We start from the raw sequence: 55735 nt of genomic DNA on the forward strand, positions 1-55735 counted from the left end.
CGGCTGGTGGTTATGGATTCCGGGCCTGCGCCTTCGGCGCATCCCGGAATGACGACTGAATTAGTGCGACAGAATCTTCGACAAGAACTTCTGCGCGCGGTCGCTGCGCGGCTTGCCGAAGAAGTCGTCCTTCGGGGCGTCCTCGACGATCTCGCCGCGGTCCATGAAGATCACGCGGTTGGCGACCTTGCGGGCGAAGCCCATCTCGTGGGTGACGACCATCATGGTCATGCCTTCGCGCGCGAGGTCGACCATGACGTCGAGCACCTCGCTGATCATTTCAGGGTCGAGCGCCGAGGTCGGCTCGTCGAACAACATGGCGATGGGGTCCATGGCGAGAGCGCGCGCAATGGCGACGCGCTGCTGCTGGCCACCGGAGAGCTGCGCCGGGAATTTCTGCGCATGCTCCTTCAGGCCGACGCGGTCGAGCAGCGCCATGCCCTTGGTCACCGCCTTACCGTGCGCCCGCCCCAGCACCTTCTCCTGGGCGAGGCAGAGATTGTCGATGATCTTCAGGTGCGGGAACAGCTCGAAATGCTGGAACACCATGCCGACGCGTGAACGCAGCTTCGGCAAATTGGTCTTGGGGTTATTGACCTTGATGCCGTCGATGGTGATGTCGCCCTTCTGGAAGGGCTCCAGCGCGTTGACGCATTTGATCAACGTCGACTTGCCGGACCCGGAGGGACCACACACCACCACCACCTCGCCCTTGGCAACGCTGGTGGTGCAGTCGGTCAGCACCTGGAAGGTCGAGCTGTACCATTTATCGACGTGACTGATTTCGATCATGACGGGCCCTAGCGAAGGATGGCAATGCGCGACTGCAGGCGGCGAACGCCGAACGACGCGACACAGGAGATGGTGAAGTAGACGACGGCGGCAAACAGATACATCTCGACCAGACGTCCATCACGCTGCGCGACCTTGCTGGCTGCGCCGAGGAAATCGGTGATCGACAGCACGTAGACCAGCGAGGTGTCCTGGAACAGCACGATGGTCTGCGTCAGCAGCACCGGCAGCATGTTGCGGAACGCCTGCGGCAGCACGACGTAGCGCATGGTCTGGGCGTAACTCAGGCCGAGCGCGCTGGCTGCGGCCGGCTGGCCGCGCGAGATCGACTGGATGCCGGCGCGCATGATCTCGGAGAAATACGCAGCCTCGAACATGATGAAGGTGATCAGCGAGGAGGCGAAGGCGCCGACGGTGATCGGGCGCGAGGCGCCGGTCACCCACTGCCCGATATACGGGACCAGGAAGTAGAACCAGAAGATGACGAGGACCAGCGGCAGCGAGCGCATGAAGTCGACATAGAGGCCGGCGATGCGCCCGAGCGTCTTGTAGCCCGAGAGCCGCATCAGCGCGATCGCGGTGCCGAAGATCAGGCCGCCGGCCGCAGAGAGCGCCGTCAGCATCACTGTGAAGCTCATGCCCTCGTAGAACAGATAGGGCAGCGCGCGGACGATGACGTCGAAATCGAAATTGCTGAACATGGCGCTATTTCCCCGTGATGTAGCCGGGGATCGCGACATAGCGCTCGAGGAAGCGCATCGCGGTCACGACGACGGCGTTGACGAGGAGGTAGAGGATCGTGGCGGCGGTGAAGGCCTCGAACACCTGGAACGAAAATTCCTGCATCGAGCGCGCCTGTCCGGTCAGCTCGAGCAGGCCGATGGTGATCGCGACCGCGGTGTTCTTGATGGTGTTGAGGAACTCCGAGGTCAGCGGCGGCAGGATGATGCGGAAAGCCATCGGCAGCAGCACGTAGCGATAGCCCTGCACAGTCGTCAGTCCGAGCGCCGTCGCTGCCATCCGTTGCCCGCGCGGCAGAGAGCCGATGCCCGCCTGCAATTGCACGGCGACGCGCGCCGACATGAAGAAGCCGATGCCGATCGCGGCGGTCCAGAACGGCGCGTTCGGCAATTGCTTCAGCCACAGGCCGGCTTCCTTCGGCAGCAGTTCCGGCAGCACGAAGAACCACAGGAACAGCTGCACCAGCAGCGGCATGTTGCGGAAGAATTCGACGTAGCAAAAGCCGAACCAGTAGGCGCCCCTCGACGGCAGCGTGCGCATCACGCCGACGACCGAGCCGGTGACCAGTGCGATGATCCAGGCCAGCGCCGCGGTCTTCAGGGTCAGCGCCAGTCCCGACAGCAGCAAGTCGAGATAGGTGCCGGTCCCCATCGGGTTCGGCTGGAAAAAGATTCCCCAGTTCCAGTTGTAGTTCACGTGTCCCTCGCGCGAACGCGCCCTTCAGAGAAGTCCCGGGCGCCTATGCAAATGTCCGGCCACTCTGGTGTCAAGAGTGACCGGACATCATTCTGATCCCAAGGCTGGATCGGGACTTACTTATAGTCGTCCGGATTCGGCGAGTCCGAGGGCTTGGCGAACTCGTGCTTCAGCTCGTCGGAGATCGGGGTGTTGAGGTTCAGACCCTTCGGCGGGATCTTCTGGGTGAACCACTTCTCGTAGATCTTCTGGCCTTCGCCGGAGGTGTAGAGCGCAGCGGTCGCCGCATCGACCACCTTCTTGAACGGCGCGTCGTCCTTGCGCAGCATGATGCCATAGGGCTCGGGCTTGGAGAACGCGTCCTTCGAGATCACGTAGTCGGACGGATTCTTCGAGCCGGCGACGAGGCTGGCGAGCAGGATGTCGTCCATGACGAAGGCGACCGCGCGGTCGGTCTCGACCATCAGAAAGGCTTCGGCGTGGTCCTTGGCCGGGATGATGTTGGCGCCGAGCTTTTTCTCAACGTTGGCCTCGGTGAGCTGCTTGATGTTGGTAGTGCCGGCGGTCGAGACCACCGTCTTGCCCTTGAGGTCGTCGATAGACTTCAGGCCGCTCGACTTCTTGAAGACGTAGCGGCTCGCAGTCAGGAAGTGGGTGTTGGTGAACCCAACCTGCTTCTGGCGCTCGGCGTTGTTGGTGGTCGAACCGCATTCGAGGTCGATCGTGCCGTTGGCCATCAGCGGGATGCGGGTCGCCGAGGTGACCGGGTTGAGCTTGACCTCGAGCTTGTCGAGCTTGAGCTCCTTCTTCACGGCGTCGACGATCTTGTAGCAGATGTCCATCGCGAACCCGACGGGCTTCTGGTTGTCGTCCAGATAGGAGAACGGGATCGAGGAGTCGCGGAAGCCCAGCGTGATGGCGCCGGTGTCCTTGATGTTCTTCAACGTGCCGGTCAGTTCCTGGGCTCCGGCCTGGCTGACGGCGAAGGTCGCGGCGAGCGCGAGGCCGATGCTACGGATATGTTTCACTTTTTCTCCCCTTTCAGGATGATGCGGCCGGATGCAAGCACAAATCGGACCGAAATAGAATGTGACTTTCGACGGGATCGCGGCTCAGGTTAACGGCTCAACTTAGCGGTCTTGTTTAGTGGTCCCGGCAATTCCCCGAGATCCCAGAACAGCCCGGCCATCACCGTCAAGGCCTCTTCGGTCAATGGCAGCAGGATGTGCTCATTGGGCGCATGTTGGGAGCAGCCGGGATAGGAGTGTGGGACCCAGATCGTCGGCAGGCCCAGAATCTCGGAAAACACGTCATTGGGCAGCGAGCCGCCGAAGTTCGGCAGCACCGCCGGCGCCTTGCCGGTGGTCTCCTTCACGGAATCCGCCGCCCAGTTGATCCAGGGGCTGTCGAAATCGGTGCGCGAGGCGGCGAAGCTCTGGGCCGCCCGGACCTCGATCATCGGAAAGCCCTTCTCGACCAAATGCGCGCGGATGGCCTCGATCAGCCCATCAATTTTGGTGCCGACCACGAACCGCAGTTGCAGCACGGCATTGGCGTGGCCGGGGATGGCGTTCGCCGGCTTCTCGATATTGCCCGACGACATCGCCAGCACTTCCAGCGTGTTCCAGGCATAGAGCCGCTCGGCCGCCGACAGACCTTCCTCGCCCCAGTTCTCCGCGAGCGCCGGCTCGTCCTCGGTCGGCACCACCTGCACGTCCGCAAGATAGCTGCGGATCTGGTTGGTGAGCCGCGGCGGCTTCAGCGCGTCGAGCTGGAGGCGACCGTGACCGTCGACCAGCGTCGAGATCGCGTTGACCAGAATGGTCGCGGGATTGGCGAGCACGCCGCCCCAATTGCCGGAATGGTGGCCGCCGTCGCGCAAGGCTACGTCGAGATGGATGCGGATGCCGCCGCGACAGCCGAGGAACAGCGTCGGACGGTCGGCCGACAGGCGCGGCCCGTCGGAGGCCATGAACAGATCAGCCTTGAGCGCGTCGCGATTGAGGTCGCAGACCTTGCCGAGATCAGGCGAGCCGATCTCCTCGCCCATCTCGACGATGAACTTGGCATTGAAGCCGAGCTTGCCGCCGCGGGCGTCGCGTACGGCGCGGAGCGCCGCCATGTTGATGCTGTGCTGGCCCTTGTTGTCGGCGGTGCCGCGGCCATAAAGACGAATACCTGACGTCGTCGTGCGCCAGGGATCGCGGCCATCGCGCCATTCGCCCTCCATGCCGTCGACGACATCGCCATGGCCGTAAATCAGCACGGTCGGCGCCGAGGCGCTCTCCTGATGCTCCGCGAACAGGAACGGCGCCTTGCCGCTCGGAGATTCGACGATGCGGCTGGTAAAATCGAGCGCGGCGAAGGCCGGCTGCATCTCCTGTTCCAGATAAGCGCGCAGCTCCGCGCCGCGCGACGGGTTCTGGCTTTCGGTCCGATAGGCGACGCGGCGGTCGAGCTCGGTGAGGAACGCGCCGGATTTGAAATCCTCACGGGCGCGGGTGATGGCGTCGGCTCTGGTCATGACTTGTTTTTCGAGACTTTGATACGAAGGACCTTACCCGACAGGGGTGGGCCTTCGAAAGTGGCGGGGACTTGGAAAGTTCTTGGGATTTCGTTCTTGCTCGCTTGAGATTGGCTTGCCAAGGGCTGGAGCGCTGCTGATTTTGGCCTTGCCAAGGTCGAGCTATATGCAAGAACGTCGCCAAGTTCAGGCGCACATCTACCATTCGAAGATCGCTCAGTACAGGGCGCCCCGGGGACCATCATGGCGAAGCAGATCAGGCTCAACGCATTTGCGATGAATTGCGTCGCACACCAGTCACCGGGCCTGTGGACCCATCCGCGCGACCGCACCGCCGAATATAACCGCCTGCCCTACTGGATCGACCTCGCCAAGGCGCTGGAACGCGGCCGTTTCGACGGTCTGTTCCTGGCCGACGTGCTCGGCGTCTACGATGTCTATGGCAACAGTCCTGACGCGGCCTTGCGCAATGCAGCGCAGACGCCGTCGAACGAGCCGCTGCTGCTACTCTCGGCGATGGCGGCGGTGACTGAGAATCTCGGCTTCGGCGTCACCAGCAATCTGTCATTCGAGCCGCCCTACCCGTTCGCGCGGCGGATGTCGACGCTCGATCACCTGACCGAGGGGCGGATCGGCTGGAACGTCGTCACCGGCTATCTCGACAGCGCCGCGCGCGGCGCCGGCAAGGACAAGCAGACCGGGCATGACGACCGCTACGACATTGCCGACGAATACATGGAGGTGGTCTACAAGCTCTGGGAAGGGAGCTGGGAGGACGATGCGGTGTTGCGCGACCGCAAGCGCGGCACCTTCACCGATCCCACGAAAGTTCATCGCGTCAACCATGAGGGCGCGAACTACCGCATCAACAACACGATTCATCTCAGCGAGCCGTCGCCGCAGCGCACGCCGGTGCTGTACCAGGCCGGCACCTCGCCGCGCGGGCGGCAGTTCGCGGCCCGCCACGCCGAATGCGTGTTCATGTCGGGACCGTCGGCCAAGGTAATCGCGCCGCGCGTCTCCGCGATCCGGCAGGAAGCCGCGGCGCTCGGCCGCAATCCGGCCGATATCCTGATGTTCTCGATGATGACGATCATCCTCGGCCGGACGGAGGCCGAGGCGAAGGAGAAATACGCCGACTACCGCCGCCATATCAGCCCCGAGGGCGCGCTGACGCTGATGTCGGGATGGACCGGCGTCGACTTCTCCGGCTACGACCTCGACCAGCAGGTGCGCCACGTCCAGAACGATGCCGGCCGCAGCGCGATGGACAACGTCACCCGCGCCGATCCTGATCGCATCTGGACCGTGCGCGACGTCATCGAGCATGTCGGCATCGGCGGCGCCGGCCCTGTCGTGGTCGGCACGCCGGAGATGGTTGCGGACAAGATCGAGCAATGGTTCGAGGCAACCGACGTCGACGGCCTCAACGTCGCGTTCGCGATCTCACCCGGCGATTTCGAGGACATCGCCGACATGCTGGTGCCGGAACTGACCCGGCGTGGCCGGTACAAGCCGGAATATGCGAAGGGCACGCTGCGCGAGAAGCTGTTCGGCGATGGCCGAGCAAGGCTCGGAGCGCCGCATCCGGCGGCGGGGTATCGGGTGGGGAAGAAGGGGTAGAGCGCTGCCGCGAGTTGTTTGCGGCGGAGGAGGCAATCCGCCTCCTCCTCGTCATTGCGAGCGAAGCGAAGCAATCCAGACTGTCACCGCGGAGGGATTCTGGATTGCTTCGCTCCGCTCGCAATGACGGCGGTGGGTAAGCGCGCGCCGCCTACACCTTCCCGTCCACCATCACCTCGATCAGCTTGGTTCCCGGCCGATTGAATGCCGACGACAGCGTCGTCTTCAGCTCGCGGGGATCGCTGACCTTGATCGCCTCGCAGCCGAGCGCCTTGGCGACGCCGGCGAAATCGACCGGAGGATCCACAAAGTCCATGCCGACATAATTGTCGTCACCATGGAAGGCGAGCAGGCGCTGCTTGATGATGCGGTAGCCGCCATTGTTGGCGATGACGACGTTGAGCGGAAGCTTGTGATGTGCGGCCGTCCACAGCGACTGGATCGAATACATCGCGCTGCCGTCGCCTGAGAAGCAAACCACCGGCCGGTCCGGATTGGCGATGCTCACGCCGACGGAGGCTGGCAGGCCCCAGCCGATGCCGCCGGAGGCAAGGCCATGATAGCCGTAGCGGTCGCGATGCGGATGCAGCGCTGTGATCTGGCGGCTGGAGGTGAGGCCTTCGTCGACGAGGATGGCGTTATCAGGCATCGCCTCGACCATCTGCAGCACTAGAAAATCCGGATCGATCGGCGCACGGCCGGCGCTCTTGCCGATCTGCTCGACCAGCGCAGCGCGGCGCGCGGTCCAGTTCTTCGGTGCGATTTCAGCGAGGCGCTGCCTTGCGCGTTGCGCCAGGGCCGCGCCGCCCATCTCCTTCAGCACCGGGATCAGCGCGCGCAGGGTCTCCTTCAGGTCCGCCTTGAGCGCAATCTCGGCGCCGTAATTCTTGGCGATCTCCCAGTCGGCGAGGCCGACCTGGACGATGCCGAGGCCGTCCGGCAGCGCATCGACCTCGCTATAGACGGACATCCGCAAGGGATCACCGCCGAGCGCAATCAGCAGATCGTAAGGCGCGAGCGTATCGCGCGCGACCTTTTGCAGGCGCGCCAGCGTACCGACGAAGCTCGGGCTCTCGGACAAGAAGTGCGAGCCATACGGCGTCGAGGATTGGTAGGCGGCCGCGCCGAGCAGCTCGGCGAGTTCGGCAGCCTCCTTCAGCGCGTCGCTCTTGACTACCTCGTCCATGGTGACGATCACGGGGCGTTCGGCCTTGAGCAGGTGCGCAGCAAAAGCCTTCAGCGCCTCGTCCGACGGTTTCGTGCGCGCGTCGATGCGGGTGGAGCGGCCGAGGTCGATCCCGGCCTCGCTGTTCAGGATGTCGCCGGGCAGCGAGATGAACACCGGCCCGGTCGGCGGCGTCATCGCCACCTTGGCGGCGCGGCGCACGATGCGCGGCAGGTCCTCCAGCCGCGTCACCTCCACGGCCCATTTCACCAGCGGCTCGGCCATGCGCACCAGCGGGCCGTAGAGCACCGGCTCCATCAGGCCGTGGCCCTGCTCCTGCTGGCCGGCGGTCAGGATCATTGGCGTGCCCGTGAACTGGGCGTTGTAGAGCGAGCCCATGGCGTTGCCGAGCCCGGGTGCGACATGGACGTTGCAGGCGACGAGCTTGCCGGAGGCGCGGCTATAGCCATCGGCGATCGCGACCACCAGGCTCTCCTGCATCGCCATCACATAGGTGAGATCGGGATGGTCCTTCAGCGCGTGCATGATCGGCAGCTCGGTGGTGCCGGGATTGCCGAACAGGTGCGTGATGCCCTCGTCCTTGAGCAGCGCGAGAAAGGCGGAGCGGCCGGTGATCTTGTTCTTCATGTTTCCTCCAAGCCCCGCGGTGTTGCCACGAGGACAGAAGCATGATGGACGAAGTCGCGGGAGGCGCGCAATGGAGCGCGATCATGGCTGCGTTGCGTCGAAACGCAAACTGCGCTCTCGTGTCCCGGACGCGCTGCAGCGCTCTTGCGCTGCTGCGCAGAGCCGGGACCCAGCGCCCGAGCAAGCGGCTCCTGGGCCCCCGGCTCTGCAGTGCATCGCTTGCGCGCTGCACTGCGTCCGGGGTACGAGAGAAAAGAGCGCCAATCAATCCAGCTTCGCGTCCATGCCCCGCTTCACGGCCGGGCGCGCCATCAGGGCTTCGTACCAGCGCTTGACGTTGGGGAAATCGGCCAGCTCAACCTTGTGGCGAGGGTGACGCCAGGCCCAGCCCAGGATGGCAAAATCCGCAACCGAGAGGTCGCCGGCGACGAAGTCGCGGCCATCGAGGCGGCGGTCGAGCACGCCGTAGAGCCGGCGCGTCTCGGCCATGTAGCGCTTCAGGCCGTAGGCGCGGTCCTGCTCGTTCTCGAGCGCGATGAAATGGTGGACCTGGCCGGGCATCGGCCCGAAGCCGCCCATCTGCCACATCAGCCATTCATAAACGGGGATGCGCCCCGCAAGCGACTTCGGCAGGAATTTGCCGGTCTTTTCGCCCAGATAAAGCAGAATCGCGCCGGACTCGAAGATGCTGACGGGCTTGCCGTCCGGTCCCTCGGGGTCGACGATCGCGGGGATCTTGTTGTTGGGGCTGAGCTTGAGGAACTCGGGCGCCATCTGCTCACCCTTGGTGATGTTCACCGGGATCACCTTGTAGGGCAGCCCCATTTCCTCCAGCGCGACCGAGATCTTGCGGCCGTTCGGCGTGTTCCAGGTGTGCAGCTCGATGGTCATGCCTTATGTCCTTCCCCCAAGAGGCCTGGTAGCGGTTTGCCCCTCCACTACTCCAGAAGTTTGCAACCCCACAACCGGCGGACCGGGATGACCGATCCCTGTTGACGGGAGACGCTCCCTCTGGAATGTCGCGGCCGTCGCGGATAAATTCCGCCTCCTCCAAAAACGCTCCCGAGGGACCGCCGTGTCGAAATCAGCCTCCCGCGCTCGCCTGTTCGAAATCATCCGCCGGCGCTCCTTCGGCCGCGGCGAGGTGACGCTCGCGTCAGGCCGCAAGAGCGATTTCTATTTCAACCTGAAGCCGACCATGCTCGACCCGGAGGGCGCGACCCTGCTCGCCGAGCTGACCTATGAGGCGCTGAAGGACGACAAGCTCGACTTCATCGGCGGGCTCGAGATGGGCGCGGTGCCGCTTGCCGGCGCGCTGGCGCAGATCTCCTGGATCAAGGGCCATCCGATCGCAGCGTTCTTCGTGCGCAAGAAGCCGAAGGAGCACGGCGCCAAGCTCGCCATCGAGGGGCTGCCGAAGGGCGAGACGCTCGAGGGCAAGCGCGTCGTGATCGTCGAGGACGTCACCACCACCGGCGGCTCGGCGATGAAGGCGGTTGAATCCGTGCGCGAGACCGGCGCCGATGTGGTGCTGGTGCTGACGATGGTCGACCGCGAGGAAGGCGCCACCGACACGTTCGGTGCTGCCGGCCTGCCGTTCCGCTCGCTGTACAAGGCGTCGGAGTTCCTGAAGGCGTAAGACGACGAGACATTTTCCGTCGTCATGCCTGGGCGTGACCCGGAAGCAACGCCGTCCGTGAAAGCTGCGCCCGGCCTTAAAGAGGTCACCGCCTCGTCTTGAAACCGCCTCCGCGCAACTGCTCATTTACCATCGCGCATTATGGTGAATCGTGTGCTGAGACCTCGAAAGGTCCTGGCCGGTTCGGTAGCGTCGGGTGGAGTGATCCTTGCGTACAGAGTTGTCCCATACGCGGCGGCAGCGTCGCGCGATGCTCGTAGCCGCCATCCTTGCGGTTCCCATGCTGGCGACCCCGGCCCCGGTTTCGGCCGAAGGCCTGTTCGACTTCTTCTTCGGCGGCTTGCAGCGGTCGCAGCCGCAGCAGGCAACCTCCTACGATCCCTTCACCGGCCAGCAGAATCCCGCAAACCCGCAATATGTGCCGCCGACACGCTCGGCCGCCGCCGGCTCGGGCCCGGCTTTCTGCGTGCGCAGCTGCGATGGCAAATATTTCCCGCTGATGCGCGGCATGGTCTCGCCGGCGCAGATGTGTCAGGCCTTCTGTCCCGCCACCGCCACAAAGGTCTATTTCGGGTCCAGCATCGACGGCGCCTATTCACAGACCGGCGAGCGTTACGCCGACAGCGAGAACGCGTACGCCTATCGCAAGGCGCTGCGCGCCGACTGCACCTGCAATGGCCGCGAGCCGGTTGGTCTTGCCCCGGTCGATCTCGCGCTGGATTCGTCGCTGAAATCCGGCGACGTGATCGCGACCTCCGATGGCCTCGTCGCCTATACCGGCGTTCGCCTCGGCACCGACCAAACTGCGGAATTCACCCCGGTCGCCTCCTATCCCGGCCTCACCGCGCAGGTCCGCGCCCGCCTCGGCGAGATGAAGGTGGCTCCGGTGCGTGCCGATACGGTCGCAGCGGATGCGCCGGCGGCGACGGAGATCGTGCGTGAGACGCCGCCTGATGTGACAGTGCCGAAGACGCAGACGCAGGCGCAAAAGCCGGCGAAGCGCGTGGGACTGGATTGATGATCCTCATGGTGAGGAGTCGCGCTCTTGCGCGGCGTCTCGAACCATGAAGGCCCTGCTGCTGCAACTCGGCCTTCATCCTTCGAGACGCGCGCAAGCGCGCTCCTCAGGATGAGGAGCGAGAGCGTCACCTTCCGATAATCACCCCGATCACGTTCGGCGCCGCCAGATATTTCTCCTCGATCGCCGCGCGCGCGGCAGCGCGGTTCTCCGCTGTCAGGAGACCGCGCTTCTCGGCCAGGATCATCCAGCAGAAACCCCACCAGTCGGTCAGCATGCCCGCCTCGTCGACGAGGTCATAACCCTGCTCGGCCGCGAAGATGCGCGCATGCGCTTCGTCCAGCGTGTCGAGGAACAGATGGTCATCAGTGGAGAACAGATCGTCGCTGATGTCGTCGATGGTATAGCCCCAGATCGACTGGCACACCGCGTTGAACTCGCGGTCGAACTGGTCGTCATCGACCGCGTATCGCCGCGCCGTCTGATGCAGCCGCGACAGCGAGCGCGCGAAATCGGCAATCCGGGTGAGAGCAAATTGATCGAAGGCAACGGTGGACATGTAGTCCTCGCAAGGTCTGACAGACGCTAGATATTGTGTCGGCAGCACGCCGAATCACAATGATATATCAAAGACTTGCTAAAGTGTTCTTAATTTGTTCCAGCGCAGCTCGATCACATCCGCAGGCGACGGCACGTGGCTGGACGCTCAAACCGATTGGCGCCGCTGCGGGTCTCAATAACACCGCGACGCTGCGATGGCGTGGACGCGGCGGTCGCCGAGCAGGTGCGCGACAAAGCCATTCTTCGGAAAGATTTTTGCGAACGCGGCGTCACGGATGCTGAGGCCGCCGGCATAGGCGCCAAAGGCCGGCATCACGGCGCGCATCCTGTCGGAGGCGAAGCAGCGGCGTTCCATCGAACGGCCGCGCGCGGAGACGCGCGCCTTCGGGTGCAGATGACCGGCGATCTCGCCGTGCGCGCCAGTCGGCTCGTGGCGGAAGGTGATCGGGCCGATCGCGACTTCATCGGCGACGGCGCCGCCGAGATCGCGCGGCAGCATGGGGTCGTGATTACCTGAGATCCAGATCCAGTCGCGGCCATTTTGAAGCGAGGCCAAGGCGTCGCTATCGTCCGCCGTCAGCCGTTCATGCGCGGTGCGGTCGTGGAAACTGTCGCCGAGCGCGATGACCACGCGGGGATCATGGCGGGCAACGACCGCGGCAAGCCGACTCAGCGTTGCCAGCGTGTCGTAAGGCGGCAGCAGCACGCCGCGCGCGGCGAAGCTGGACCCCTTTTCCAGATGCAGGTCGGAGACCACGAGCAGGCGCTGCTCTTCCCAGAACAGCGCGCCGGAGAGATCCGCGTGAAACGGCACACCGCCAACATCCAGCGTGCGCGTTGAGGTTATCGATAGCGCGCCGTTCTCCGTCATGGCCGGGCTCGTCCCGGCCATCCACGCTCTTGCCACCGAGACAAAGACGTGGATGCCCGGGTCTTCCAGTTGAAGACGCGCTCCGCGCTTTGGCCCGGGCATGACGGTGTGGATGGTACTGCGCGCCTCACTGGCAAATTCTCTACGACATCGCCTCTTTGACAAGCTCGTCGGCGGCTTCGGCCAAGAGCTCGTCTGCAGCTTCGCCATAGACTGACTCGCGGCCGATTTCCAGCATCACAGGGACCGCGAGCGGGGAGACATGGTCGAGTTCCCTGTGCGTGATGCGGCCCTGGATGCGGGCGAGCATGTCGCCGAGGCGGCGCAGATCGAGCAGGCCCGTGGCGGCATCGGCGCGCGCGGCACGCAACAGGACGTGGTCGGCCTGGTGCTTGCGCAGGACGTCGTAGACGAGATCGGTCGAGAACAGCACCTGACGGCGGCTCTTGTCCTCGTCGGTGAAGCGGCGCTCGATCAGGCCGGAGATCAGCGCGCAATTGCGGAAAGTGCGCTTCATCAGCGCGGATTCGGCGAGCCAGGCTTCGAGATCGTCCCCTAGCATGTCGGGACTGAACAGCGCGTCGAGATCGAGCTGGCCGTTGCGGATCATGAAGGAGGCATCGCCCAGCCCCCAGATCGCCACGGCATATTCATTGGCGACGAAGCCGAGCGGGCAGCCGCGCCCCCGTTCCAGCCGCCGCGTCAGCAGCATGCCGAGCGTCTGGTGCGCAAGCCGGCCTTCGAAGGGATAGCAGATGAGATAATGCTTGTTGCCGCGCGGAAAGGTCTCGACCAGCAGCTCGCGCACACCAGGGACGCGCGAGACGTCCTTCTGCAGCGACAGCCAGTCGCGCACCTGCTCCGGCAGACCATTCCATGCCCGCCTGTCGTCGAGCAGGCGGCGGACACGCTCGGCGAGATAGGTGGAGAGCGGAAACTTGCCGCCCATGTAGGACGGCACTTTCGGATCCTTGTCGGAGGCGCGGGAGACGTAGGCCTGGTCTTCGGCGAGAGCCTCATAACGAACCACCTCGCCGCCGAACACAAAAGTGTCGCCGGGAGTCAGGCCCTCGATGAAATACTCCTCGATCTCGCCAAGCACGCGGCCGCCGCGCGCGATCGCGCCGGTCGAACCACTGCCGGTGGAACGCGAGCGCACGAGCCTCACCTTCAGCATCGGCTCCTCGACGATGGTGCCGACATTGAGTCGGTAGCTCTGCCGCACTTTTGGATTGGCGACGCGCCAGCGGCCCTCCTTGTCCTGTTTGATGCGGGCGAAGCGCTCATAGGTCTTCAGCGCGTAGCCGCCGGTGGCGACGAAATCGACGACGTCGTCGAAGTCTCGCCGGGCAAGATTTGAGTAAGGCGCAGCCGTGAGCACCTCGCCATAGAGATCGTCGCTGAAGAACGGCTCGCCGCAGGCCCGGCCGAGCACGTGCTGGGCCAGCACGTCGAGTCCGCCGGTGCGAAGTGGCGGCGTGTCCTGCGCATTCTCGGCAATCGCATCGATGGCGGCGCGGCACTCCAGCACCTCGAAGCGGTTGGCCGGCACCAGCACCGCGCGCGAGGCTTCGTCGAGACGGTGGTTGGCGCGGCCGATGCGCTGCATCAGGCGTGACGAGCCCTTGGGCGCGCCGATGTTGACGACGAGATCGACGTCGCCCCAGTCGACGCCGAGGTCGAGCGAGGAGGTGCAGACCACGCCGCGCAAGCGTCCCACCGACATGGCATCCTCGACCTTGCGACGCTGCGCGACATCGAGCGAGCCGTGATGCAGCGCGATCGCAAGCCCGTCATCGTTCATGCGCCAGAGCTCCTGGAACAGCATCTCGGCCTGGCTGCGGGTGTTGACGAAGACCAGTGTGGTCTTGTTCTGCTTGACCAGCTCGTAGACTTCGGCCAGCGCATGGCGCGCGCTGTGACCGGCCCAGGGCAGCCGCTCGCTTGTGTCGAGCATCTCGACCAGCGGCGGCGCCGCGCCGCCGGCGACGACGATGTCGGCGGCGGCTTCCTTGCCGCCGGGTTGCGGCACCAGGAAGCGCGCAAGTTGATCCGGCTCGGCCACGGTCGCCGACAACCCAATCGCGCGCAGCTGCGGCGCCAGCCGCCACAACCGCGCAAGGCCGAGCGAGAGCAGATCGCCGCGCTTGGAGGTCACCAGGGCGTGCAGCTCGTCGAGCACGATGCGCTTGAGCGACGAGAACAGGAACGGCGCGTCATCGGAGGAGAGCAGCAGCGCGACCTGCTCCGGCGTCGTCAGCAAGATGTCAGGCGGATAGCGCCGCTGACGCTGCCGCCGCGACACTGGCGTGTCGCCGGTGCGGGTCTCGACCTTGATCGGCAGGCCCATCTCCGCGATCGGCCGCTCCAGATTGCGGGCGATGTCGACGGCGAGCGCCTTGAGCGGAGAGATGTAGAGGGTGTGGAGGCCGCCGGTGCGCTGCACGGTACGGCCGGTGGAGACGAGACTTGTCTTCGCACCGGCGTCCTGTTCAGCTGCCTGAGAACAAAGCTCCACCAGCGTCGGCAGAAATCCCGCCAGTGTCTTGCCCGCGCCGGTGGGCGCGATCAGCAGCGCCGAGCGGTCCTCGCGCGCCTTCTCCAGCAGCGCCAATTGATGCGCGCGCGGCGTCCAGCCGCGAGCCGCGAACCAGGCCTGGAAGCGGTCGGGCAGCAGCGCGGCGGGCTTGGCCGGGGATTTGAGGACGCGGGGCGGCACGGCATCACAGGTAAGCCGTGAGGATGGGCTCGTCGAGGGGTGGGGCCTTCGAGGGCTCCCGTAGGGTGGGCAAAGCGAAGCGTGCCCACCATCGCACAAGGAGCCCGAAGTGATGGTGGGCACGGCGCAAGCGCGCCTTTGCCCACCCTACGGCTTTCGCGATCGCGGAGAGAGCCCTACTCCGACATCGGCTTGTCGGAGATGTCCCAGTCCTTGCCGCTGAAGGTCGAGATGTAGAGCGTCTTCATCGGCGTGTAATCCTCGGGCGTGTAGCTGTAGGTGACGCCGTCGAGGAAATAGGGCGAGTGGAAGCCGGCGAGCGTTGAAGCCTGCTTCAGGACATTGGCGCGGGTGAGCTGGTCGCCGCAGCGGCGCAGGATCTCGCCCATGCTCACCGCCTGGCCGTAGCCGGCGAAGGCGATGGTGTTGTCTGGATCGATCGTCGGGATGTACTTTTTGCGCAGCTCCTCGAACGCCATCACGTCGGGATCCTTCTCCCATTTGGGCAGGCCGACCTCCTTGTTGTAGCGGATGGCGACGATGCCGGTGGCGTTCTCGAGCCCGGCAGCGCTGAGGATCGAGCGGCCGGTCGAGCCCGCCGACAGCAGCTGAAGCGGCTTCCAGCCGAGCTCGGCGACTTTGCGGATCGACTGCGACGTCGCCTTGCCGGTGGTGATGTTGTAGAAGACGTCCGCGCCCGACTTCGAGAGATTGATGAGCTGGGAATCGACGGTCGGATCGGTGAGATCGTAGGTCTGCTCCATGATCACCTGCGCGGTGCCGCCCGCATCCGCGAGCACCTTCTTGAACGGACCGAGGAAGTCGCGGCCGAAATCGTCGTTCTGATAGAGGATGCCGATCTTCGCATTCGGCTTCACGGCGACGACGTGCCTCGCCAGGATGCGCGCTTCTGTCGGATAGAGCGGCAGGCCCGCCATCGTCCATTTGAACTCTTTCGGGTTATTCCACTTCGACGCGCCGGTATTGAGCAGGAGCTGCGGCACGCCCTTCGAGTTCAGGTATTTGTGCACGGCCGTCTGCGGCGCGGTGCCGAGCGAGCCGTAGAGCGCAAGCACCTCCTCCTGCTCGACCAGACGCCGCGTCGCCTCGACGCATTTCGGCGCGCTGTAGGCGTCGTCCATGGTGAGGAATTTGACCTTGCGTCCGTTGATGCCGCCCTTCTCGTTCAGCATCTGGAAATAGGCTTCGCCGATGCGGCCGAGCACGCCGTAAAGCGAGCCGGCACCGGAATGCGGCACGGTCTGCCCGATCTTGATCTCAGTGTCGCTGGCGCCCGCATCGTATTTCTTCTCCGCGGCCCAGACGTACGGCGCAGGCAAAGTCGATGCAGCGATGGTGGCGAGCGCGGCGGCGCTGAAATCGCGCCGCGATGGATTCTTGGTCATTTGTTGTCTCTCCCTAGTGCGCGCATAGTGCTGGCATCGCCGCGCACGCCTCGCAAGTAGGAAGTCGTCGCTTTGCGACGCAATGACGCTTAAATTACAGAGCGATTAGCGCCTAGACTCAAGTTTTTTCGGCGACGACGACGAGGCCGCGCACCGGCTCGTTGTTCTCGTTGCGCGGCGACGCCGGCTCCAGTGTCAGCAGCTTGAGTCCGGCCTTTGCGATTGCGCCACGTCCATATTCCGCTGAATGGGCATAGCGCAGGCCCTCGCCGAGCACGATGCCATCGCCGTCGTGCGTTTCCAGCGTGAAAGCGAGCACGCCGCCGGATACGAGCACGCGCTTCGCCTCGGTGAGCACCGGCGCGAGATCAGAGAGATAGACAAACGCGTCCGCCGCGACGACGAGATTCGCGCTCGCATCACTCTTGGTGCGCAGGCCTTCGAGCATATCGGCGACCTCGAGCTCGGCATAGAGATCCGTGGCGCGCGCCTTCTTGATCATGGCGGGCGACAGGTCGATGCCGATGAAATGATCGACCTGCCTTGCGAAGGCGGCAGCCGCAAGACCGGTGCCGCAGCCGAGATCGATGGTGCGCTTGAAGAAGGCCGGCTTCTTCGCGGCGACGCGCGCGGCCAGCACCGCCTTGAAGATCAGTGCCGGGCCGCGATAGCCGAGATCGTTGATCAGCGCGTGCTCGAAGCGCGGCGCGTATTGATCGAACAGGGCCTGCACATAGGCCTTGGGCATCTCCGCCATCTGCGCGTCGCCGAGCCTCATCAGGTGCAGGCCCGCGCCGTGCTGGTCCTCAGGATCGGAATCGCGCGCCTTGCGGAAAGCCTCGATCGCCTTGTCCCGCTCGCCGAGCTGCTGACGGATTTCGCCGAGCGTGAACCAGGCCGAGGTGAAGTTGGGGGCGAGCTCGATCGCCTGCTCCAGGAGGTCGGCGGCGGCGGGGAGATCGCCATTGAGCTGGAGGTCGCGCGCGAACTCGAAGCGGCGGTCGGCCATGAGGTCGCCGGAGGTCAGGAACAGACGCAGTGGCATCGAACTCAGCTCGTCATTGCCGGGCGCCCGGCAATCCATCAAAAAAAGACTGTTTAGGAGGATGGATGCACGGGTCCCGCCTCCGCCAATGGCTTCGGCGGGCTTTTACACCGCCGGGCCGGCGAAGCCTAGCGGAGACGGCAAGCCCGCGAATGACGGGTGAATATCGGGGCACCGGTGCCTATATGACCACCATGCGCCCGCAAGACATCCTGCTGCCAGTTGCTGCCGGCCTGTGCTGCAAACCCGGCGGCTTCCATATCGACCCTGTCCGGCCCGTGGAGCGGGCCGTGATCACCCACGGCCATTCCGACCATGCCCGCGCAGGCCATGGCGCGGTGCTGGCGACGCAGGAAACGCTGGACATGATGCGGCTGCGCTATGGCGAGAATTTCGCCGGATCGACGCAAGTCATCCGCTATGGCGAGGAGATCCGGCTCGGCGACGTCAGCGTCAAATTCCATCCGGCCGGCCATGTGCTCGGCTCGGCGCAGATCGCGGTGACCTGCAAGGACACCTGCATCGTCGCCTCCGGGGACTACAAGGACGCGCACGACCCGACCTGCACGCCGTTCGAACTCGTGCCCTGCGACGTCTTCATCACCGAGGCCACGTTCGGCCTTCCGGTGTTTCGGCATGGCAATGCCTCTGACGAGGTGAAGAAGCTGCTGGCCTCTGTCGCGCTGTTTCCGGAGCGCGCGCACCTTGTCGGCGCCTACTCGCTCGGTAAGGCGCAACGAGTAATCGCGCTGCTGCGCCAGGCCGGCTATGACGAGCCGATCTATCTGCACGGCGCAATGGAGACGATCACGCACTACTACCAGAGCCGCGGGATCGAGCTCGGCGAGCTCAGGCCGGTGACGGGCGTCAAGAAGGCGGCTCTCGCCGGCACCATCACGCTGGCGCCGCCGTCGGCGACCTCCGATCTCTGGACACGGCGCTTTCCCGATCCCGTCACCGCGTTCGCCTCCGGCTGGATGCGGGTGCGCGCCCGCGCGCGACAGCGCGGTGTTGAGCTGCCGCTGGTGATCTCCGATCACGCCGATTGGGACGGCCTCACCGCGACGATCGCCGCAACCGGCGCCGGCGAAATCTGGGTCACCCACGGCCAGGAAGATGCGCTGGTGCATTGGTGCAGGGGCCGAGGTTTGCGGGCGCAGCCACTCGATCTCGTCGGCTATGGCGACGAGGAGGAGAGCGAGACGCCGCTCGCCGACGAGGCCGAGGCATGAACCGCTTCGCCGAACTTTTGGACCGCCTTGCCTACGAGCCCGGCCGCACTAACAAGCTGCGGCTGATCACCCGCTATTTTCACGAGGTCGGTGATCCCGACCGCGGCTACGCGCTGGCGGCGCTCACCGGCGCGCTCAGCTTCAAGCACGCCAAGCCCGCGCTGATCCGCGATCTGATCGCGGCGCGCACCGATCCCGTGCTGTTCGGGTTGTCCTACGATTATGTCGGCGACCTCTCCGAGACGGTCGCGCTGATGTGGCCGAAGGCGGCGATGGCCGCCCACAACAACCCGCCTCCTCTCACCCTCACCGAAGTCGTCACCACCCTTCGCACGCTCGGCAAGACCGAGCTGCCAAGGCAGCTCGAACGCTGGCTCGACGAGCTCGACGAGACCGGCCGCTGGGCATTGCTCAAGCTCGTTACCGGCGCCCTGCGCATTGGCATCTCCGCGCGGCTGGCCAAGACCGCGGCTGCAGCACTCGGCGACAAGGACCCACACGAGATCGAGCTGATCTGGCCGGGGCTCAGCCCGCCCTATCTCGACCTGTTCGCCTGGCTGGAGGGCCGCGCGGAGAAGCCGGTCAATCGCGATCCTGCGCCGTTCCGTCCCGTGATGCTGGCGCATGCGATCGAGGAGACGGATTTCGCCGCACTCGATCCTGCCGACTACATCGCCGAGTGGAAATGGGACGGCATCCGCGTGCAGGCGGTCGCGGGACGCGATGAGCGCGGGCACATCGCCGTGCGGCTCTATTCGCGCACCGGCGAGGACATCACGGGAAGCTTTCCGGACCTCGTGCCATCGTTGCGCCTGCCCGGCGCGATCGACGGCGAGCTTCTGATCCTGCGCGAAGGCCGCGTGCAAAGCTTCAACGTGCTGCAACAGCGGCTCAACCGCAAGGTCGTGTCGCCAAAGCTGATCAAGGACTTTCCGATTCACCTGCGCGCCTACGACCTGCTCGGCGACGACGAGAACGATCTGCGCGAACTGCCGTTCGTAGAGCGACGCGAGCGGCTGGAGACCTTCATCGGGAAGCTCGATGATCCCCGCATCGATCTGTCGCCGACAGTCCCCTTCGCAAGCTGGGAGGCGCTCACCGCCGCGCGCGCCGATCCTGCGAGCGCCGGTGCCGGCGAAGACGCGGACGCCATCGAAGGCGTGATGCTGAAGCGGCGCGATGCGCCTTACCTGCCGGGCCGGCCGAAGGGGCAATGGTGGAAGTGGAAGCGCGATCCGCACATCATCGACGCGGTGCTGATGTATGCGCAGCGCGGCCACGGCAAACGCTCGTCCTACTATTCCGACTACACCTTCGGCGTCTGGACCGAGGGCGAGACCGGTGACGAACTGGTGCCGGTGGGAAAAGCCTATTTCGGCTTCACCGACGACGAGCTGCTCCAGATTGACCGCTTCGTCCGCCGCAACACCACGGAAAAATTCGGCCCCGTCCGTCATGTCGTGCACGAGGGCGACAAGGGGCTGGTGCTGGAGGTGGCGTTCGAGGGGCTGCAGCGTTCGCCGCGGCACAAATCGGGCGTCGCGATGCGCTTTCCCCGCATCAGCCGCTTGCGCTGGGACAAGCCACCGCGCGAGGCCGACCGGCTGGAAACGCTGGAAAAGATGCTGAAAGCCGACGAATCCCTACCAACAATTAAGGTTGCGGCGTCCGCCAAGGGCCATTGACGGGGAAATGCGGGTTCCCCATGTGCCCCGCCGTGACTTATAATCGGGGGGCGAATCCCCTTTGAGGAGCTTCTTGCGATGGCCAACGACGTCAGAGATTTGCCGGCCGGCGGCAGCGATGGCCTGAACCGCTTTCTCGGCGGCTCGCCGCTGGCGGTCGCATTCCGCCTGATCCTGCTCTCGATCCTGGTTGGCGTCGTACTGGCAGCGATCGGCTTCGATCCCTGGAATATCATCTACAGCATTCGCCTGCTGTTCCAGCGTCTGTGGGATCTCGGCTTCGACGCCGTGAACTGGCTGTGGCGCTACTTCCTGCTCGGCGCCGTCATCGTGATCCCGATCTGGCTGCTGTCGCGCGTGTTCGGCGCGCCGCGCCGCTAAGTCCGGTTCATACACTGGGGGAGTACGCAGCCGATGCAATTGCGCTTTGTCGGCTGCGGCGACGCCTTCGGCTCCGGCGGCAGGCTCAACACCTGCTTCCACGTCAGGGGGCGCGAGGCCAATTTCCTGATCGATTGCGGCGCGTCGGCCCTGCCGGCGATGAAACGGCTCGAGATCGATCGCAATGAGATCGACCTGATCCTGATCACGCATTTCCACGGCGACCATTTTGCCGGGCTACCGTTCTTCCTGCTCGACGCGCAGTTCTCGCGGCGGACGCGGCCGCTCACGATCGCGGGCCCTAAGGGCATCGAGACACGGCTTGCGCAGGTGATGGAAGCGCTGTTCGAGCACTCCTCCAAAACCAAGCAGCGCTTCGAGCTGTCCGTCGTCGAACTCACGCCAAAGCAATGCCAAAACTTTGGCGCGGTGACGGTGACGCCCTACCCGGTCGTGCACGGCAAATCCGGTGGTCCTTTTCTCGCCTATCGGGTCGAGGCCGAAGGCCGTACGCTCGCCTACAGCGCCGACACCGAATGGACGGAGGCGCTCATTCCACTGGCGCATGGCGCGGACCTTTTCATCGCCGAGGCCTATATGTACGAGAAGGTGGTCAAGAACCATCTCAGCCTGAAGACCTTGGAACAGCACCTCCCCGCGATCGGCGCCAAGCGGCTCGTCCTCACCCATATGAGCGATGACATGCTGTCGCGCCTGGACGACGTGCCTCATCTCGCTGCCGAAGACGGCATGGTGATCGTGGTCTGATGAACGCACCGCTTCATCCCAAGGTCGGCAGCCGCCAGGTTTTCGCCATCGCAGGTCCCGCGATGGTCGCAAACCTCACCACGCCACTGATCGGCGTGGTCTCGACCACCGCCATCGGCCGGCTCGACGACGCCGCCCTGCTCGGCGGTGTCGCGATGGCCTCCGTGATCTTCGACTGCCTGTTCTGGCTGTTCGCCTTCCTGCGCATGAGCACGCTCGCCTTCACCGCGCAGGCGCTGGGCCGCGGCGAGACGCATGAGCTGAGCGCCATCCTCGTCCGCGGCTTCATCGTCGCGGGCCTGATCGGCGCCGCGCTGATCGCGCTGCAATTGCCGCTGGCCGCCGTGCTGTTCGACCTGATGGGCGGCAGCGAGGGCGTCACGCGCGCCGCAAAAACCTACTTCATGATCCGAATCTGGTCCTCGCCCTTCGCCTTTGCCAACTACGTCGTCCTCGGCTGGCTGGTCGGCCAGGCGCGCGCCAACCCGGCGCTGCTGCTGCAGATCATCATCAACCTCATCAACATGGTCGCGACGATCCTGCTGGTTCTGGTCTACGACACCGGCATCGCGGGCGCCGCGATTGCCGCGCTGCTGTCGGAGACGGTCGGCTTCGTGCTCGGCGTGATCGTCTGCCGGCGCTATGCGGATGGCGGCTTTGCGGTCCCCCGCGCGCGACTGTTCGACCGGGCCAAGCTGATGCGGATGCTCGCGGTGAACTCCGACATCATGATCCGCACCGCGGCGCTGATCGCCGTTTTCCTGTTCTTCACCGCCAAGGGCGCCCGCGCCGGCGACGTCACGCTGGCGGCCAACTCCGTGCTCAATAACTTCCTGCTGGTCAGCGCCTTCTTCCTCGACGGCCTTGCGAACGCGGCCCAGCAGCTCTGCGGCCGCACTTTTGGCGCGCCCGATGCCAAGGGCTTCGCCGACTCCACCCGGCTGGTGCTGCTGTGGGGCCTCGGCTTCGCGCTGGTGGTTGCGGTGCTGTTCGCCTTGTTCGGCCCGGCGCTGATCAATGTCATGACCGCGAGCGAGGACGTCCGCCGCGCCGCGCGCGACTTCCTGCCGTTCATCGTGCTCGCGCCCATACCCGGCGTGTTCGCGTTCGGCTTCGACGGCATTTATGTCGGCGCGACCTGGGCGCGCGCGATGCGCAATCTGATGCTGGCGTCGCTTGCGATCTTCCTCGGCACCTGGTGGGCGCTGCAATCGTTCGGCAATGCCGGGCTGTGGTGCGCGCTGATCGCGTTCTACATCGCGCGCGGCGGATTGCAGGGCGCGCGGTATCCGGCGCTGTTTCGGGCGACGTTTTCTTCTCCCTCTCCCCGCTTGCGGGGGCGCGACGAGCTTCGCTCGCACTGAGAGGGTTGGGGTGAGGGGGAGTCTCCGCAAGGACGGTGAGAATTGGACTCGCGGAGAGTCCCCCTCACCCGGATTGCATCTTCGATGCAATCCGACCTCTCCCCGCAAGCGGCAGGGCTATCGCATTTGGCTGAGCATGCTGAGGAGAAAGGCATCGTCCCAGCCGGAGCGCTTGATTTTGCGCCGGATAGAGGCGCTGTCGGGATGGGCTCGCAGGATGTTGAGGGTGAGCCTGCGTAGCGTGGCCAGGTTCTCGGGAGCATTGTCCTTTCGGGCGCGACTGCGGTCTTCGGCGAGGTGAACGTCGAGCACCCAATGGAGTTGATTCTCGATGCCCCAGTGGCTGCGTGTGACGTGCAGCAGCCGCTTGGGGGATATGTACTTGGATAAGAGATAGTCGCGCACAAGCGGTGCATCGGCCGGCTTCCCGCGCAGGCGCCTGCGCGAGGTAACACGCCCCACCGCGGCAACGCCGGGAAAACCGTGGCGCGCCGCAAGGCTGGTGTTGCGCATGATGGTGGCGCGCCGAGCTTCGTGCCGATCGTGGCTGGAGGGGGGCGATCTGCGCGGCACTGCTCCGTTGGCCCGATCGCGCAAACTGCTGCGTAACCGCTTTGAACAAGGGGCCGCGGTTGGCCTTGATCGCCAGCGCATAATCGCCACCCCGCTGCACCACTGCACTCGCAAAAGCGCGACTGCAATGCAGCGCATCGGCAGTAACGATGCAGCCGTCCAGACTGAGAAGCTCAAGCACCTCCAAAGCGCCTGCCGTCTCGTTGCGACCGGACGCTTTCTTTTGCGCCAACGCCATGCGGGCCTCCACCGCAAAGACGTTGACCAGATGCAGCGGCGTAGCTTTGCTGCCGCGCTCGTAGGCACCGCGCAACGCCTTGCCGTCGACGGCCACCACTCCGGTGAGGTTGAGTCCATTGGCCTTGGCAAAGGCCGCCATAAAGCGGCGGAAGGCGGCCTCGAAGGCGTCCGGCTCAAGCAGGCGGAACACCCGGCTGAACGTGTCGTGGCTCGGAACGCCATGCTCCAAGCGAAGGAGCAGTCGCAACAGCTCCTCCTTTGCCTCTCCGAAGTCTGCCATGTCCGAGCAGGACTCCGCTCCGCACAGCATCGCCGCCAGCGCGATGACCAACACCTCCAACAGGTCGTGCCTGGCATTGGCCGCACGCGGGTCCGGCAGCCGACGGAAAACCTGCTTGAATTTGCGCATCCGACCCCCTCCACAATCCGGGAGTCGTCTTCAGAATCCGTCTTGTCTTCCAATGCAATAGGCCAGGAAAAGCCATATGCGATTCCCCTGCCGCAAGCGGGGCGAGGTAAGAGGCCCCGCGGCCCTCGCTACATCCCCGGCCAGTCTTCCGCCGTGAGCGTGGCCGCGTCGGCGCCGACGATCTCGGACAGCGAGTCGCGCCCCGTGCGCAGCAGCGTCGAGGTGAGGTCGCGCTTGATCTCGTCGACGAGGCCGAGACCCTTGTAGACCAGCGACGAATAGAGCTGGATCAGGCTCGCGCCGGCGCGGATCTTCGTCAGCGCGGCACCGCCGGAGTCTACGCCGCCGACACCGATCAGCGGGAACGCGCCCTCGACACGCACATAGGTCTCCGCGACCATTCGCGTCGACAGGCGGAACAGCGGCCGGCCCGACAGGCCGCCCTGCTCCTTCGCGCGCATCTCCTCGCGCAGCGTGCTCGGCCGCGCGATGGTCGTGTTCGACACGATCATGCCGTCGACCCGGCGCGCGCGCGCGACCTGCACGACGTCGTCGAGCTGGGCAAGGCTGAGGTCGGGCGCGATCTTGAGCAGCACCGGCGTGTCGCCCGCCTTCTGGCGCACCCGCTCGCGCGCGTCGATCACCCTGGCGAGGAGATCGTCGAGCAGCGCACCCTCCTGCAGGTTGCGCAGGCCGGGCGTGTTCGGCGAGGAGACGTTGACGGTGAAATAGCTCGCGACCGGCGCAAAGGTCTCGATCAGCTTGACGTAATCGTCGACGCGGTCCGGCGAATCCTTGTTGGCGCCGACATTGACGCCGACAATGCCGCCGTTCTGCGCGCGTACCGCGAGCCGGCGTAGCGCGGCCTCCGCACCGTCATTGTTGAAACCCATGCGGTTGATGACGGCCTCGTCGCGCTCGAGCCGGAACAGCCGCGGCCGCGGATTGCCGCTCTGCGGCTTCGGCGTGACCGAGCCGATCTCGACGAAGCCGAAACCGAGCCGCAGCAGCGCATCCGGCACCTCCGCGCTCTTGTCGAAGCCCGCGGCCATGCCGATCGGATTGGGAAAGTTGAGCCCGAAAGCGCGCACCGCGAGCTTGGGATCGTCAGGCCGCGGCTTGACCGGCGGCAGGAAGCGCAGGCCCTGGATCGCGAGGCGATGGGCATCCTCTGGATCGAGCCAGCGCAGCACCGGTAGCGAGAAAGCGTCGAAAGCACGGATCACGGCAGAAGCTCCGGAACATCGTGACCGCCATCGGCGCGGATGTTGAGGTTCAGCACCGAGATCACCGCGCCGAGATCGAGCTCGCCATAGAGATGCGGAAACAGCTCGTCGTTGCGCGAGCGTTCCCAGCGCAGTTCGCTGCCGAATGCATCGCCATCGACCTCGACCAGGAACAGTGCACGCTGCCCGACATAGTGCTTGCGCAAGGTCTCGGAAACCTGGGCCGCGGTCGAGAAATGGATGAAACCGTCACGCGCGTCGTCCGCGCTGCCCCGGTAGACGCCCTGCCGTTCCGCCTCGCGCCAGGCCGAGGCCGGACAGATTTTGTAGATCTTGACCACCGCTTACGCAGTCCCGTTTGTTCTTTGAGTCAGCTCTTTGAGTCTCTTGGGGTTTTTCGCCTCTCGCGGGTCTCAAAACCCGGCGCGACCGTAAAGGCGGCCTCTTCCGAACTCAAGACTTTGCCGTCGCCTCTTGCGCGAAAAACGGAAAACCGGTTGATTTGAGGACAGTTTTCCTGAATTGCGACGGGCTGGACCTTCCATGGTCAGGCAGGCCAAAGCGCAGAGGATGCTGACTCACGACCAGATCTGGGTCGCGCTGGATCGGCTGGCCGCGCGTGCCGGATTGTCGCCGTCCGGCCTCGCCAAGCGCGCCGGGCTCGATCCCACCACCTTCAACAGATCCAAGCGCGTCACCTCCGACGGCCGCGAGCGCTGGCCCTCGACCGAATCGATCGCAAAGGCGCTGGCGGCGGCCGACTCCTCGATAGACACCTTCGCAAGGCTGATCGACGACGACGCGCCAGACGGCCGCTCGGTGCCGCTGCTCGGCTTCGCAGAGGCGGGCGCGAGCGGCGCTTTCGACGAGTCCGGCTTTCCATCTGGCAAAGGCTGGACCGAGGTCGCGCTTCCCGCCGCCGACGACAGCCGCACTTTTGCGTTGGAGATTTCCGGCGACGCGCTTGCGCCTGTCTATCGCGACGGCGGCATCATCCTGGTCTCACCTGGCACGCCGATCCGCAAGGGGGATCGTGTGGTGGTGAAGACGAAGGCGGGCGAGGTGACAGTCGCGACGCTGAAGCGTCGCACGGCAAAGGCGGTGGAATTGCAGCCGCTCGATGCGTCGCAGGCCGAGCGCACGATGGCGGTGAGCGACGTCGGCTGGATCGCGCGGATCGTATGGGCGAGCCAGTAGCCTCAAGGCCCGATCGCCATTGCGACTCACCGCCCCTGTCGCCTAGTTTGCGGGCCTGTTGCTGATCAAATTCATCTTGGGGGGATATGATGAATCGCCGTCACGCATTGAAGGCCCTTGCGGGTCTTGCGCTTTGTCCGCTGTGCAAGCCGGGCTTCGCCGCCGAAGGCGCGCATTGGAGCTATGAGGGCGACGGTGGCCCGGCCAAATGGGGCGATCTCGACGCGGCCAACAAGGTCTGCGCGGTCGGCCAGCAACAATCACCGATCGACATCGAGGCGACCATCAAGTCGCAATTGCCCGCGCTGAAGCTGAATTGGGGCAAGCGCGCCGACACCATCGTCAACAACGGGCACACGATCCAGCTCAATTTCGCCGAAGGCAGCACGCTCATGCTCGGCGACGTCAAGTACAAGCTGCTTCAGGTGCACTTCCACCGGCCGAGCGAGCACACGATCGGCGGCAAGAACTTTCCGATGGAGGCGCATTTCGTCCACCGCAACGATTCCGGCGGGCTCGCCGTGGTCGGCGTGCTGATGGCCGAAGGCAAGCCGAACGCGGCGTTCAGCAAGATCGTCAAGACCATGCCGGCGGCGGAAGGACCTGCGGTGAAAGCCGACGCGAGCATCAATCCCCACGCCTTGCTGCCACACAGGCACAGCTACTTCCGCTATTCCGGCTCGCTGACCACGCCGCCCTGCTCGGAGGTGGTCCAATGGCTGCTGCTGATCGATCCGATCCAGGTGTCGGCCGCCGATGTCGCAGCGTTTGCAAAACTCTATCCGATGAACGCGCGGCCCGTTCAGAAGGACAACCGGCGTTACGTGCTGCGATCGACCTGAGCGGCGGCCTCACAGCGGGACATCCGTAGCCCGGATGAGCGCCGCGACATCCGGGACCTTCGTTGAGGCACCCCGGATTTCGCTTCGCTCATCCGGGCTCCGCGTCGCTCACGCGCTCCTTGCTACACGTTCCTTACGCGCTCCGCGCCAGTGCACCGTCGATCACGTTGACGGCGTTCTGAATGCCGTAGACCGCGACGAAGGAGCCGAAGCGCGGGCCCTTCTCCTGGCCGAGCAGCACCTGGTAGAGCATGTTGAACCAGTCGAGCGTGACGCCGGGGCGGCCGTCCTTGCCCTTCTTGACCTGATCGAGGAACGGCTCGCGGCGGCCGATCTCGTAGACGACGTTCTGGATGTCCTCGGCCGAGGCATCTTGCGGAAGCTGCGACAGCGCATCACGCAGATCCTGCAGCGCGGCGCGCTCGGTGTCCGAGGGCACGCGGAACTGCTTCGTCGGCGCAACGAAGTCGCGGTAGTAGTTGATGGCGTAGCCGACCATGGCATCGAGCTTCGGATGCGTCTGCGGGCTCACGCCGGGGCGGTAGCGGCCGATGAAGCCCCACAGCGTCTCGGCATTCTCGGCATTCGACGACGACACCAGCGTCAAGAGAAGCTGGAAGGTGACGGGCATGTCGCCTTTCGGCGGATTGCCGTTGTGGATGTGCCAGACCGGATTGCCGAGCTGCTGCTTGCCATCCTGCCTGGCAAAACCGTCGATGAACTGCTGATAGTCGTCGACGTTGCGCGGGATGACGTCGAAGTAGAGACGCTTGGCCGCCTTCGGCTCGCGATACATGAACAGCGACAGCGATTCCGGCGAGGCGTAGCGCAGCCATTCGTCGATGGTGAGGCCGTTGCCCTTCGACTTCGAGATCTTCTGGCCCTTCTCGTCGAGGAAGAGTTCGTAGTTGAAGCCTTCGGGCGGCGTGCCGCCGAGCGCCCTGGCGATCGCACCGGAGAGCTTCACGGAGTCGATCAGATCCTTGCCGGCCATCTCGTAGTCGACGCCGAGCGCGACCCAGCGCATCGCCCAGTCGGCCTTCCACTGGCACTTGACGTTGCCGCCCGTAACGGGCGTTTCGACTTCCTGATTGGTGTCGGGATCGACATAAGTGACCGTGCCCGCGGCGACGTCTCGGCGAATCATCGGGACTTGCAGCACGACACCGGTGGTCTTGCTGACGGGCAGGAACGGCGAATAGGTCGCGCGGCGGTCCGGCCCCAGCGTCGGCAGAATGATCGCCATGATCTTGTCGTAGGCGGCAAGCATCTTCAGCAGCGTCGCGTCGAAGCGACCCGACTTGTAGTACTCGGTCGAGCTGGCGAATTCGTAGTCGAAGCCGAAATGATCGAGGAAGGCGCGCAGGCGCGCATTGTTGGCCGCGCCGAACGAGGGATATTCGTTCGAGAACGGGTCGGGCACGGCGGTCAGCGGACGTCCCAGATATTGCGCCAACAGATCCTTGTTCGGGACGTTGTCCGGCACCTTGCGCAGGCCGTCCATGTCGTCGGAGAAGGCGAGCAGGCGCGTCTTGATCTTGTCCTCGGTGAGCACGCGGAAGGCATGACGCACCATCGAGGTGCGCGCGACCTCGCCGAACGTGCCGATATGCGGCAGGCCGGAGGGGCCATAGCCGGTCTCGAACAGCACCTCATCCTTCGGGCTTTTCTTCAGCCGCGCGACAATGGCCTTCGCCTGCTCGAACGGCCAGGCGTTGGATTGTTCGGCGAGCGCACGCAGGTCGCTCGGGTTCGCGGCAAGATCGATAACAGACATTAAGGGCCTCCGGGCCGCGGAAAATAGCGATTTCCGGGCAGAATGCAATTTTGTGGGGTGAGGTCCGCCCCACACCGTCATTGCGAGCAAGCGAAGCAATCCAGAATCTTTCCGCGGAGACACTCTGGATTGCTTCGTCGCTGCGCTCCTCGCAATGACGGTGAGGAGGCAGCGAAACTAAAACGGGCTCACCGAAAAATACCGCAGCCAGAGATCGGTGTAGCGGCCTTTTTCCCAGACGCGGAACAGCGCCCAGTTCAGAGCCTGGCGCAGCACGTCGTTGCCCTTGCGCACGGCGATGCCGACGCCCTCGCCGAAGAAGCGGCTCTCGACGAAGGGGCCGCCGGAGAAGGCGCAGCAGTCACCGGAATCGGTGCCGTTGATCCAGAACGCGAGTGAGATGGCGTCGCCGAAGATGAAATCGACCTCGCCCTTGCGCAAAGCGGTGCGGAGCGCATCGTCATTGGGATAGCCGTGCAGCTCGGCGTCGGTGAACATCGCCTTCAGATACGCTTCATGCGCGGAGCCGGCGATGACGCCGACCTTCTTGCCTTCGAGATATTCGGGCCGGACCTCCGGCATCACCGCGTCCTTGCGCGAGGCGAAGCGCGCCGGCACGCGGTAATAGGGATCGGTGAAATCGACGCGAGCGCGCAGCTGCGGGCTTACCGCCATCGAGGCGATGATGGCGTCGCCCCGGTTGGAGGTGAGCGCGTCGACCAGCGTCTCGAAGCGGCGCATCTGCACCGTGCAGGTGACCTTGATCTCCTCGCAGAGCGCGCGGGCGAGATCGACATTGAAGCCGGCCGGATTGCCATCGGCGCCGGTGTAGTTGAACGGCGGATAATCGGTCTCGGTCAGGAAGCGGATCACGGTCAGGCGCGACAGGTCCGGCCGCTCCGGCCGCCGCCGCGGGTCCCAGAAGCCGGGCACCGCCTGGGGAGCGGCGGCCTGGGGCGCAGTTTGCGGCGCGGTCTGAGGCGTCCCTTGAGGCGTTGCTTGAGGCGTTCCTTCGGGCGCCGCCGGAGGCTGCTTGGCCGGGGCCTGCGCCCTCGCATCGGGCAGGGCTGTGAGCAGGCAGACGCCGGCCGCCAGTCCAAGCAGGACACGGCGCATGGTTTTGGGCGATTTTACCTGTCGCGACGAGGCCATCGGCGGGAGATGAACGAATTTCGTTGGGATCGGAGGGCCTTATAGACCATCCCGCCGGGAACGCGAGCGTCGATTGCAGCCTGGGTGAGGCTAGGCGGCCGTCATGCCCGGGCTTGTCCCGGGCATCCACGTCCTTTGCACTATGCGGCAAGACGTGGATGGCCGGGTCATAGGCGAGCGGAAGCGAGCCGTCCTTCGGACGGCTATGCCCGGCCATGACGGTGTGGAAGGCGGTGCGGCCCAGATAGGGCCGTCAGAGATACCGTTTCAGCTCGGCCGCGGCCTCTTCTGGCGTCCGCTTCAGGTTGAACGGCGAGACGAAGCGGCCGTCGCGGTCCATCAGATAGATCAGCGCGGTGTGGTCCATGGTGTAGTCGCCGTCCTTGGTCGGGACCTTCTTGGCATAGACCCGGTAGGACGTGATGACCTTGGCGGTCTCGGCGGGATCGCCGCTGAGGCCCTCGAGATGCGGGTCGAAGCTCGCCAGATAGTCCTTCATCGTCGCGGGCGTGTCGCGCTCCGGATCGACCGAGATGAAGATGGCATTGACCTTGTCGGCATCCTTGCCCATGGCGCGGAGCACTTCCGATATCTCGAACAGCGAGGTCGGGCAGACGTCGGGGCAATGGGTGTAGCCGAAGAAGATCAGGGTCGGTTTGCCCTTCAAATTCTTGTCGGTGACAGCCTTGCCGTGCTGGTCGGTGAGCTGGAACGGGCCGCCGATCGCGGCCGGCTGTGCCACCTTGCTGACCCCGCCCATGGCCCAGAACACGATCAGGAGGCCGACGACGAGGCTTGCGGCGAAGGCGGTCGCGATCACCAGCGGACGGGCAGTGGAGCTCATGAGCGAAAAACTTCCTGTCGCGGGTCAGAAGCAGGCGGCGAAGCCGGTCCTGATCACTTCGAAGAACACCTGGGTGCCATAGTGGAACCACAGCGCCAGCGCACCGATCACGACGAGACCGCCGACGCCCGCGCCAGCCAAGAGCAGCACGGACGGCGTCCGGCCGACAGTGGGCGAATTGTCCTGTAACGGATGTGCCGGGTGCAGTGGTTGAGCCATGACAACGATCGCGGTGAAGGCCTGGATTCCCTGCCCTTCAAATAGGCGTTGGCCCACGGGCGGGCAAGCGCCGGCGGGCAAACGTCACGTCGTACTGATGGGTTTAGTGAACCAGCTGGCCGCGGGCGGACTCCAGCTGTTCCGCCGGCGGGAGAGCCCGGCGCAAGGGCTTGCTGGTCGAAGCCTGCGCGTCCAGGTAGCAGGGCCTGTACATCGCCTGGAGCTGCTTGCCCCTTAGGAAGAGCATGTGCGGGGTGAGGCCGCCGCGCTGCGTGATCCAGCGCTTCACCCGCGACGGGTACATCGCATAGAGCATCTGGGTCGCTTCGGGATTGGTGACCGCGCGGCCGTTGCTGCTGAAATCCCAGGCGGCGTGGAAGCCAAGCGTCGCGTGCGCGGTCACACAGATGCGGTCATGCGGAATGGCGCCGAGGACGATGGTGCAGGCCGAAGCGCAGAGGCCGTCGATGATGACGGTATCACCCGATTGCCGCAGGTCCTGATATTTGTCGACGTAGGTTCCGATCCGACCGCCGCGGTCGTCCGCGATCCGGACCACCGCCTGAGAAGCCCCCATGCACGCGATCAGCAGAACCGTCGCAAGCATCCCAGTCAGAAACTTCATTGTCCCCCGCCCCAGTCGATTTCGAATCTGCGTGTCAGGTTCGTGATGCGTTGCTAGCGTCCGCTGTAACCATGGTTTTGTCTAGGCGCGCCGGCTCGCTCAAAACAAATTCAAATCCAGTGTTGCGTCGGCGCTGCACAAGGCCCGCTTCGGTCCCAAACTGGAACAAGTTAACGGACTCTTACGTGCCGCACCCTTGATCTCAGCTACAACCGCTGGCTTCAATCCGGACAACTACAGGGGGGAACTCATGACGGAGCAGGCGGACGTCATCGTCGTCGGTGCAGGACTATCGGGACTGGTGGCCGCGACCGAGATCGCGGACGCAGGCAAGCGCGTGATCGTGGTCGACCAGGAGGGCGAGCAGTCGCTCGGCGGCCAGGCGTTCTGGTCGTTCGGCGGATTGTTCCTCGTCGATTCGCCGGAGCAGCGCCGGCTCGGCATCAAGGATTCCTACGAGCTCGCGCTACAGGACTGGATCGGAACCGCCGGCTTCGACCGCGACGAGGATTTCTGGCCGCGCAAATGGGCCGAAGCCTATGTGGCGTTCGCTGCGGGCGAGAAGCGCGACTGGCTGCGCGCGATGGGCCACCGCATCTTCCCCGTGGTGGGCTGGGCGGAGCGCGGCGGCTATGATGCGATGGGTCACGGCAATTCGGTTCCGCGCTTCCACGTCACCTGGGGCACCGGCCCCGGCATCGTCGAGCCGTTCGAACGCCGGGCGCGCGAGGCCGTGAAGAGCGGCCGACTGACCTTCAGGTTCCGCCATCGCGTCGACGCGCTGTCCATCACCAACGGCACGGTGAATGGCGTCAGCGGCGCCGTTCTCGCGCCTGACAATGTCGAGCGCGGCAAGAGCTCCTCGCGCAATGTCGTCGGAGAGTTCTCGCTGAAGGCGCAGGCCGTGATCGTCGCCTCCGGCGGCATCGGCGGCAACCACGACCTTGTGCGGCAGAACTGGCCGCAGCGGCTCGGCGAGCCCCCGAAGTTCATGATCTCCGGCGTCCCCGAGCATGTCGACGGCCGCATGATCGGCATCACCGAGCGCGCCGGCGCGCGGCTGATCAACCGCGACCGCATGTGGCATTATGTCGAAGGCATCCAGAACTGGTCACCAATCTGGCCGCGCCACGGCATCCGCATCCTGCCCGGCCCCTCCTCGATGTGGTTCGACGCGTCAGGCACACGCTTGCCGGCGCCGCTATTCCCCGGCTCCGACACGCTCGGCCAGCTCAAATACATCATGTCCACCGGCTATGATTATTCCTGGTTCATCCTGACGCAGAGCATCATCAAGAAGGAATTTGCGCTGTCGGGCTCGGAGCAAAATCCCGATCTCACCGGCAAGAGCTGGCGCATGACCCTGCGCCGCGCCACCAACAAGGGCGCGCCGGCGCCCGTGGAGGCCTTCAAGAGCCATGGTGTCGACTTCATCGTGCGCGACAAGATCGAGGATCTCGTCGATGCCATGAACAAGCTTGTCGACAGCGATTTGCTCAAGCTCGAGCACATCAGGATGCAGATCGAGGCGCGCGACCGTGAGATCGCCAATCCCTACGTCAAGGATGCGCAGGTGATGAACATCCACAACGCACGACGCTACATCGGCGACAAGCTGATCCGCACCGCCTCCCCGCACAGGATCCTGGATCCCGCGCATGGACCGCTGATCGCGGTCAAGCTCAACATCCTCACCCGCAAGACGCTGGGCGGCTTCGAGACCGACCTCGACTCGCGGGTGTTCGGCCAAGAGGGCAACGTCATTCCCGGCCTCTATGCGGTCGGCGAAGCCGCCGGTTTCGGCGGCGGCGGCGTGCATGGCTATCGTTCGCTGGAAGGCACCTTCCTCGGCGGCTGCCTGTTCTCCGGCCGCAATGCAGGCCGCGCGGCGGCGAAAGCGGTAGGCTAGATCGTGCGACGGTGGATACATATCGGGGCGCTTCTTGCGGCAGTGGCCGCCGCCTCAGTCGCATCCGCCGATACGGTCGACGTCGGCGGCGTGAAGCGCTCCTACACCACGCAACTGCCGGCGAAAAAGCCGGCACCACTCGTGGTCGTGCTGCATGGCAAGACCCAGCGCGGCGCGGACATGGTCGCGCGGACGGCGTGGCCGCAGGTCGCGAAGCGTGAAGGTTTTGCCGTGGTCTTTCCCGACGGGCTCAACCACGCCTGGGCCGATGCGAGGACGAAGGCGGGGCCTGCGCTTCGTGGCCCGCCTGTGGGCACTGACGACGTCGCCTTCATCGCAAAGCTCGTCGAGAAGCTGGTGGCGAACGGGACGGCCGACCCGAAGCGCATCTATGTCGCCGGCATCTCCAATGGCGGCGCCATGGTGATGACGCTCATTTGCGCGCGTGCCGATCTGTTTGCGGCGGGCGCGAGCGTGGTCATGAATCTCACCGACGAAGCCGCGGTCACGTGCCATCCGTCACGGCCGCTGCCGATGCTGATCATGAACAGCACGGCCGACCCGCTTGTCCCTTACGAGGGCGGGCGCGGATCGAGCTATTTTGCCGCAGACGGGTTCTGGTCGACCAATGAGACGCTGGAATTCTGGCGTAAGCTCAATGGCTGCGAGATCGATGACGCCGACGTGACGGATTTACCTGACAGAGCGCCCGCGGACCAGTCCACGGTTACGCGGATCTCCTCGCACTGTCCCCGGGGGCACGACGTCGTGCTCTATCGCATCAATCACGGCGGACATCGCATGCCCGGCTTCTCTCCGGATGCCCGCTTCCCGAAGATCGCGACGAGGCTGTTGGGTCCGCAGAACGGCGACATCGACGGCGCCGAGACGATCTGGACGTTTTTCCGTCAGTTTCCGTGAACGACGCATGCATCGGCGGCAACGCATGCGTGCCGGGGGTGGCAGAGCACGGGGCGCTGCGCTAGACAGGGCCGCCATTCCACCAGGAGACTCCCAATGAGCATTCAGCGTTTCGAATCCGGCCCGCGCATGAGCCAGGTCGTCGTGCACGGCAACACCGTCTATCTCGCAGGTGTCGTCGCCAACAAGGCCGCCGGCGAAAGCGTGACGAAGCAGACCCAGGACATCCTGGCGACGATCGACAGCCATCTTGCCAAGGCCGGCACCGACAAGTCGAAGCTGCTCTCGGCCACGATCTACATCACCGACATGAAGACCTTTGGCGAGATGAACGCGGTGTGGGACGCCTGGGTCTCGCCCGGCAACACCCCGGCCCGCGCCACCGTCGAAGCCAAGCTGGCGGCGGCGCAATACACCGTCGAGATCATGGTGACCGCGGCGAAGTAATTTCGCGAGAATTTCGCATGCGACTGAAGCGCGATGACAACATCATCGCGCTTCAGTTTTTTGCGGGCCATGATCTCCGAGGTAATCGATCGGCGCGCGCAAACCTTCGATAGTCAGGGACAGCCCGACACGGCGCCATCGAAGGAGAGCAACATGACCGACCACGTCACCATCGCCCGCCGCTACATCGAGCTCTGGAACGAGCGCGCGGCTGGCCGCCGGCGCGAGCTGCTCAGCGAGAACTGGACGGCAGATGCGAGCTATGTCGATCCCCTGATGAAGGGCGACGGCCAGGACGGCATCGACGCGCTGATCGCAGGCGTGCAGCAGCGCTTTCCGGAATTCAAGTTCAAGCTGATCGGCGAGCCCAACGGCTACGGCGACCACATCCGCTTCTCCTGGGGCCTCGGCCCCGATGGTGTCGACAGCCCGATCAAGGGGACGGATTTCGCCGTGCTGAAGGACGGCCGGATCAGAAGCATCACGGGATTTCTGGATCAGGTGCCTGCGGGCGCGTGAAATACGCCTAGAATGCCCAAACTCGTCATGCCCGGGCTTGTCCCGGGCATCCACGTTCTTCGTACAGCTGGCGACTCGAGTTCGTGGATGGCCGGGACAAGCCCGGCCATGACGATGTGGAAACGTCGGTGTGTCACCTCAGCCAGCCGACAACCGATACGCGCGCTTGGCATTCACTCCGAACGCTTTCTCCCGCACACGCCCACCCAGCTTCGCCAAGCACGCTTCCAGCGCGTTCTTGATCTCGCCATAACTCCCCGCGAGCAGGCACACCGGCCAGTCGGAGCCGAAGATCAGGCGGTCCTCGCCAAAGCATTGCGCGGCGTGCTCGACGAACGGAAACAGCCGCTCCGCGCCCCAATCGTTCCAGACCGATTCCGTCGCGAGCCCCGAGATCTTGCACCAGACGTTGCCGCAAGCCGCGAGCGCGGCGATGCGGTCGGCCCATTCGGCGCTGCCGCCATCGGCGATCGGCGGCTTGGCAGCGTGGTCGAGGACGAAATGCGCTTGCGGAAAGGCCCGGGCGGTCGCGATCGCAGCGGGCAGCTCGCGAGTTCGGACGAGCAAATCATAGGCGAGATCGCGGGCGAACACCGCGGCCAGCCCACGCCGAACATCCTCGCGCAGCAACCAATCGGGATCGGGCTCGTCGTGGACCTGGTGGCGGATGCCAACCAGCTTGTCTCCGCCCGGCGAAGCGCGCAGCCGATCGAGCGTCTGACCCAGACCGCTATCGGTGAGATCGGCCCATCCGACCACGCCGACGACAAATGGATTCGCGGCGGCGACCTGCAGAAATTCCTCGGTCTCATCCAGCGCGGAGCGGCACTGCACCACGATGCTCGCGTCGACGCCGTTTGCTTTCAAGAGCGGCGCGAGATCGGCGGGGCCGAAGGCGCGGCGGATCGGTGTGAGCTCAGGCGCGTCCATCCAGGGATAGTCGGCGCGCGTGGGATCCCAAAAATGCTGATGGCCGTCGATGATCATGCCTTACGCTCCACCCGGCAGCGGTGCCCGCGCGTCGACGAGTTTTCGCGCGCGCAGCTCCTGCCAGAAGGCTTGCGGCACCGCCGTCTCCGACATCGCGATGTTGTCGGCGACCTCACCGGCATTGCGCGCGCCCATCACGGCGACCGTCACCGCCGGATGAACCATGCAGAACTGGAGCGCTGCGGCCTTCAGCTCGGTGCCGTGCTTGCGGCAGAGCCCGTCGAGCTCGAGCGCACGCGCGACGAGCGCCGCATCGGCATCCTGATAGTTGAACTTCGCGCCGGTATGCGGATTGGCCAAGATGCCGCTGTTGTAGATGCCGCCGAGCAGGATGCCAATGTTTTTCGACTGGCAGACCGGAAACAGCGCATCCAGCGCGCCCTGGTCGAGCAGCGTGTAGCGGCCGGCGAGCAAGAAGCAGTCGACCGGCACGGTTTCCGCAAAACGGACCAGCATTTCCGACTGGTTCATGCCGGCGCCGATCGCCTTGACCGTACCGTCGGCGCGCAGGCGCTCGAGCGCGCGGAAGGCGCCTGCGACGGCGGCGTCATAGTGGTCGTCCGGATCATGTACGAGCAGGACATCGACGCGGTCGAGCCCGAGCCGGCTCAAGCTCTCCTCAACTGAACGCAACACGCCTTCATAGGAGAAATCGAACACCGGCCGCTCGCGCTGCCCGCTCTTGTAATGGTCGTCCTCCGCGGCAGGCCCGCCGGGCACACGCAGCAGGCGGCCGACCTTGGTCGAGATGACGTAGGACTCGCGCGGTTGCTGCCGCAGGAATGCGCCCAGCCGCCGCTCGGCGAGGCCAAAGCCATAGAGCGGCGCAGTATCGAAGAAGCGGACGCCCAGCGACCAGGCGCGTTCGATCGTCGCTTCCGCATCGGCATCGCTGACGGGAGTGAACAATCCGCCGAGCGGAGCGGAACCGAGACCTATTGAAGTGACGTCGAGAGAGCCGAGCCGCGACCGTTTCATTCCCATATCCTTCCAACAGTCCAAATCATCTCTCCCGCTTGCGAAGGCCGCAAGCAGGAGAGGTACGCAGGAGCGCGGGGCCGGCAGCGCTCCTACTTCAACATCTGCGCAACGTTGTCCTTGGTCACGAGATCGAGGCCGGTATAGACGATCTCCGGCACCTTCTCGCCCTTCTTGATGGCGAGCAGCGTGTCCATCGCCTTCTCGCCCATCTCGAAGGGACGCTGGCCGACCAGCGCATTGGCATAGCCATCGCGCAGCAGCTCGAGCTGCATCTTCAGCGTATCGGCGACGACCAGCGTGAACTTGCCGGAATCGATATCCTTCTTGTTCCGGGAGGCGAACGCCTTGAAGCCTTCGGGAGCGAACATCGGCCAGCCGCCGACGGGAACGATCGCGGCGAGGTCGGGTGTTGCGGTACGCATATCCGTCATCTGCTGGACCGCCAGCGCCGGATCATCGTTGCAGAAGGTCGGAGAGCCCGCGACCTCGGTCCATTTCGAGCCCTTCAGCGCCTCGCGGACGCCGTCGACGCGCTCGGCGAGGTTCTTGGCGCCCGGACCGCCCGACACCATGGCGTATTTGCCGCCGTCTGGCCGCAGCTTCAGCAACTGCTTGCCGAGCGCGAGGCCGAACTCCTTGTTGTTGGTGCCGATATAGGCGATGCGTTTGGAGCCCGGCGCATCGGCATCGAAGGTGATGACCGGGATGCCGGCAGCGGTCGCCGCCTCGATCGACTTGGTCATGGCCGCGACGTCGGCGACCGAGATGGCGAGACCGTCGACCTTCTGGGTGACGAAGTCCTGGATGATCTGCGCCTGCGTTGCCGGCTCATGCTCCACCGGCCCCTTGTAGATGCACTCGATGTTGCCGAGCTCCTTGGCGCGCTTCTCGCAGCCGTCGCGCGCGAAGTCGAAGAACGGATTATTCATCGCCTTGGGCACAATCACGAAGCGGTAGTTCGCGGCAAACGCCGGCGTTGCCATCATCGCGACGGCGATGCCGGCAAGAAGAAGTTTCCTCATTGTCTCCTCCACCCTTCTCTGGTGCCCATCCTCTCAAGATCGCCCCGGGAAGCGGACAGGCATCTTCGTTGCCCTCCCGGAACGGCGCACTTCAGATCATCCGCGAGCGGACGCGGTCGACCAGCACGGCCAGGATGATGATCACGCCCACCAGCGTCTGCTGCCAGTAGGAGCTGACCTGCGCCAGCACGAGGCCGTTGCGGATCACCTCGAGCAGCACGCAGCCCACGATGGCGCCGAGCGGACCGCCGATGCCGCCGGCAAGGTTGGCACCGCCGATGACGGCCGCTGCGATCACGTTGAGCTCGTAGGACGTCGCCATGTTGGCCGGCGCCGATCCCAGCCAACCGGAGATGATGATGCCCTGGAGCCCGGCGGCGAGCGCGCAGATCACATAGACCTCGATCTTCACCCGCACGACCGGGATGCCGGTCAATTCGGCCGCCTTCTCGTTGCCGCCGAGCGCGAAGACATGGCGGCCGAACGAGGTGTGATGCAGGACCACGGCCATCGCCAGCGCGAGGACCACCAGATAAATGAAAGGCACGGGCAGGCCGAGCACGTCGCCCGAGGTGAGCGCGTAGAAATAGTCGGCGTCCGGTCCGCCCGGGAAACTACCGCGCCCATTGGAGACGACATAGCCCAGCCCGCGCACGATCGAGAGCATGCCGAGCGTGGTAACGAAGGGCGACAGGCCGAGCACGGCGATGCAGAAGCCATTGACGAGCCCGGCGATCAGCGCAACGCCGAGACCCGCGGCGACGGAAACCAGCAGGATCATGCCCGGCACATTGGCCAGCACGGTCTTGCCGTCGGCCGCCATGTGCACGAACAAAGAAGCGCCGTACGAGCCCGGCGTCGACAGCTCGGTCATGACCATCGAGGTGATCATGGCGGAGAAGCACATCATCGAACCCACCGAGAGATCGATGCCGCCGGTGATGATCACGAAGGTGACGCCGAGGGTGGCGATGGCGATGAAGGAGAAGTTCTTCGCCACGTTCTGCATATTGCCTTCGGTGAAGAAATAGGGACTGGCGAAATGCATGATCACCAGCAGCACGGCCAGCGCGATCAACACATAGCCGGTCTGGGAAGCGAAGATGCCGCGCTGCCACCACTTCGCCTTGCCGATATTGGTGAAGCTGATCGGGCTTTCCATGGGCATGGCCATCACGCAGCCTCCTTCGCGCCGGTGATGAGTGCGGTGACTTCCTCGGGGGATGTTTCGTGGATCGGCTTGTCGGCCCGCTTCTCGCCGCGACGCATGACGATCACCCGGTCGCAGACCGCGAAGACGTCGGGCATGCGGTGCGAGATCAGCATGACCGCGACTCCCTGCTCCTTCAACCGATGGATCAGGCCGAGCACCTGCTCGACCTGACGGACCGAGATCGCGGCCGTCGGCTCGTCCATCATCACGAGCCTCGCATTGGACAGGCGCGTCCGCGCGATCGCGACTGCCTGGCGCTGGCCGCCGGACATCTGCTTGACGAGATCGTCGGGGCGCGTCTCCGAGCGCAGCTCGCCGAACAGCTCCAGCGCGCGCGCCGCCATCGCCTTGTGGTCGAGCAGGGCAAGCGGGCCGAACCTGCGCTTCAGCTCGCGGCCGAGAAACACGTTGGCCGCCGCCGTCAAATTGTCGGCCAGCGCGAGGTCCTGGTAGACCACCTCGATGCCGACCGCACGGGCATCGACCGGACGACTGAACTGGACCGCGCTGCCGGCGAAGCGGATTTCGCCGTGGGTGGGACGGAAATTGCCGGCGATGATCTTGACCAGCGTCGACTTGCCCGCGCCGTTGTCGCCCATCAGGCCGACCACCTCGCCCGGCAACACCTGCATGTCGACGCCATGCAGCGCGCGGATTGCGCCGAACTCCTTGCCGATGCCGGTCAGTTGGAGCACCGGCTGTCGTGTTGCTTCGCTGCTTTCCATCATCGGCCTCGCTCAGACGTAGCGGTTGACCAGGGATTCCAGATATTCCTGCCGCCCCGACCGCGGCTGCGGGTCGAAGCCGGCACCGAGCGCACGGTCGGCGAGATCGGCGAGCGAACGCTGGCCACCGAGAATGGCTCGCCCCTCGGGGCCAGCCCATCCGCCGTAACGCGCGGCGAGCGGCGCGGTGAGGACACCGGCATCGATCATGTCGGCTGCGGCGAGGAACGCCCGCGCACACGCATCCATCGAGCCGACATGGGCGTGGATCAGATCGTCCGGGTCGATCGACTGGCGCCGGATCTTGGCGTCGAAGTTGAGCCCGCCCGAGGTAAAGCCGCCGCGGTTCAGGATTTCGTGGAACACCAGGGCGAGCTCCGGCACATTCATCGCGAACTGGTCGGTGTCCCAGCCGAGCAGGTCGTCGCCGCGGTTGATGTCGAGCGAGCCGAAGACGCCGAGCGCCTCGGCGAGTGCGACCTCGTGATGGAAGGAATGGCCGGCGAGGATCGCGTGGTTCTGCTCGATGTTGAGCTTGACGTCCTTCAGGAGATCGTAGCGCGCGAGGAAGCCGTAGCAGGTGGCGACGTCGAAGTCGTATTGATGCTTGGTCGGCTCCTTCGGCTTGGGCTCGATCAGGATCGGCCCCTTGAAGCCGATCTTGTGCTTGTGCTCGACGACCAGCGACACGAAGCGGCCGAGCTGGTCGAGCTCGCGCCTGAGATCGGTGTTGAGCAGCGTCTCGTAGCCCTCGCGCCCGCCCCAGAGCACGTAGTTCTGGCCGCCGAGCCGATGCGTCACCTCCAGCGCGGCGCGGACCTGGCCGGCGGCGTAGGTGAAGATCTCGGGGTCGGGATTGGTCGCGGCGCCCGCCATATAGCGGCGATTCGTGAACAGGTTGGCGGTCCCCCACAGCAGGCGGACTTTCGCCGAGGCCATCTTCGCTTCAAAGAGATCGGCGATCGCATTCAGGTTGGCGACGGACTCCGCGAGCGAGGCGCCTTCGGGCGCCGCATCGACGTCGTGGAAGGTGAAGAAGGGCACGTCCAGCAGGCGAAACAGCTCGAAGGCGACATCGGCCTTGGCCCGCGCCATCGCCATCGCGTCGCTGCCGTGGTGCCACGGCCTCAGGAAAGTCTCGCCGCCGAAGGGATCGCCGCCCGGCCAGCAGAACGAATGCCAGTAGCAGACCGCAAAGCGCAGATGATCCTCCAGCCTGCGGCCGTGCACGACCCGGTCCTTGTCGTACCAGCGGAAGGCGGGCGTGTGTCCTGCATCCTTGCCGGCAAAGGCGACAGGCGTGCTTGCATCGAAGAACTTGGTTGACGCGTTCACTTAAGCGGTCTCCTTCAATGCGGGATAAAGCTCGCGCCAACGCCGATGGGCCTCGTCATAGGCCGCGGCGATGGACGCACGGGGCGCGAAGCTCGCGAGTCGGCGCGGACGGGTGCAGACCTGCGCGGGATCTTCGCCTGTGGCGGCGAGCCGGCCGAGCCGCGCGGCACCGAGCGCCGCCCCGACCTCGCCTTCCTCGACGCGGTGCACGGGAATGCCGAGCACGTCGGCGCAGATCTGCGCCCAGAGCGGCGAGCGCGAGCCGCCGCCGACCAGATCGACCTCGGCGATCGACCCGCTCGCCGCACTCAGCGCCGCCAGATTGTCACGCGCGGCGAAGGCGCAGCCTTCGAGCACGGCCTGAACGATCTGCGCGCGCCCGGTGGCACCGCGCAGACCGACGAAGGCGCCGCTGGCAGCGGCATCATTGTGCGGCGTGCGCTCGCCATCGAGATAGGGCAGGAAGGACACGGGGCTCGGTCTATCGACCTGCTCGCCAAGCGGCGCCAGCAGCGCAGCCGCGGGCGTCTCCATGACGCCGGCGAGCCAGGCCAGCGAGGCCGCGGCTGACAGCATCACGCCCATCTGGTGCCAGAGGCCGGGCAGCGCGTGGCAGAAGGCATGCACGGCCGAAGCCGGCGCCGGCGCGAACCGATCCGTGACGCGAAACATCACACCGGATGTGCCGAGTGACAGGAACGCATCGCCAGGTGCGATTGCGCCGAGCCCGATCGCACTCGCCGCGCAATCGCCGGCGCCGCCGGCGACCACGACGTCCTTCGCCATACCCCAGCGCCACGAATATTCCGGCGCAAGCAGCGCGCTCACCTCGCTGCCCTCGACGAGACGCGGCATGTGATGGAGATCGAGCCCCGTGGCCTGCAGCAGCGTCGCGGACCAGCAGCGCTGACCGACATCGAGCCACAGCGTGCCAGCCGCATCGGACATGTCCTCGGCCATCTCGCCGGTCAGGCGATAGCGCACATACGCCTTCGGCAGCAGCACCTTTGTCACGCGCGCGAAAATGCCGGGCTCGTGCCGTGCGACCCAGAGCAACTTTGGCGCGGTGAAGCCGGGCATCGCGAGATTGCCGGCGAGCGCGTGCAGGGAGGGACAGCGCTGCTCCAGCTCGACGCATTCGGCCTGCGAGCGTCCATCGTTCCAGAGGATGGCGGGACGCAGCGGGCGGCCGTCCCCGCCGAGCAGGGTTGCGCCGTGCATCTGGCCGGATAGCCCGATGCCGCGCACTTGCGCGACCTCGCGCGGATGGCGGGCGGCAAGATCGTCGACCGCGCCGGTCGCGGCGTCGACCCAGGCGTCGGGATCCTGCTCGGACCACAGCGGCGCGGGATGCGACAGCGCAAGCTCGCGCGCCGCCGTCGCGACGACCGCGCCGGCTTCGCTCACGAGCACCGCCTTCACACCGGACGTGCCGATGTCCATTCCGAGATACACGGCATCCTCCCCTTCGCCCGTCGCGATGTGCGAGCTTGCGTCGCCTTCCTCGCCTGGGGCCTTCCAGAAATCCTGCCGTTCGGCCTTGCGGCCTATGGCAGATTGTCTCGCATCACGATGTCGATCCTGATCTTCTCCTGTTCGCGCAGGATCGGTTCGCCGCGCGCGAGCGCGAGCAGCACGCGCACGGCGGCGCGCGCCTCGTGTCCCGGATTCTGCGAGATCGCGGCATCCATCACGCCCTGCAACAGCAGCCGGCGCGTCAGCGCGGTGACGTCGTGTCCGACGAACACCACTCGCTTCTCGCGTCCGGCATCGCTCGAAACCTTATCGGTTAACGCCTTGTCGGTTAACGCCTTGTCGGTTAACGCCTTGCCGACGCCTTGCGTGCCGGCGCCGACGTTATAAAGGCCGACAATGTCAGCATGCCTGCCGAACAGCCGCGCCAGGAGCTGCTCCGAACGGTTGTCCTCGTCGCGCCCCTCCAGCACCGGCAGCACGCCAAGATCAGGGAATTCCGACGCCATCACCTGGTTGAATCCGAAGATGCGTTCAGCATGGTCGCGCAGGGCCTGTGATCCCGCGACGATCGCGACCTTGCCGGATCGCTGGCCAATCAGCCGCCCGACCAGCGCGCCGGCGGTGCGCCCCGCGGCGATGTTGTCGATGCCGACATAATGGTGGCGGCGCGACGACGGCACGTCCGAGACCAGAGTGACCACCTTGGTGCCGGCTTCGACGAGGTCGTTGATGGCAGCGCGGACGCTCGGATGGTCGAGCGCCACCACAGCGACGCCGTCGTAATCGCCCGACAGCGACTCCAGCGAAGCCGCGAGCACGGAGGGATCGAACACATCCGTGGCGACGATCTCGACGCTGAGGCGGCGGGCCGAGAGCCAGCCCGACATCTCGCCGAGATAGGCCTCGATCTGCTGCATGAACGGGTTGGGCCCCGAGGGCATCACGAAGGCGAAACGGCGGGCGCGGCCGCGGGCGAGTTCGGCGGCAGCGACATGCGGCTGGAACGCGTTGCGCGCGATCGCCTCCTTCACGCGCCGGACCGTGTCCGGCCGCACGCCCGGGCGGTTGTGCAGAACGCGGTCCACCGTCGCGAGGCTTACACCTGCTTCGCGGGCAATGTCCTTCAGCGTCAGCGCGGTGGTGGATGCGTCCTCGGCCATGGTTGGAGGCTAGCAGAGCCGTTTTGAGGTACGCAACTCATTTTGAGGGGCGCGACGGAATTTTCGAGTCCCGGTTGCACCGGGCGTCGCCGCCCGGCGGGTTCAACTACCGCTTAGGTCGAGCGTCAGGAACAGGCTGTTGGGATCTTCGACATAGCCTTCGAACGGGCCGCAGAGCACGAAACCATGCGCCTGGTAGAGCGCGACCGCGGGCCTGAAATAGTCCCACGAGCCGGTCTCGAGGCTGAGTCGCGCCATACCGCGTGCGCGGCCAGCGGCGATGATGTGGCTGAGCATCTGGCTGCCGAAGCCGCGCCGCCGCGTGGTTTGCAGCGTGTGCATCGACTTCACCTCGCAATGATCAGGCGAAAGCGTCTTCAGCGCACCGGTGGCAACCAGCGTGTCGCCGTTCCAGCCGGTCCAGAACGCGATATCGGGTGCGCGCAGCCCGGACAGATCGAGCGCATGCGCGCTGCCCGGCGCAGTTTGTGCCCGAGCGGCGGTGACGTGATGATCGAGCAGCGCAATGACGCGCGGATCAAAAGTGTCGCCGATGCGGATCTGCATCGTCACGGTCTCACGCCACTTGCGAGCCGCTTCTGCATGAAAACGAGATCGAGCCAGCGGCCGAACTTACAGCCGACCTCCGGCATGCGGCCGACCTCGACGAATCCGAGCGAGGCATGCAAGTTGATCGAGGCGGCGTTGGCGGCCTCGATCCCCGCGATCATGACATGCTTGTCCAGCGCTGTGGCGCGCTCGATCAGCGCGGCCAACAGGCTGCGGCCAATGCCGAGCCGATGATGCCGCTCGTCGACATAGACCGAATTCTCCACCGTGTGGCGATAGCCGGGGAAGGGGCGGAAATCGCCGAAGGATGCGAAGCCGACGACATCCTTGCCCTTCATCGCGACCAGCACGGGATAGCCGGCCTCCTGCCGCGTGCGGATCCACTCGCGCCGCGAAGAGAGGTCGGCCGGACCGTCGGTCCAGACCGCCGTGGTGTTGATGGCGGCGAAATTATAGATGGCGAGGACATCTGCAGCATCCTCCAGCGTTGCGTCCCGCACGATCAGTGACATCACATTTTCCCGTAAGAGGTGCCGCGCCGCGTGATGATGACGTAGCGCGCGTCCTGTTTGGTTTCGTTCTCGAAGATGACCGCACGCATCACGTCGAAATCCAGGCAGTCGCCCTCGCGCAGGCGCACTGCCTTGGCGTCGATGTGCACGGCGATCGCGCCTTCCAGCATCAGGAGCTGCTGGGTGAAGGCGTTGCGGCCCCAGGGGCTGTACGGCACCCGCGCGCCGGCCGGCAGGTCGACGACGATGATCTCGATGCCGCTCGCAGCACCCGTCGGTGAGGCATGACGCCTGCGATAGCCGCTCTCGGGATCACGCCAGTGCGGCTGGTCGGCCAGCCGCACCAGCCGCTCCGGCGGCTTTTCGGCGAGCGCGACCACATCGCTCAGCGACACGTCGAGCGCGGCGCAAAGCTTGCCGAGCAGCGCAGCAGTCGCACTGCTCTGCGCCCGCTCCACCCGCCCGATCATGGCCCGGCTGACACCGGACCGTGCAGCGAGTTCATTCAGCGTCATGCCGGCCTGCGTCCTCAGGGTCTTCAAGCGGCGACCGATCGCGCGATCGAGTTTTTGCTGGTCCATTCTTGTTGGTCCTGACCTTCATCCAAGCATCGCCCGGCGCAAGGACCGCAGCCGCCGGGCAGGAGGAGCTTAGGCCGATGGCGCGGTGATTGCCGGGAGCGAGGGGCGAATATATTAGAATCTTGGCGCGACGCGCGAGGGCTGCAAAGCCCGATGGCGTCACCGCCCTCTCGATTCGACCGTCGCATTCGGCCAGCGGCAGGCATTTGCAAGCCTGGCGCGGACGGTATCAATGCCGGCCAGGTTGAAGATCGCGCTGCTGATGCGTCCTGCATCGTCCGTCACGGAAATCGAAGTCCTTCCCCCGCCGAGCCCGCGCACCAGATCGACCGGATCGCCCGGCATGGAGGCGCTGCGACCGTCGACCGCCAATCGCCAGCGCATCGGCCTTGCCGCCGGTTGATCGGGGGAGATCACGACCTCGACGTCTCCACCGCGCAAGGCGCGCCAGACGCCGTTGGCACCGAGGGACATCTCGGTCCGCATGTTCCGGCAACGCAGCACCAGCGTCTCCGGCGCGTCGGCCGCGACCGGGGGAAGCGCGTACAACTTGGCCACGAAAAGCGGAGAGAAGTCCCTCGGAGACGTGGTTTCGCTGACCAGCCAACCTTTGCCGGCTGGAAGTGCCGCGGTGGTGTCGTCCGTATTGGGCTGGGCCGCCACTGGCGGCGGTTCGGGCGCCGGTGGCTCCGGCGGCGTGCGGCCGCGTGGTTTGGTGGGCGTATCGCCGGGCTGTCTGGTCTCTTCTTTGCTTTTGTTGCCGAACAAGCTATCGAGGCACTGCGTCTCCGCGCTGTGCGCCTTCAACCTGCATGCGAGACGAGCCGCGGTGTCGCTACCGGCCTGATCGCAGGCCGCTTCGGCTGCACGCGTTCGGGCAACGCATTCGTCCAGCCCCTTCAGCGTGCTGGAAGCGGGTTGACCATGGGCTTCCGCGATCTCGAGGCTGGCGAACAGGATGGCGGCGAGCCACCTCATGGACGTCCTGTCCGATTGGCCATGTGGGGATCCTGCCAATTCTGGGCCGCCTTCAGGCGCTGCAGTCCCGGAACACTGGCAGACGGATTGGCATCCTTCCACTTCGGATCGAAGCCTGGCGTACGCAGCTGGTCGAGCTTGCCGAACAGCTCGTTCACGAAGGCCGTGACACGGTCATAACGCGGCGAGCCGGGATTCCAGTTATAGGCGACCAGGACCGTCGGCACCGCGATCGTCTCGACAGTTTGTCCCGCCGGCACCAGCGCAGGATAGTCGGCCGATGTGAGCGAAGCCGACACGTAATAGTCGGACAGCCCGGGACCAAACGGCACCGGCAGGAACTTGAAGCCCTCGTCCCATTTGCGCTTGACGAACGCGTCCACCGGCTTCGACGTCACGAAGACCACGGCTGCCATCTCGCCCTTGCGCATCTGCTCCAGTGCGACCGGGTGAGGCACGAAAGTCTTCTCCACCTCGATGCCGAGGCGGCTGAAAATCAGTGGACCCGAATACGCGGCGGCAGTGCCCTGCGTGTTGAAGTTCACCTTCTTGCCCGCGAGGTCGGCGAGCGAGTTGATCTCAGGACGCACGAAGACGTGCAGCTCGGACGGGAACAGGTTCATCACCTGGACGATACGGTTTACGATCTCGGGCACCTGGGCGCGGTACTCATCGAGCGAATCGCTGTTGATGATCGCGAGGTCGATCCCCTTGAGATAGAGCAGATCATTGACGTTCTCGGTCGGCCCGCGCGTCACGATGGGAAGCACGTGCACCTTTCCGCCGTCGTTGACGACGCGCGAGATTTCGGTGGCGAAGCGGAGCGGCGCGCCTTCCAGCAGTCCCGCGGCGAGACCGACCGAACCCGCGTTGATGCGATCCCGCACCTCCGCTTCTGCGCTCTGTGGCTGAAGGGTGCGCGTGGCGTGGCTGCCGCGCGTCGGCGCAGGTGCGGTCCGCTCGGCGTGCCGTTTTTCACCGCCGGTCCTGTTGGCATGTTCCGCGGAAGCGGGCAGCACGAGCAGCGACAGGGCCAGTATGAACAGCAGCTTGCGCATCATCGCAGCCTCCCCTCGTTCGCCTGCCTACGGCCGGACGTAGCTCCAGCCCTTCTCCTGCAGCTCCATCATATGCACGACGCCCGAGGGAACCATGGACGCTTCCGGCAGCAACTCGAGCGGCTTGCCTTCCTTCTTTTCCATCCCTTCCCTGGTGACGCCGCATGCGGCGAAGCGAACCTTGTTCGGGAAGGCGAGGTCCGCCATCGCGTGAATGCGATCTGCGACCGGCGTCGTATCCTTGCGCAGCATATTCAGCCCCGGACCGAATGCCACGATCTCGACATCGGCCTCTTCGCCCTTCTTGCGGTAGTAATCTAGCACATTGGTGGCGTTGTTGAGCGCGAGATTCATCACGGCCGGGTCGTTCTGGTTGACCTGGATCACCAGCCGATGGTGCGCCGGCTTGGCCGGGCGGGCGGCGGCGTGCTTCTTCGGGATCATGGCGTGTGCCGAGATCGCAGAGCCCGGCTGTTGCTGCATCGAGGTCATAGCACACGCCGAGCTGAGTGCGAATGTGGCAAGCATGGCTGCGACGATATGGATTCGTGCATCAGGCATGGATCATCTCCCGTCTGCGTTTTGCGCTCCACATGCGGTGCAACGCGCCTTACCTCGATCCGAGGCGTTGACCTGACGCGTTGACGTTACGCAAGAATTTGCGTGGGCGGCGCTTAGGACCACAAAAACATGAACTCCGTGCCTGTCCCTCGACAGCCAGCAGTTCGTGCTAAGCGCAATGGATTAAGCACAAAGTACGGCAGCTCTACGTACTGTTGCGCCAGAGTGGATCGTCAAAGGGAGACCTCAAGCCCAGGACCGCGTTTCGGCTGGATCGATCACGGCGTCGATCTCCATTAATGCCGCCATGTTCACGGCCTTTCCGACATCGTAAAGATGGCTGGTCTTGCTCTCGAAGAACTGCTGCTGTTCCTCCGGATCGGAGATCGCTTCCAGCTCTCATTGCAGCGCTGATCGGGATTTGCTGCTGTTCTGCTCTCGCTCATGGCAATCATGTGCTACGGCCGCGATTTCGGAGCCTTCTGAGCAGATCGCTGCCGGGTTCAAGAGGCGTTAGCCCGTGCAAGTTCACGAGCCTCACGGCGCCGCTCGCGGCTCTCCCTCCGCCGCTTAGCCCGCTCGACGGTCAAGCGCCGCGGGGGCACAGATACAGTCACCCTTTCGGTGGGAGCCCCAGCGAGCAGTTCATCGGCTCCCGGGCGTGCCTCCATGAGTTCCAACACTGTCCGCCCCTTCTCGGTGATCTTCCAACCGCCGCTTTCGCGCGTGACGAGGCCTTGCGAGAAGATGTCCAGGTTCGGAACGCGCGAGGCGAGCCGTTTGGTCCGGTCGGCCCAGTCCCGGCCGCTGGTCGCCAGGAACGCCATGTCCCGCTTGAGGTCGGCCATCACGGCGAAGCCCTGCGGGTAGCTGACCAAGATTTTCAGGACCGTAACCTGGAAATTCACGGCGCCCCTCGTCCGGTTAACACCACATGGACGCTTGCAAGAGGGCTTTGCGTCCAACTTCCCTCAATGCTTCGGGCGAGACATTGCCCTTGGTCGCGGCTTCCAAAATCTTCGAGGCGACGTGCGTACGCACTCCGGTTTCGCGCCGCGAAACGCTCTCGCAGACTTCATCGAGGACCGCGCGCAACAGCGAAGTGGTGGCCGTGTCGAACATGGGATGCCCCCTTAACGGGAAAGCTCCACTCTATCTTCGCTGCTTCGGCGTGAAATTCAAGAAATGTTAGACTCTGCAATGGGTCAGAACAACTGACTTAGTCCAAAGCGAGACCATCAGTGCGCTGCCACAGATGATACTCCTTACTAATCAGGCGAAGGCTTCTTCGATGCTCCGTCTTCCGCTCCCGCAGCAGGCAACTTTTTGTACTCGTCAAGAATAGCCGATGCAGGCTTGCCTCGTGCATCGAGACTGGCCGCCCATTCCTTAGATGCGCCGGCGAGCTTTGCCTTGATCTGATTGGCGGCGTCATCAGCACGACGTCGAATGTTATGCCTGCGTCTTTCAGGTGGCGATAAGTTTGGGCTTGCTGTGATCCCGGCGCACGAGTTCAAAATCGTGGCTTCAGACTCTTCGTCGATTGCCTTCAGAATATGTTCGGGAGGCTTGTTCCCGGACTCTTGGTCGAGAGGTGGGCGGTGACGCACGGGGTTCTATTAGCCTGGTTTGTACGGGCGATTCGCCCCTGAGCTTCGTTCGCTTCCTCCTCAGCCAGCAGCTTTTGAATGGTCTTGCGCTCGCTGTCGGTCGTCTTGGGATCCGCGAGTCTTCGTTTGAAGAGAGCGATGTTCTCGCTGTGGATGTACCGTTCCAAGCCGGTCCTCCTGCCTGTTCTGGAGGTGTCATGTCACGGTCCGTAGCTTAAGGGGGCTCATTGGGCGATAGGGCGAATTGACCTAATGGGGGCACACCACGCATCGGCCTCGCGAGCTGCTGGACCTGATCGAGCGCATCGGCAAGACCAGCGCCGCCTTCCGTAGCCTCGGAGATCCGCTATTCGACACCTCCTCCTCGCAGGGGCGGTTGTTGTCCACCCTGCTAGCAGCAATTGCCGAGTTTGAGCGCGACCTGATGCGCGAGCGCACCGGAGAGGGTCGGAAGCGCGCCATGGCAAGAGATGTGAGGTTCGGCCGCAAGCCGAAGCTGTCAGACTTCCAACGCAAGGAAACGCTCCAGCGCCGCGCTGCCGGCGAGACGCTGGCCGAGATCGCGAAGAGCTACGCTGTCGACATCAGCATGATATCGCGACTTAGCTGATCTCGATCTCGATGCTCAGTTCAGTACCCTGACTTGGCCTTTGCGCCGCTGGTCGCTTTTCCGGTCGTCGTTCCAGTCGACATGCCGGTCGTGGTGCCTGGCGCCATCTTCTTCCCTGCATGGTGAACTTTGTGGGTCGTCTGGTGTGACGTCGACATAGCGCTTGTGGCTGTTGGAGCGACGCTTAGTCCGATGGCCACAGCTCCCACAATGAGTGCCTTGAGCATGGCAAACCTCCAGTTGGCCTGCCCCGGAAGAAAACCGACGGATCGGTGAAAAGTTCAATTTTACGCCCGATTGCCGCCATCCGTCGCCGCGGCGACGAAGTTCTACATCGCAGGCTTCAGCGAGCGCGAGATCGCCGAGACGTTGGCATGAGAGGAGGAGTCGGTGGCGAAGATCATCCGGCGATACGTCGGCCGGAACGCCGCCATCAAGGCGCGGATCAGGAAGCTGGAGGCCAGAGAGTGAACAAATCCTGTAAAACCGCTTGCAAAACCGTCCATCACATTTCGGCTAAGTGCTGGAGCGGGCGAAGGGAATCGAACCCTCGTATGCAGCTTGGGAAGCTGCCGTTCTACCATTGAACTACGCCCGCGGATGTGCGCTCCGCGCCCACCCTGATTAGCCGAGACGGCGCCTCGCGCCAAGCGCTTTGGCGTGCCCGGCCGAACGGTTGTTAACGTCCTGGCAAGATTCCAGGTGCGCCGGATTGTGGCGGTGTTATGATCTTGGGTCTGGGGAGAGACGTGCACTGAGTGGGGCGTGTGCATGGTGGGGCGTGCTTACACGACATTCGACACGGCCATAGGGCGCTGCGGCATCATTTGGAGCAGCACCGGCGTGGTCGCCGTGCAATTGCCGGAGGCGCGGGAGATCGACACTCGCCGCCGGATTTTTGCGGTCCATCCCGAGGCGCGGGAGCAGCGGCCGTCCGACAATGCCGAGCTTGCGATCGAGGGCATCGTGGGCTTGCTGCAGGGCGGCGATCCTGATTTTTCCGAGGTCAGCCTGGATGCCGGCGGCGTGCCGGCCTTCCACCGGCGCGCCTATGAGGCAACCTGCGCCATCCCGCGTGGGGAAACGCGCACCTATCACGAGATCGCCAAGATGCTGGGCGCTTCCGGCGCCACCTACTCTGTGGCGCAGGCGATCGCGAAAAACCCCTATATGCTGATCGTACCCTGCCACCGGGTGCTTGAGGCCAGCAACTACCCCGACCGACTCTCGCCTTACGGCGGGATGATCTCCAAGCGACGGCTCCTGGCGCTGGAGGGCGCCCATCCGATCGCCAGCAAGACGCTGTTCGAGGTGTTGCTGCCCGTTGCCCCGCCAGGGCCGTCCACCTAGATAGGTGGCATGGACGCCACCACGCTGCTGACGACCCCCTCGATGATCGTCTCCGAGTTTCGCTGCGATGCGGGGCCGGACGACAGGCCGTTTGCCGAATGCCGCACCGGCCATTCCATTGCCTATGTCCGCTCGGGCAGTTTTGGCTGCCATTGCCGCGCCGGCTTCTTCGAGCTGGTGGCGGGCTCGATGCTGGTCGGCGCGCCCGGCGACGAATACACCTGTACGCATGAGCATGTCAGCGGCGACGTCTGCCTGTCCTTCTTCCTCAGTAAGGATCTCGTCGATGCTCTCGGGGGCCGTCGCGAGATCTGGCAGGTCGGCGCGACACCGCCGCTGCCCGAGCTGATGGTGCTGGGGGAGCTGGCCCAGACGGCAGCAGATGGCAACAGCGATCTCGGTCTCGACGAGGTCGGCCAGATCCTTGCCAGTCGTTTCATCGAAATTGTATCGGGCAAGGCGCGCAAGCAGGATACGCCCACCGCGCGCGACCGCCGCCGCGCGGTGGAAACCGCGCTGTGGATCGACGACAACTCGCATGCCGAGGTCGACCTCGAACAGGCCGCGCGACGGGCGGGTTTGAGCCCGTTCCATTTCCTGCGGCTGTTCTCGAGCGTCCTCGGCGTCACCCCGCATCAATATCTGGTGCGCTCGCGCCTTCGGCATGCGGCGCGCCTGCTCGCCGATGACGACATCGCGGTCACCGACATTGCCTATGACGTCGGCTTCGGCGACCTCTCCAATTTCGTCCGCACCTTCCACCGCGCCGCCGGCGTGTCGCCGACGAAATTCCGCCAGGCCTCGCGGGGGGAGCGCAAGATTCTCCAAGAGCGGCGAGCCCTCAACTGACTAGGGTCGTTTCCGGCGCGCGCCACTCACGGTGCGCTTTGCAATGGAGACGATCATGTATGACCACATTGGCCTTCGCGTTACCGACCTCGACGCCGCCACGCGCTTCTACACCGCAGTGCTGGCGCCGCTCGGCTATGTCCTTTGCTCCAGCGGCGACGGCTATGCCGGCTTTGGGCCGAAGGGCGAGCCGGCGCTCTGGCTGCACCTGAACAAGGGACGGCAGGCCGACGGCGCGCACATCGCCTTCCGCGCCAAGGACCACGATGCGGTCAAGGCGTTTCACAGCGAAGGGCTGAAGAGCGGCGGCCGCGACAATGGCGGCGCCGGCCCGCGCAAGGATTACAGCCCGACTTACTATGCGGCGTTTTTGATCGATCCCGACGGCAACAATGTCGAGGCGGTTTGTGCGTGAGCGTCAGTTGCGTACGAGATCTCGTAGGGTGGGCAAAGCGAAAGCGTGCCCACCAATTGCTCGCGACAATGCGATGAATGGTGGGCACGGCGCTACGCGCCTTTGCCCACCCTACCAATACTGCATTTGAGGAAACTCTTATGGCCTCCATCCACAACGACATACCCCTCCCCGTCCCAGCCCGTGATGTCTGGGACGCGGTGCGGGATTTCGGCGCGCTGCATCAGCGGCTGGTGCCGGGCTTCGTCACCGCGTGCACGCTCGACGGCGATGCACGGATCGTCGCGTTCGCCAACGGCTCCGTCGTACGCGAGGTGCTCGTCGATTGCGACGATGCGCGGCAACGCCTGGTCTATGCCATCAACAACGAGCGGCTGAAGTATTACAGCGCTTCGGTGCAGGTGATCGCCGAAGGCGAGACGAGGTGCCGGCTGGTCTGGATCATCGACATGCTGCCGAACGAACTCGCGGCTTACATCCAGGGACAGACAAAGGAGGCCGTGTCCGCCATGCACAGGGCGTTTCCGCCAGCCGCCTAGGCTTTTGTTGAGCATGATCTTTTCGGAAAACCGCTGCACACTTTTCCGGATCATGCTCGCGCCTGCGTGACTTTTCTCACAGAGCCGTCTCCTCCTCCGTCCTAACCATGGCTGCGTGCGTCCCGTTGGCTCCGCTCTCCCGGCGAAGCCACGCACGCGAGGAGCATGCCATGAGAGGTGCTGACAAGGTGATCTGCCAGGCAACTGCTGTGCTGCTGTTGTTGTCGATCTCAGGCGCGCCGGCGAAGGCGCAGTTCCTCGGCGGCGGCGGAGGTGCCGGCGGCGAGGACATGATGACCCAGATGGCGCCAATGCTGGAGATGATGAAGGCGAAGATGGGCAAGCGCCGCTTCGCCATGCTGATGCAGACCATGGGCCCGATGATGAGCCGCATGATGGAGAACGGCGGCGGCGAGCTAGGCGGCGGCAATTTCGGCGGCGGTTTTGGCGCGCCGAATTATGGCGGCTACGCGCCGATGGGCGGAGGCGTCACCATGCCGACCGGGATCGGCGGCATGGGCGGCGGCGATATCATGGGCATGCTCGGTGGTTCCGGCGGCGGCGACATGATGGCAATGATCCCGCAACTGATGCGGCTCGCCAATGTCGGCGGCGGTGGCGGCCATCGCCGCCACAAGCATCGCTAGAGCGCGGCGGCGTGCAGTCGCCGCGCCAAGCGGATGATGCGTCGCTGATATCAGATCCGATCGTTGATGAGGATGCCGGACAGCGAAGGATCGTTTGCATTCTTCGGGTCGCTTGATCGCGTCGCGCTATAAGTCGGATCCGCGAGCGAGCTCTTCAGCAGCTCAAGAAATTGTTGAAGCAGGTCCACCGCCGAGCTGCCGCTTGACGAACTATCCGGGCCGTTGGCGGGAGGAGTCCCGTCGGATGGCGGCGGTCCGCCTGCTCCGCCCGGTCCACCTGCCCCACCCGATCCATGGGAGAGCGCTGCCTTGAAAATACCTTGCAGCTCGGTGGCCTGCTGGTCGGTTAGCTTGCCCGCCGAAACTTCCTGCTGGATGAGATCATCGATCTTCGACTTGAAGGCTTCAGGCGATGATTTGCTACCGCTGGACTGATCGCTCGCACTGCTTGATTGCAAGGCGGTATCAATGTCGCTGAGCGCGGACGCCAGCGCCGACTGATCGGACGAATTGACCGCACCTGAACTGACTTCCGCTTGCAGTCCATCTTGTAGTCGCTGCGATGGTGATGCGTGGTGGTGGGAGGAGAGCGCCGAAATCGAGGTCATGCTGGCTTTCCGTGCTTTTGGTGGACTCGATCTGACGTTGTCCCCAAGAGCTGGCGCGGAGCATTCGGCAAAGACCAGCTCCGGTTACTCGAAGTTGCCAAAGGGCGGCCAGAAACATTCAGAAACAAAAATCTGGCAAGCCGACTTCACCCACCTCAGAAGCGTGC

58 protein-coding genes, 1 tRNA gene and 1 pseudogene are annotated in these 55735 nt (G+C 64.8%); 20 read left to right on the forward strand and 40 right to left on the reverse strand.

Annotated features, from left to right (window positions below; translation table 11 throughout):
• Positions 1-60: 60 nt before the first annotated feature.
• The 5 genes from AC630_RS11660 to AC630_RS11680 form a co-directional block, all read right to left on the reverse strand.
• Complete coding sequence (locus AC630_RS11660) at positions 61-792, reverse strand: amino acid ABC transporter ATP-binding protein (RefSeq protein WP_074118686.1); 732 nt, start codon at positions 790-792, stop codon at positions 61-63.
• Positions 793-800: 8 nt separating this feature from the next.
• On the reverse strand, positions 801-1493 hold the full coding sequence (locus AC630_RS11665; protein WP_074118687.1) for an amino acid ABC transporter permease: 693 nt from the start codon (positions 1491-1493) through the stop codon (positions 801-803).
• A 4-nt stretch (positions 1494-1497) separates the two neighbouring features.
• Positions 1498-2229 carry an amino acid ABC transporter permease gene (locus tag AC630_RS11670; protein WP_074118688.1) on the reverse strand — a complete coding sequence of 244 codons (732 nt, stop codon included), beginning with the start codon at positions 2227-2229 and terminating at the stop codon, positions 1498-1500.
• Between the two features lie 116 nt (positions 2230-2345).
• A complete protein-coding gene (locus tag AC630_RS11675) occupies positions 2346-3257 on the reverse strand; it encodes an amino acid ABC transporter substrate-binding protein (protein ID WP_074118689.1) in 912 nt (303 codons plus the stop codon).
• 89 nt (positions 3258-3346) lie between these two features.
• Positions 3347-4753, reverse strand: a complete 1407-nt coding sequence (locus AC630_RS11680) for a M20 family metallopeptidase (protein ID WP_074118690.1) — start codon at positions 4751-4753, stop codon at positions 3347-3349.
• A 243-nt stretch (positions 4754-4996) separates the two neighbouring features.
• Here AC630_RS11680 and AC630_RS11685 point away from each other — a divergent pair, with 243 nt between their 5' ends.
• Positions 4997-6376, forward strand: a complete 1380-nt coding sequence (locus tag AC630_RS11685; protein WP_074118691.1) for an LLM class flavin-dependent oxidoreductase — start codon at positions 4997-4999, stop codon at positions 6374-6376.
• A gap of 151 nt (positions 6377-6527) precedes the next feature.
• On the opposite strand, the gene AC630_RS11690 is transcribed toward AC630_RS11685, so the two are convergent.
• Both AC630_RS11690 and AC630_RS11695 read right to left on the reverse strand, forming a co-directional pair.
• Positions 6528-8189 carry a thiamine pyrophosphate-binding protein gene (locus tag AC630_RS11690; protein WP_074118692.1) on the reverse strand — a complete coding sequence of 554 codons (1662 nt, stop codon included), beginning with the start codon at positions 8187-8189 and terminating at the stop codon, positions 6528-6530.
• A gap of 264 nt (positions 8190-8453) precedes the next feature.
• Positions 8454-9080 carry a glutathione S-transferase family protein gene (locus AC630_RS11695; protein ID WP_074118693.1) on the reverse strand — a complete coding sequence of 209 codons (627 nt, stop codon included), beginning with the start codon at positions 9078-9080 and terminating at the stop codon, positions 8454-8456.
• Between the two features lie 184 nt (positions 9081-9264).
• Between AC630_RS11695 and pyrE the strand changes: the two genes are divergently transcribed.
• Both pyrE and AC630_RS11705 read left to right on the forward strand, forming a co-directional pair.
• The gene (gene pyrE / locus AC630_RS11700; protein WP_074118694.1) at positions 9265-9828 is read left to right on the forward strand and encodes an orotate phosphoribosyltransferase; all 564 of its coding nucleotides are present in this window, start codon (positions 9265-9267) and stop codon (positions 9826-9828) included.
• 250 nt (positions 9829-10078) lie between these two features.
• The gene (locus AC630_RS11705) at positions 10079-10846 is read left to right on the forward strand and encodes a DUF2865 domain-containing protein (RefSeq protein WP_074118695.1); all 768 of its coding nucleotides are present in this window, start codon (positions 10079-10081) and stop codon (positions 10844-10846) included.
• 127 nt (positions 10847-10973) lie between these two features.
• On the opposite strand, the gene AC630_RS11710 is transcribed toward AC630_RS11705, so the two are convergent.
• From AC630_RS11710 to AC630_RS11730, 5 genes are all read right to left on the reverse strand, one after another.
• Entirely contained in the window at positions 10974-11405 is a 432-nt protein-coding gene (locus AC630_RS11710; RefSeq protein ID WP_074118696.1) for a hypothetical protein, read from the reverse strand.
• A 174-nt stretch (positions 11406-11579) separates the two neighbouring features.
• The gene (gene pdeM, locus AC630_RS11715; protein ID WP_074118735.1) at positions 11580-12278 is read right to left on the reverse strand and encodes a ligase-associated DNA damage response endonuclease PdeM; all 699 of its coding nucleotides are present in this window, start codon (positions 12276-12278) and stop codon (positions 11580-11582) included.
• Positions 12279-12420: 142 nt separating this feature from the next.
• Positions 12421-14997 (reverse strand): ligase-associated DNA damage response DEXH box helicase, encoded by a 2577-nt coding sequence (locus AC630_RS11720; protein ID WP_074118697.1) that lies wholly within the window; start codon positions 14995-14997, stop codon positions 12421-12423.
• 176 nt (positions 14998-15173) lie between these two features.
• Positions 15174-16403 carry an ABC transporter substrate-binding protein gene (locus tag AC630_RS11725; RefSeq protein WP_074118698.1) on the reverse strand — a complete coding sequence of 410 codons (1230 nt, stop codon included), beginning with the start codon at positions 16401-16403 and terminating at the stop codon, positions 15174-15176.
• Positions 16404-16521: 118 nt separating this feature from the next.
• Positions 16522-17448 (reverse strand): class I SAM-dependent DNA methyltransferase, encoded by a 927-nt coding sequence (locus tag AC630_RS11730; protein ID WP_074118736.1) that lies wholly within the window; start codon positions 17446-17448, stop codon positions 16522-16524.
• 194 nt (positions 17449-17642) lie between these two features.
• Here AC630_RS11730 and AC630_RS11735 point away from each other — a divergent pair, with 194 nt between their 5' ends.
• The 5 genes from AC630_RS11735 (at position 17643) to AC630_RS11755 (ending at position 22878) form a co-directional block, all read left to right on the forward strand.
• Positions 17643-18680 (forward strand): ligase-associated DNA damage response exonuclease, encoded by a 1038-nt coding sequence (locus AC630_RS11735; protein ID WP_074118737.1) that lies wholly within the window; start codon positions 17643-17645, stop codon positions 18678-18680.
• Positions 18677-20365, forward strand: coding sequence for a cisplatin damage response ATP-dependent DNA ligase (locus AC630_RS11740; RefSeq protein WP_074118699.1), 1689 nt, complete (start codon positions 18677-18679; stop codon positions 20363-20365). Before AC630_RS11735 ends, AC630_RS11740 begins: the two co-directional genes overlap by 4 nt.
• 78 nt (positions 20366-20443) lie before the next feature.
• Positions 20444-20746 carry a DUF6460 domain-containing protein gene (locus tag AC630_RS11745; RefSeq protein ID WP_074118700.1) on the forward strand — a complete coding sequence of 101 codons (303 nt, stop codon included), beginning with the start codon at positions 20444-20446 and terminating at the stop codon, positions 20744-20746.
• Positions 20747-20779: 33 nt separating this feature from the next.
• Positions 20780-21514, forward strand: a complete 735-nt coding sequence (locus AC630_RS11750) for an MBL fold metallo-hydrolase (protein WP_074118701.1) — start codon at positions 20780-20782, stop codon at positions 21512-21514.
• The gene (locus AC630_RS11755; protein ID WP_074118702.1) at positions 21514-22878 is read left to right on the forward strand and encodes an MATE family efflux transporter; all 1365 of its coding nucleotides are present in this window, start codon (positions 21514-21516) and stop codon (positions 22876-22878) included. The genes AC630_RS11750 and AC630_RS11755 overlap by 1 nt, the downstream gene beginning before the upstream one ends.
• Before the next feature lie 117 nt (positions 22879-22995).
• On the opposite strand, the pseudogene AC630_RS11760 reads toward AC630_RS11755, so the two are convergent.
• From AC630_RS11760 to AC630_RS11770, 3 genes and pseudogenes are all read right to left on the reverse strand, one after another.
• Positions 22996-24100: pseudogene (locus AC630_RS11760) on the reverse strand (ISAs1 family transposase).
• A gap of 128 nt (positions 24101-24228) precedes the next feature.
• The gene (locus AC630_RS11765; protein ID WP_074118703.1) at positions 24229-25326 is read right to left on the reverse strand and encodes a quinone-dependent dihydroorotate dehydrogenase; all 1098 of its coding nucleotides are present in this window, start codon (positions 25324-25326) and stop codon (positions 24229-24231) included.
• Positions 25323-25667: a DUF952 domain-containing protein gene (locus tag AC630_RS11770; protein ID WP_074118704.1), complete on the reverse strand. Its 345-nt coding sequence runs from the start codon at positions 25665-25667 to the stop codon at positions 25323-25325. Before AC630_RS11770 ends, AC630_RS11765 begins: the two co-directional genes overlap by 4 nt.
• Positions 25668-25869: 202 nt before the next feature.
• Here AC630_RS11770 and AC630_RS11775 point away from each other — a divergent pair, with 202 nt between their 5' ends.
• Both AC630_RS11775 and AC630_RS11780 read left to right on the forward strand, forming a co-directional pair.
• Positions 25870-26523 carry a S24 family peptidase gene (locus tag AC630_RS11775; RefSeq protein ID WP_083636204.1) on the forward strand — a complete coding sequence of 218 codons (654 nt, stop codon included), beginning with the start codon at positions 25870-25872 and terminating at the stop codon, positions 26521-26523.
• Between the two features lie 89 nt (positions 26524-26612).
• Positions 26613-27365: a carbonic anhydrase gene (locus AC630_RS11780; RefSeq protein ID WP_074118739.1), complete on the forward strand. Its 753-nt coding sequence runs from the start codon at positions 26613-26615 to the stop codon at positions 27363-27365.
• Between the two features lie 133 nt (positions 27366-27498).
• Here AC630_RS11780 and AC630_RS11785 read toward each other — a convergent pair whose 3' ends face one another.
• From AC630_RS11785 to AC630_RS11805, 5 genes are all read right to left on the reverse strand, one after another.
• Entirely contained in the window at positions 27499-29142 is a 1644-nt protein-coding gene (locus AC630_RS11785; RefSeq protein ID WP_074118705.1) for a lysine--tRNA ligase, read from the reverse strand.
• Between the two features lie 177 nt (positions 29143-29319).
• A complete protein-coding gene (locus AC630_RS11790) occupies positions 29320-30294 on the reverse strand; it encodes an ABC transporter substrate-binding protein (protein ID WP_074118706.1) in 975 nt (324 codons plus the stop codon).
• Between the two features lie 253 nt (positions 30295-30547).
• The gene (locus AC630_RS11795; RefSeq protein WP_074118707.1) at positions 30548-31138 is read right to left on the reverse strand and encodes an SCO family protein; all 591 of its coding nucleotides are present in this window, start codon (positions 31136-31138) and stop codon (positions 30548-30550) included.
• A gap of 24 nt (positions 31139-31162) precedes the next feature.
• A complete protein-coding gene (locus tag AC630_RS11800) occupies positions 31163-31357 on the reverse strand; it encodes a hypothetical protein (RefSeq protein WP_074118740.1) in 195 nt (64 codons plus the stop codon).
• A gap of 103 nt (positions 31358-31460) precedes the next feature.
• Positions 31461-31982, reverse strand: a complete 522-nt coding sequence (locus tag AC630_RS11805; RefSeq protein WP_074118708.1) for a hypothetical protein — start codon at positions 31980-31982, stop codon at positions 31461-31463.
• A gap of 250 nt (positions 31983-32232) precedes the next feature.
• Between AC630_RS11805 and AC630_RS11810 the strand changes: the two genes are divergently transcribed.
• From AC630_RS11810 to AC630_RS11825, 4 genes are all read left to right on the forward strand, one after another.
• Positions 32233-33891 (forward strand): FAD-binding dehydrogenase, encoded by a 1659-nt coding sequence (locus AC630_RS11810; protein ID WP_074118709.1) that lies wholly within the window; start codon positions 32233-32235, stop codon positions 33889-33891.
• A 3-nt stretch (positions 33892-33894) separates the two neighbouring features.
• Positions 33895-34812 (forward strand): CE1 family esterase, encoded by a 918-nt coding sequence (locus AC630_RS11815; RefSeq protein WP_143197977.1) that lies wholly within the window; start codon positions 33895-33897, stop codon positions 34810-34812.
• Between the two features lie 96 nt (positions 34813-34908).
• Positions 34909-35259, forward strand: a complete 351-nt coding sequence (locus AC630_RS11820) for a RidA family protein (RefSeq protein ID WP_074118711.1) — start codon at positions 34909-34911, stop codon at positions 35257-35259.
• A 153-nt stretch (positions 35260-35412) separates the two neighbouring features.
• A complete protein-coding gene (locus tag AC630_RS11825; RefSeq protein ID WP_074118741.1) occupies positions 35413-35778 on the forward strand; it encodes a nuclear transport factor 2 family protein in 366 nt (121 codons plus the stop codon).
• Between the two features lie 138 nt (positions 35779-35916).
• On the opposite strand, the gene AC630_RS11830 is transcribed toward AC630_RS11825, so the two are convergent.
• The 17 genes from AC630_RS11830 to AC630_RS11910 all read right to left on the reverse strand — a co-directional run bounded on the left by AC630_RS11830 (position 35917) and on the right by AC630_RS11910 (position 50717).
• Entirely contained in the window at positions 35917-36765 is an 849-nt protein-coding gene (locus AC630_RS11830) for an amidohydrolase family protein (protein WP_074118712.1), read from the reverse strand.
• 3 nt (positions 36766-36768) lie between these two features.
• A complete protein-coding gene (locus AC630_RS11835) occupies positions 36769-37746 on the reverse strand; it encodes an aldo/keto reductase (protein WP_074118713.1) in 978 nt (325 codons plus the stop codon).
• Positions 37747-37838: 92 nt separating this feature from the next.
• Positions 37839-38771 carry a sugar-binding protein gene (locus tag AC630_RS11840; RefSeq protein ID WP_074118742.1) on the reverse strand — a complete coding sequence of 311 codons (933 nt, stop codon included), beginning with the start codon at positions 38769-38771 and terminating at the stop codon, positions 37839-37841.
• A 91-nt stretch (positions 38772-38862) separates the two neighbouring features.
• Complete coding sequence (locus tag AC630_RS11845; RefSeq protein WP_074118714.1) at positions 38863-39945, reverse strand: ABC transporter permease; 1083 nt, start codon at positions 39943-39945, stop codon at positions 38863-38865.
• Positions 39945-40709 carry an ATP-binding cassette domain-containing protein gene (locus AC630_RS11850; RefSeq protein ID WP_074118743.1) on the reverse strand — a complete coding sequence of 255 codons (765 nt, stop codon included), beginning with the start codon at positions 40707-40709 and terminating at the stop codon, positions 39945-39947. The genes AC630_RS11845 and AC630_RS11850 overlap by 1 nt, the downstream gene beginning before the upstream one ends.
• A 12-nt stretch (positions 40710-40721) precedes the next feature.
• Positions 40722-42044, reverse strand: a complete 1323-nt coding sequence (xylA, locus tag AC630_RS11855; RefSeq protein WP_074118715.1) for a xylose isomerase — start codon at positions 42042-42044, stop codon at positions 40722-40724.
• Positions 42045-43499 carry a xylulokinase gene (xylB, locus tag AC630_RS11860; protein ID WP_074118716.1) on the reverse strand — a complete coding sequence of 485 codons (1455 nt, stop codon included), beginning with the start codon at positions 43497-43499 and terminating at the stop codon, positions 42045-42047.
• A gap of 92 nt (positions 43500-43591) precedes the next feature.
• Positions 43592-44680 carry a LacI family DNA-binding transcriptional regulator gene (locus AC630_RS11865; RefSeq protein ID WP_074118717.1) on the reverse strand — a complete coding sequence of 363 codons (1089 nt, stop codon included), beginning with the start codon at positions 44678-44680 and terminating at the stop codon, positions 43592-43594.
• Positions 44681-44782: 102 nt separating this feature from the next.
• Positions 44783-45247 carry a GNAT family N-acetyltransferase gene (locus AC630_RS11870; protein WP_074118744.1) on the reverse strand — a complete coding sequence of 155 codons (465 nt, stop codon included), beginning with the start codon at positions 45245-45247 and terminating at the stop codon, positions 44783-44785.
• 2 nt (positions 45248-45249) lie between these two features.
• Positions 45250-45762 (reverse strand): GNAT family N-acetyltransferase, encoded by a 513-nt coding sequence (locus AC630_RS11875; protein ID WP_074118718.1) that lies wholly within the window; start codon positions 45760-45762, stop codon positions 45250-45252.
• Positions 45762-46343 (reverse strand): helix-turn-helix domain-containing protein, encoded by a 582-nt coding sequence (locus AC630_RS11880; RefSeq protein ID WP_074118719.1) that lies wholly within the window; start codon positions 46341-46343, stop codon positions 45762-45764. Before AC630_RS11880 ends, AC630_RS11875 begins: the two co-directional genes overlap by 1 nt.
• Positions 46344-46502: 159 nt before the next feature.
• The gene (locus AC630_RS11885) at positions 46503-47321 is read right to left on the reverse strand and encodes a type VI secretion system-associated protein TagO (protein WP_074118720.1); all 819 of its coding nucleotides are present in this window, start codon (positions 47319-47321) and stop codon (positions 46503-46505) included.
• Positions 47318-48382 (reverse strand): TAXI family TRAP transporter solute-binding subunit, encoded by a 1065-nt coding sequence (locus AC630_RS11890; protein WP_074118721.1) that lies wholly within the window; start codon positions 48380-48382, stop codon positions 47318-47320. The genes AC630_RS11885 and AC630_RS11890 overlap by 4 nt, the downstream gene beginning before the upstream one ends.
• A 24-nt stretch (positions 48383-48406) precedes the next feature.
• The gene (locus AC630_RS11895; protein WP_143197983.1) at positions 48407-48940 is read right to left on the reverse strand and encodes a DsrE family protein; all 534 of its coding nucleotides are present in this window, start codon (positions 48938-48940) and stop codon (positions 48407-48409) included.
• A 503-nt stretch (positions 48941-49443) separates the two neighbouring features.
• Positions 49444-49848: a hypothetical protein gene (locus AC630_RS11900; RefSeq protein ID WP_074118723.1), complete on the reverse strand. Its 405-nt coding sequence runs from the start codon at positions 49846-49848 to the stop codon at positions 49444-49446.
• A gap of 16 nt (positions 49849-49864) precedes the next feature.
• Positions 49865-50062 (reverse strand): hypothetical protein, encoded by a 198-nt coding sequence (locus AC630_RS11905; protein WP_074118724.1) that lies wholly within the window; start codon positions 50060-50062, stop codon positions 49865-49867.
• A 427-nt stretch (positions 50063-50489) separates the two neighbouring features.
• Positions 50490-50717, reverse strand: coding sequence for a hypothetical protein (locus tag AC630_RS11910; RefSeq protein ID WP_074118725.1), 228 nt, complete (start codon positions 50715-50717; stop codon positions 50490-50492).
• Between the two features lie 119 nt (positions 50718-50836).
• Here AC630_RS11910 and AC630_RS11915 point away from each other — a divergent pair, with 119 nt between their 5' ends.
• Positions 50837-51160 (forward strand): recombinase family protein, encoded by a 324-nt coding sequence (locus AC630_RS11915; RefSeq protein ID WP_283808409.1) that lies wholly within the window; start codon positions 50837-50839, stop codon positions 51158-51160.
• A gap of 329 nt (positions 51161-51489) precedes the next feature.
• Here AC630_RS11915 and AC630_RS45365 read toward each other — a convergent pair whose 3' ends face one another.
• On the reverse strand, positions 51490-51666 hold the full coding sequence (locus AC630_RS45365; protein WP_167561175.1) for a hypothetical protein: 177 nt from the start codon (positions 51664-51666) through the stop codon (positions 51490-51492).
• Positions 51667-51684: 18 nt separating this feature from the next.
• A tRNA-Gly gene (locus AC630_RS11925) sits at positions 51685-51758 on the reverse strand.
• A 173-nt stretch (positions 51759-51931) separates the two neighbouring features.
• Here AC630_RS11925 and AC630_RS11930 point away from each other — a divergent pair.
• The 5 genes from AC630_RS11930 (at position 51932) to AC630_RS11950 (ending at position 54960) form a co-directional block, all read left to right on the forward strand.
• Positions 51932-52510 carry a methylated-DNA--[protein]-cysteine S-methyltransferase gene (locus tag AC630_RS11930; RefSeq protein WP_074118745.1) on the forward strand — a complete coding sequence of 193 codons (579 nt, stop codon included), beginning with the start codon at positions 51932-51934 and terminating at the stop codon, positions 52508-52510.
• A gap of 9 nt (positions 52511-52519) precedes the next feature.
• Positions 52520-53359, forward strand: a complete 840-nt coding sequence (locus AC630_RS11935) for a helix-turn-helix transcriptional regulator (RefSeq protein ID WP_074118728.1) — start codon at positions 52520-52522, stop codon at positions 53357-53359.
• A 55-nt stretch (positions 53360-53414) separates the two neighbouring features.
• Positions 53415-53774 (forward strand): VOC family protein, encoded by a 360-nt coding sequence (locus AC630_RS11940; RefSeq protein WP_074118746.1) that lies wholly within the window; start codon positions 53415-53417, stop codon positions 53772-53774.
• 140 nt (positions 53775-53914) lie between these two features.
• A complete protein-coding gene (locus AC630_RS11945; RefSeq protein WP_074118729.1) occupies positions 53915-54313 on the forward strand; it encodes an SRPBCC family protein in 399 nt (132 codons plus the stop codon).
• Positions 54314-54483: 170 nt separating this feature from the next.
• Positions 54484-54960 carry a hypothetical protein gene (locus AC630_RS11950; protein ID WP_074118730.1) on the forward strand — a complete coding sequence of 159 codons (477 nt, stop codon included), beginning with the start codon at positions 54484-54486 and terminating at the stop codon, positions 54958-54960.
• 50 nt (positions 54961-55010) lie between these two features.
• On the opposite strand, the gene AC630_RS11955 is transcribed toward AC630_RS11950, so the two are convergent.
• Complete coding sequence (locus AC630_RS11955) at positions 55011-55568, reverse strand: hypothetical protein (protein ID WP_074118731.1); 558 nt, start codon at positions 55566-55568, stop codon at positions 55011-55013.
• Positions 55569-55735: the final 167 nt, after the last annotated feature.

Source organism: Bradyrhizobium sp. AS23.2, assembly GCF_001908185.1.
In the GTDB taxonomy this organism is placed as follows: domain Bacteria; phylum Pseudomonadota; class Alphaproteobacteria; order Rhizobiales; family Xanthobacteraceae; genus Bradyrhizobium.

Excerpts from the sequence above, each read along its gene's own strand:
- AC630_RS11660 (WP_074118686.1), bottom strand. The coding sequence starts at position 792 with ATGATCGAAATCAGTCACGTCGATAAATGGTACAGCTCGACCTTCCAG.
- AC630_RS11665 (WP_074118687.1), bottom strand. The coding sequence starts at position 1,493 with ATGTTCAGCAATTTCGATTTCGACGTCATCGTCCGCGCGCTGCCCTAT.
- AC630_RS11680 (WP_074118690.1), bottom strand. The coding sequence starts at position 4,753 with ATGACCAGAGCCGACGCCATCACCCGCGCCCGTGAGGATTTCAAATCC.
- AC630_RS11685 (WP_074118691.1), top strand. The coding sequence starts at position 4,997 with ATGGCGAAGCAGATCAGGCTCAACGCATTTGCGATGAATTGCGTCGCA.
- AC630_RS11690 (WP_074118692.1), bottom strand. The coding sequence starts at position 8,189 with ATGAAGAACAAGATCACCGGCCGCTCCGCCTTTCTCGCGCTGCTCAAG.
- AC630_RS11695 (WP_074118693.1), bottom strand. The coding sequence starts at position 9,080 with ATGACCATCGAGCTGCACACCTGGAACACGCCGAACGGCCGCAAGATC.
- AC630_RS11705 (WP_074118695.1), top strand. The coding sequence starts at position 10,079 with ATGCTCGTAGCCGCCATCCTTGCGGTTCCCATGCTGGCGACCCCGGCC.
- AC630_RS11710 (WP_074118696.1), bottom strand. The coding sequence starts at position 11,405 with ATGTCCACCGTTGCCTTCGATCAATTTGCTCTCACCCGGATTGCCGAT.
- pdeM (WP_074118735.1), bottom strand. The coding sequence starts at position 12,278 with ATGACGGAGAACGGCGCGCTATCGATAACCTCAACGCGCACGCTGGAT.
- AC630_RS11725 (WP_074118698.1), bottom strand. The coding sequence starts at position 16,403 with ATGACCAAGAATCCATCGCGGCGCGATTTCAGCGCCGCCGCGCTCGCC.
- AC630_RS11730 (WP_074118736.1), bottom strand. The coding sequence starts at position 17,448 with ATGCCACTGCGTCTGTTCCTGACCTCCGGCGACCTCATGGCCGACCGC.
- AC630_RS11735 (WP_074118737.1), top strand. The coding sequence starts at position 17,643 with ATGCGCCCGCAAGACATCCTGCTGCCAGTTGCTGCCGGCCTGTGCTGC.
- AC630_RS11740 (WP_074118699.1), top strand. The coding sequence starts at position 18,677 with ATGAACCGCTTCGCCGAACTTTTGGACCGCCTTGCCTACGAGCCCGGC.
- AC630_RS11745 (WP_074118700.1), top strand. The coding sequence starts at position 20,444 with ATGGCCAACGACGTCAGAGATTTGCCGGCCGGCGGCAGCGATGGCCTG.
- AC630_RS11750 (WP_074118701.1), top strand. The coding sequence starts at position 20,780 with ATGCAATTGCGCTTTGTCGGCTGCGGCGACGCCTTCGGCTCCGGCGGC.
- AC630_RS11755 (WP_074118702.1), top strand. The coding sequence starts at position 21,514 with ATGAACGCACCGCTTCATCCCAAGGTCGGCAGCCGCCAGGTTTTCGCC.
- AC630_RS11775 (WP_083636204.1), top strand. The coding sequence starts at position 25,870 with ATGGTCAGGCAGGCCAAAGCGCAGAGGATGCTGACTCACGACCAGATC.
- AC630_RS11780 (WP_074118739.1), top strand. The coding sequence starts at position 26,613 with ATGAATCGCCGTCACGCATTGAAGGCCCTTGCGGGTCTTGCGCTTTGT.
- AC630_RS11785 (WP_074118705.1), bottom strand. The coding sequence starts at position 29,142 with ATGTCTGTTATCGATCTTGCCGCGAACCCGAGCGACCTGCGTGCGCTC.
- AC630_RS11790 (WP_074118706.1), bottom strand. The coding sequence starts at position 30,294 with ATGGCCTCGTCGCGACAGGTAAAATCGCCCAAAACCATGCGCCGTGTC.
- AC630_RS11795 (WP_074118707.1), bottom strand. The coding sequence starts at position 31,138 with ATGAGCTCCACTGCCCGTCCGCTGGTGATCGCGACCGCCTTCGCCGCA.
- AC630_RS11800 (WP_074118740.1), bottom strand. The coding sequence starts at position 31,357 with ATGGCTCAACCACTGCACCCGGCACATCCGTTACAGGACAATTCGCCC.
- AC630_RS11805 (WP_074118708.1), bottom strand. The coding sequence starts at position 31,982 with ATGAAGTTTCTGACTGGGATGCTTGCGACGGTTCTGCTGATCGCGTGC.
- AC630_RS11810 (WP_074118709.1), top strand. The coding sequence starts at position 32,233 with ATGACGGAGCAGGCGGACGTCATCGTCGTCGGTGCAGGACTATCGGGA.
- AC630_RS11820 (WP_074118711.1), top strand. The coding sequence starts at position 34,909 with ATGAGCATTCAGCGTTTCGAATCCGGCCCGCGCATGAGCCAGGTCGTC.
- AC630_RS11825 (WP_074118741.1), top strand. The coding sequence starts at position 35,413 with ATGACCGACCACGTCACCATCGCCCGCCGCTACATCGAGCTCTGGAAC.
- AC630_RS11830 (WP_074118712.1), bottom strand. The coding sequence starts at position 36,765 with ATGATCATCGACGGCCATCAGCATTTTTGGGATCCCACGCGCGCCGAC.
- AC630_RS11835 (WP_074118713.1), bottom strand. The coding sequence starts at position 37,746 with ATGAAACGGTCGCGGCTCGGCTCTCTCGACGTCACTTCAATAGGTCTC.
- AC630_RS11840 (WP_074118742.1), bottom strand. The coding sequence starts at position 38,771 with ATGAGGAAACTTCTTCTTGCCGGCATCGCCGTCGCGATGATGGCAACG.
- AC630_RS11845 (WP_074118714.1), bottom strand. The coding sequence starts at position 39,945 with ATGGCCATGCCCATGGAAAGCCCGATCAGCTTCACCAATATCGGCAAG.
- AC630_RS11850 (WP_074118743.1), bottom strand. The coding sequence starts at position 40,709 with ATGGAAAGCAGCGAAGCAACACGACAGCCGGTGCTCCAACTGACCGGC.
- AC630_RS11865 (WP_074118717.1), bottom strand. The coding sequence starts at position 44,680 with ATGGCCGAGGACGCATCCACCACCGCGCTGACGCTGAAGGACATTGCC.
- AC630_RS11870 (WP_074118744.1), bottom strand. The coding sequence starts at position 45,247 with ATGCAGATCCGCATCGGCGACACTTTTGATCCGCGCGTCATTGCGCTG.
- AC630_RS11875 (WP_074118718.1), bottom strand. The coding sequence starts at position 45,762 with ATGTCACTGATCGTGCGGGACGCAACGCTGGAGGATGCTGCAGATGTC.
- AC630_RS11880 (WP_074118719.1), bottom strand. The coding sequence starts at position 46,343 with ATGGACCAGCAAAAACTCGATCGCGCGATCGGTCGCCGCTTGAAGACC.
- AC630_RS11885 (WP_074118720.1), bottom strand. The coding sequence starts at position 47,321 with ATGAGGTGGCTCGCCGCCATCCTGTTCGCCAGCCTCGAGATCGCGGAA.
- AC630_RS11890 (WP_074118721.1), bottom strand. The coding sequence starts at position 48,382 with ATGATGCGCAAGCTGCTGTTCATACTGGCCCTGTCGCTGCTCGTGCTG.
- AC630_RS11895 (WP_143197983.1), bottom strand. The coding sequence starts at position 48,940 with ATGCCTGATGCACGAATCCATATCGTCGCAGCCATGCTTGCCACATTC.
- AC630_RS11905 (WP_074118724.1), bottom strand. The coding sequence starts at position 50,062 with ATGTTCGACACGGCCACCACTTCGCTGTTGCGCGCGGTCCTCGATGAA.
- AC630_RS45365 (WP_167561175.1), bottom strand. The coding sequence starts at position 51,666 with ATGGACGGTTTTGCAAGCGGTTTTACAGGATTTGTTCACTCTCTGGCC.
- AC630_RS11930 (WP_074118745.1), top strand. The coding sequence starts at position 51,932 with ATGGTGGGGCGTGCTTACACGACATTCGACACGGCCATAGGGCGCTGC.
- AC630_RS11935 (WP_074118728.1), top strand. The coding sequence starts at position 52,520 with ATGGACGCCACCACGCTGCTGACGACCCCCTCGATGATCGTCTCCGAG.
- AC630_RS11940 (WP_074118746.1), top strand. The coding sequence starts at position 53,415 with ATGTATGACCACATTGGCCTTCGCGTTACCGACCTCGACGCCGCCACG.
- AC630_RS11945 (WP_074118729.1), top strand. The coding sequence starts at position 53,915 with ATGGCCTCCATCCACAACGACATACCCCTCCCCGTCCCAGCCCGTGAT.
- AC630_RS11950 (WP_074118730.1), top strand. The coding sequence starts at position 54,484 with ATGAGAGGTGCTGACAAGGTGATCTGCCAGGCAACTGCTGTGCTGCTG.
- AC630_RS11955 (WP_074118731.1), bottom strand. The coding sequence starts at position 55,568 with ATGACCTCGATTTCGGCGCTCTCCTCCCACCACCACGCATCACCATCG.